Source organism: Acanthopleuribacter pedis, from assembly GCF_017377855.1.
GTDB lineage: Bacteria > Acidobacteriota > Holophagae > Acanthopleuribacterales > Acanthopleuribacteraceae > Acanthopleuribacter > Acanthopleuribacter pedis.
In genome coordinates this window covers 115344-173014 of record NZ_JAFREP010000015.1, presented here as the reverse complement: position 1 = coordinate 173014, position 57671 = coordinate 115344, and the positions used below count along the sequence as shown (strand labels likewise).

Genomic DNA, 57671 nt, shown 5'->3' with positions numbered 1-57671 from the left:
CCCCGATGGGTTCGTGGTAAACCGCGCCGCGTCCCCGTGAACCCGGCATCATGGTTTGGCCGAAGTGTTTGTCGACCGCGCCCGCGTAATAACTAAAGCAACGGGCGGCGCCTTCGATTTCGGCGCGGGCCGCGCGAATGGGTTTGCCCGCGTTGCGCGATTCCAGGTCGGCCAGTTCTCCGGCTTCCTCGCGAATGCGCTGGGCCAATCGAAGCAAACAGTTGGCGCGGTCCTGGGGACGCATCGAACGCCACAGGTAACCGCGGAAGCGCTCCGCCGCGTTTTGGACGGCCAAAGTTACTTCCTGTTTTCCGGCCATGGCGACGGTGGCGATCACGCGCCCGTCGGCTGGATTAACCACCTCGTAGCGGGATTGTCCGGCGTAGGCCTCGCCGGCGATGGTCAGTGGATGGTGGGGAATTTTGCCTGGCATGCGCTTGTCTCCATGAAGGGCATCATTATTTAATGGGATTCGGGCGTAACATACGCGGCGGTGATGCCGCCGTCAACCGAAAAGGTGCTGCCGGTCAGGTAGCTCGAGGCGTCACTGGCCAGGAAACACGCCGCCTGAGCCATTTCCTCCGCCAAGCCGAAACGGCCCATGGGGACGTGTACCAGACGACGTTCACGCTTGGCCTCGGTATCGAGGAACGACATCAACAACTCGGTTTTCAGCGGGCCGGGGCATAAGGCGTTGACGCGAATGTTCTCGCGCGCGTGGATCACGGCCAGCTCACGGCTCATCGCGAGGACCGCGCCTTTGCTGGCGGTGTAGGCAAGCTGTGCCGTGGCGGCGCCGAGCAGGGCCACGAAGGACGCGGTGTTGACGACCGAACCGCCGCCCGCGCGACGCAAGGCCGGGATGCCGTGTTTGCAACCAAAGAACACGCCTTTGACGTTGATGTTCATGGTGCGGTCCCACACCGCTTCCTCGCATTCCTGACTGTCGCCGTCGGCCGCGTCCATAATGCCGGCGTTGTTAAACAACACGTCCAATTTGCCGAAGTGCTGCTCGCAGGCCGCGATCATCTTCGCGCAGTCTTGTTCACTGGAAACGTCCGCTTGGACGAACAGCGCTTGGAAGCCGGCGGCGTTGAGTTCGTCGGCGACTTGGGCGCCCGCCTCATTGATATCGACCAGGCAGACTTGGGCGCCTTTTTCGGCGAAGCACCGTGCCGAGGCCGCGCCGATCCCGGCGGCGGCGCCGGTGATTAAGGCTGTTTTTCCCGTTAAATCCATGGTGAACCCTCCGGTGGTTTAAATTTGTTCGAAGTAACGGCGGCGTTCCCAGTCGCTGACACTGCGCTGGTAGGCGTCCCATTCGGTTTGGTAGAAATGCAGGTAGTGATCGATGACGGTGTCGCCAAAGGCTTGGCGGGCCACCGTGCTTTTGCGCAGCCGTTCCAAAGCGTCGGCCAGGGTGGTTGGTACCTGGGGCAGGTCGGCCGCCGCATAAACGTCGCCTTGGAACATCGCCGGTGGCTCCAACTTTTGGCGAATTCCGGCCAGACCCGCGGCCAAAACAGCCGCGTAACCCAGGTAGGGATTGACGTCGGCACCGCAAATACGCGATTCGATGCGCAGGGAGGGGCCGTTGCCCACCACGCGGAACCCCGCGGTACGGTTGTCGTAACTCCAAGCCAAACCGGTCGGCGCCCAACTGCCCGCTTGGTAGCGTTTGTAGCTGTTCACCGTGGGGGCGAAAAACGGCATAAAGTCGGGGGCGTACTTCATCCAGCCGGCGAGGAACCAGCGGAAGGTGTCGCTGCACGAAAAGGGTCCCAGCCCGCTTCGGTCGCCGGGGAACCGGGCCTCGGTGCCTGCCCTGTTCCAGAGGCTTACGTGCATGTGGCAGCTCGAGCCGGCCAGTTCCTCGGCGAACTTGGCCATAAACGAAACCGAATGGCCGTGTTGGTCCGCGATTTCCTTCAAACATTGTTTGAACAGGGTGTGGCGATCCGCCATTTCCAACACCTCGCAATAGCGGATGTTCAACTCGTGTTGGCCGGGACCCCATTCGCCTTTGCTGAACTCCACCGGGACCCCGCTTTGGTTGAGCAGGCGGCGCGCGGGCGCGTTGATCACTTCTTCACGGGTGCCCTGCAGCATGTGGTAATCCTCGATGTAGGCGCTGAAAGTTTTGAGGTTGTGGTAGTTCTTGTCGCGCGCTTCCTCGAAACTGTTTTTAAAGAGGAAGTACTCCAGCTCGGAGGCGGCTTTGGCGCTGAAGCCCAGTTCTGAAGCCGCGGCGACTTGGTTTTTAAGGATGGCGCGCGGTGAAACGGCAATCGCTTTGTGGTCGGCTTCGTTTTCCAGGTCGCAGATCACCAACGCCGACTTAGGCAGCCAGGCCGCGCGGCGCAACGTGCGGTAGTCCGGCACCCCGTGAAAGTCGCCGTAACCGCGTTCCCAGTTGGCAAAGCTAAAGCCGGGAACCGGGTTCATGTCGATGTCGGTGGTCAGCAGGTAATCGCAGGCGTGAATGCCGTGGGCCTGGATGGTCTCGAGGAAAAATTGGGCGCAAATGCGTTTGCCCATCAGGCGACCGTAGTGGTCGGGAAAAACGGTGAGGACGGTGTCAATCTCACCGGCGTCAATCAAGTTCTTGAGGGATGCGAGGCTGAGGTGCGGGCTGTCGCTCATGTCGGCTCCTGGAACACGCCGTACCGAACCCTGGGCCGGGAACCGCGGGTGAAAAGAGGGTTCTTCGGCGCATGGTGTGGTGGTTCGCGTGAAAATTCGGATGAGTAGGCTGGTGCGTGACGCTTATCTTACCGCGATTGGTTCCAACCCAATTTTGATTTTTTGATGACGACCCCGTAACAATCGGTGGGCACCGAAGCCACTTAGTTGAGCAGCCGTTGCAGGCGCGCAAAACCCGCTGTAGCGACGTCCAAACCGCCCGGCCGGAAACGACCCGGCCACAGCCGCGCAAAAGTGGTCGCGAGTTTGTGCAAATCGTCGCGGAGCACCTGTTTGGTTTCGCTCGGCAAGGCGGCGACCGGTTGATCCGCGCCGCATTGGAAGCGGGCGCGGCCGAAAGCGACGCACCAGGACAGCATGCGTCGGGTCCAATCCAAATAGGCCGTGTGCTCCTCGGCCGGCGGCAATTTGCTGATTCGTGCGGCCAGGCCGTCCAGGGCCGTGCCGACCTCGATCAGGCCCGCCTCCGTTAAGCCGCCGAGCCGGGGATGGTTCAGATCGGCGTCGGCGAATCGGATCAGGAAAAAGAGGGCTGAGCCGTTGGTGGTTTTGGCGCCGGACACGCGGTATAACTCGCCGAGTTCCAGCCAGATCCACGCGTGTTCCAGGGTGGGGAACGGGTCGCAATGGCGGGAAAGCCGTTCCGCCCAGGGGGCGAGTTCAATATCTTCTTCCAAGGGCATCGCCAGCCAGGCCAAACCCGCGCCCGCCATCAAACCCGGCCAAGCCACCGGCGGCGTTTGCCAATGGCCGTAATCGCCCCAGTCCGTGACCACGATGCCGGCCGCGCGTTGTTCCAAGCCCTCGGCGCAGGCCCGTTGCAGGTTTACCAAGGCGTTGCCGACCCGCCCGGCGAGGCTGCTCCAACTGCTGGTGCCGGGGCACAACCAGTAGGTGAGCCCGCTTTTGCGGTAGTGTTTGCAATGCTCGGCGAAGGGGTGATCGGCCTCGTAACCCCATTCGAGGGCAACAGCGTCGCGGGGCACGCGTTCCAACGCGCGTGGTTCTTCAATTAAAATATCGCCCCAGAACATCATGCGTTTGCCGTGTTCTTTGAGGAGGTCGTTCACCTGGTTGAGAAAATCGAGGTACACCGCCGTTTTGCCTTTGGCCGCGCAGATTTCCTTGGAGCGGCCTTGGCCAAGGTCCATGGTTTCGTCCAGGCCGACATTTACGAGCGGGCTCTCGAAGTGGGGGAGCAATTGTCCGTAGAGGTCGCGCAAGAGATCGAGCGCGGCCGGATCGGTGGGGCACAGGCTGAAGGGTTCCGGTTCAAAGCTGAACGGGTGGGAAAAACCCTCGGGAACCTCGGCCAGCGCACGGTAGGGTTCGTGGACCAACCAGCGGTGGAAATGGCCGAGGCTGTTTTGGTTGGCGACAAGGCGCATGCCGCGTTGGGCACAGTAGGTGTGGAGTTGGTCGATGTCGTCGCCGGTTAGTGGGGACGCGTCGCGCCAGACGGTTTCATGGCCCTGATAGGCAAAAGTATGTTCGGTGTAAAGCTGGAGATGGTTGACATGGAACCTGGCCAGCCCGTCTATAGTTTCGCGTAAGGTGTTGAGTGTGGGTACTTTGCCGCGACTAATGTCGAGACACACACCTCGTGTCGGGAACTCGGGATGGGCGAACACCGCGAATTCCTGGAGCCCCCCATGGCTTTGCAGAACCTCGCGGCCCGCGCGCACCATGGCCGCCAGCTGTTGGATGGCCCGGAACCAACCCAGCTCGCTGGTGGCAATGAGGAACAAATTCCCGCTGTGGTGGAGAATGCTGAAGGTCTCCCGGTCCGGGTCCTCGATCTGGGCGGGGCCGTGTTCTTTGCGTTCCAGCACGATCAGGGTATCGCGCGAGGGGGCAACTGGTTGCAGCACCTTGCCGGCTGCCTGGAAATCGGCGTTGAGCCGGCGCCATGCGTTGTTGAGCAAGGGATTCTTATCCGCATGGTAGGTGATCGTTCGCGGCCAACGCACTGGTTTTTTGTTGTCCGCGTTGAAATGGGCTTGCTGGGTTTGGGGCCAAACCCAATCCCACCATTCGGGTGCGTGGGTAACGAAACTCATAACAGGGTGCTTCCTATGCCGAGATTGTCGCTTTCGAGGGGCGGACCCGAGGCGACGCGGTGCGACCAGCGCGTGGTGTCCGGTTGGCGGAACCCGCGGCAACACTGCAGCGTCAGCCGGATCGCGCTTTCCAGTGAGACGCGGTGCCCGGTTGATACGTAGATGGGTTTAACCCCGGCGCGGCTGCGCACCACCGCGCCGATGGTTTCCCCGTGATCGATGATCGGTTGCCAAGCACCTTGGGTTTCGGGCAGGGGTTCATGGCTGCCGATAAAGCGGTTTTTGGCGACCCCGATGCAGGGCAGATCGGCCAGCAGGCCGAGATGGCAGGCGAACCCGAAGCGACGGGGATGGATGGTGCCGTTGCCGTCGCAAAACAGCATTTGTGGGTCGACGCTCAGGGCGTTGAGCGCGTCGATGGCCGCGGGAACCTCGCGGAACGAAAGGTAACCCGGCACATAGGGAAAGGTGGTGGGTTTGCGGACGACCTTGTAGTCGAGCAGGGTGAGCTCGGGGAACTTGAGCACGACCACCGCGGCGCGGGTGATGCGGTCCGCGTCCTCGTAACCGAGATCAATGCCGGCGATGCGTTCGACGGCGCCAAAACGGTCGGCGCATTCGATTTGGGCCGCCAGGTCCGATTGCAGGCGGGCCGCTTCCGTCTCGTCGAGGTCCCAGCGATGTGTGGCGCGAATATCCATAAAGTCACCCTTCAGAAAAAGGATTCATGGGGATGGGTGCGCCTATGTTAACCCGTTTCAAAAGGGGCTGGGGGAAGAAATGGGGCGGTGGGTGCGCGCCGATGTGGGATCCGTTTTTCCCAAAAGTGACGTCCTGTTTTGCCGGGGCAACCATGAAAAAACGGCCGCTTGCGCGACCGTTTTTCACACATTTAACCTTTGGCGAGGCGGTTGCGTTTCTCTGCTTTCTCGCGCTCAATGATGTTGAGCACCGATTTACGCAGACGGATCGAATGCGGCGTTACCTCAATCATTTCGTCGTCGCGGATCAGGTCGATGGCCGATTCCAGCGACATCGGCGGGACCGGGCTGAGCTGAACCGAGTCGTCGCGACCCGAGGCGCGCATGTTGGTCAGTTTTTTGCCTTTGGTTACGTTGACGTTGAGGTCGTTGGCGCGGTTGTGAATACCGACGATCATGCCCTCGTATACCTTGGCGCCCGGCTCAATCAGCAACATGCCGCGCGGTTCCAAGTTACCCAGCGAATAGGCCAGTGCCTCGCCCTGACGGTCGGCGACCAAAGAACCGGTCGGACGCGAGGGGAAGTCGCCGCGATAGGGCTCGTAACCTTCCAGGTAGCCGTTCATCAGGCCCATGCCCTTGGTGTCGGTCAGGAACTCGTTGCGGTAACCAATCAAACCCCGCGCCGGAATCGAGAATTCGAGGCGCACCCGGCCCGTGCCGTGGTTGACCAGGTTCACCATGCGGCCCTTGCGTTGGCTGAGCTTTTCGGAGATGACGCCCACGTGTTCTTCCGAGCAGTCGATGAACAGGTGTTCGATGGGCTCGTGACGGGCGCCGTTCACCTCGCGGTAAATGACGCTGGGACGACCAACCGTCAGCTCAAAACCTTCGCGGCGCATGGTTTCGATCAAAATCGCCAACTGGAACTCACCGCGGCCTTTGACGATAAATTCTTCCGGCGTCGTGCCTTGCTCAATTTGGATGGCGATGTTGCGCAGCGTTTCCTTGTGCAGGCGCTCGCGGATTTTGTTGGACTGTACGTGGTCGCCGTCTTGGCCGGCAAAAGGCGACGAGTTGATGGTGAACATCATCGCAACCGTGGGTTCGTCGATGGAAATGCGCGGCAGGGCCTTGGGTTCATCTTTAAAACAAATGGTGTCGCCGATGTGGACGTCCTCGACACCCGCGATCACGGTAATCTCGCCGGGGGTCGCTTCCTGTACCTCGGCCAAGGCCAAGCCCTCGTAAACCTGGAGTTTGGTGCTGCGCAGGTTGAGGTGTTTGCCGTCTTCTTGAATCGCCACCAGCTCGCGCCCTTTTTTCAGGGTGCCGTTGCTAATGCGGCCGATGGCAAGCCCGCCCAGGTACTCGGAATAGCTGAGGTCGGAGACCAAAAGCTGGAAAGGGGCGTCGGCGTCGTAGGTAGGGCCGGGGACTTCCGAGACGATGGTGTCGAACAAGGGGCGCAGGTCGGTGCCTTTTTCCTCGGGGTCTTTTTGGGCAATGCCGTCGCGACCAATCGCGTACAGAACCGGGAATTCGATTTGATCCTCGGCCGCGTCCAAATCGAAGAAAAGTTCGTAGACCTCGTCAAGTACATCGCTGATGCGGGCGTCGGGCCGGTCGATTTTGTTGACCACCACGATGATTTTCAAATGGGCGTCCAGGGCTTTTTTCAAAACAAACCGCGTTTGCGGTAACGGACCCTCGGATGCGTCCACCAGCAGGATGACGCCGTCGACCATCATCAAGGCACGTTCTACCTCGCCGCCGAAATCGGCGTGACCGGGGGTATCCAAAATGTTGATTTTGGTGCCTTGGTATTGCACGGAACAGTTTTTGGCGGCAATGGTGATGCCGCGTTCTTTTTCCAGATCCATGCTGTCCATGATGCGTTCGTCCACATCTTGGTTTTCGCGGAACATCCCGCTTTGGCGGAACATGGAGTCGAGCATGGTGGTTTTGCCATGGTCAACGTGGGCGATAATGGCGATATTGCGCAGAGCATCATTGGTTTGACGCGAGGTCATGGTGTTCTCCCTGGTTTCCTGGACCTCATGGGCGCCGGCTTTCCGGTCGGATGCGATGGGTCAGGTGAAAGGTCGATTGCCGCCGGCGGCAACCAAACCGAGCTTTGTACCATGCCGCCACAAAATTGGGAAGGGGGGACTGCCTCAGGGTTCCGGGTAATGTGCGTCGTCCAACGGATCGGTCACGCCGTAAAACGCGGCGCAGGCCTGGCTGAAACGGCGCGCGCGACGCGGTAAACCGCGCCTCAGGTGGGTTTGCACTTGGCACCATACGTTGTGCTGGAAGGGACCCATGTCATGGGGTTCACCCGAGAGGTTGTCGGCGCTAAAGCGAAAGCGGAAGCCACAGGAAGTCGCCAGGATCCATTCCAAAGCCTGGGGTTTGACCTCGACCTTCTCGAAGGCCGCTTGCTGCGCTTGGGTGCGTCCGTCCGGCAAGTACCAGTAGCCGAAATCGTCTTTTTTGCGGCGTTCGCCACCCGCCACCAACCAGTGGGCGATTTCGTGGAGGGCACTGGCGAAGTAACCGTGGGCGAACAGAATGTGTGCCGGGCGCTGATCGGTTGCGGCCAGGTACATCGGTTCGCCGTCGCCCGCAACAAGTTCGGTGTTGTAGTCCTCGGCAAAGCACTCGGCAAACAGGCGAACCAGATCGGCGGGATCGCGCGGGGTGTCGTCCCAGCCGCGATCACCCTGCCAAACCGCTTCTTTTTCGGTGGCGGTGCTCACGGTTGCAGCCCCAGTTTTTCGCGGTTTGCCGCGTCGCTATTGCGGTTTTGGTTCCAGTAAGGTTCCCAGACCGTGTGGGTGCGGCGCGCCGTGGTGGTCATCGGTTTGCCGCCGTCGGGGAAACGATCCGCCCAGCCTTCAATGCGGAAGGGTGCGCTTTGGGTGAAGTAAATGTCGAGGGTGCGCTCCAGGTCGGGGAAGACCACGCGGTAACGGTACAGCGTCGCGTCGCCGAAGTCGTGATCGCCGGTTTCGGTCAGCGAGGCTTCCGCCGCCACCGCCGCGGCGGGCAAGTGCTTGAGGCGTTGGAACTGCAGGCTGGGCACCACGCGGATCTTGCCTGTCGGCAGGTGAGCCGGGGCCAGACGGATCCAATTCAACAGTTCGTCTTCCAACACCGCGCCTTTCTCGAAGCGGCCTTCCGTATCGCCGGGGTTCTGGAAGTAGGCGCGGATTTGGTAGGCGTATTGGTCCGCGGTGCGGTTGATTTGCATGAAGCTGTGACCGCACCAGTCCTGACCGGTGAAGGTGACTTTTTTGGTTTCCGGTTGACGGTAATCAACGCGGGTAAAGGTCGAGGTCATCAGCGAATAGCTGTAGAGGCCCGTATTGAACTGATGCTGGGCGTTGAGTTTGAGGACCGTGTCGGCCGGCGCATCGCCTCGTTCGCGTTTTACCTGTTCCTTCTGCAGCAAGGGTTCGGTTACAAAAATCAGCACCGTGTCGCCCTCGCGAAGTTCGCCGTAACGGCTTTGCTTGAGTTCGTAGCGGCTGAGTTCGGCTTTGCCTTGGTACCAAAATTGGTGGAATGTGGCATCGACCGTTTCCGGCGGTCCCGCGAGAAGGGGCGCAAGGCAGAGGATCAGAAAGGCGGGGAGCAGGTTTCGCATCGGGGACTCCTTGGCGGCGCGTCAGGACGGACGGTCAAAATACATTGCCAAAAACAACAGCGGCAGGTAGGCGTTGAGGGCGATAAAGACCCATTTGGCGTTGTGTTCCCTTGGGTTAAAGGCGTAACGCACGACCAGCACGTAGAGGCCGAAACCCAGGACCAGCGCCGTCATGGGATAAACCAATTCGGTCATGTTGAGAAAAAACGGCATCACGCTGATCGGCACCAAAATCAGGACATTGACCACCATCTGGCGCGCGCTGGTCAGGTAGGGCGCGATCAGCGGCAGTTGTTTCATACCGACTGCCGCGTAATCTTTTTGGTGGCGAATGCTGATGATGAGGGCGTGTGGGATTTGCCAAAGGATTAAGATGCTGAACAGTACCCAGGCGCCCATTTCCAGTTGGTTGCGTACCGCGACCCAACCCATGATCGGCAACATGCCGCCGGGGACGGCACCGACCCAACTGCTAAACGAGGAGGTGCGTTTCATGGGTGTGTACATGAAGTTGTAGGAAACGCCGCAGGCCATGGTGGCGATGGAACACAGCGGATTGACGAAAACCCAGAGGAAGGCGTAACCGAACAGCATGGTGGTCCAACTGAAAATCGCGGCCTCGGTGGGGCTCAGTCGACCGGAGGGGATGGGGCGCGTCGCGGTGCGCGCCATTTGGCTGTCCAGCTCGCGTTCCATGTATTGGTTCAGTGCCAGGGAGCCGCCGCCCGCGACAGCGATGCCGAAAGCAGTGAGGGCCAGGTGAATGGGATCAATCGCGCGGGTCGCCGCGATCAAATAAGACACCGCCGAGGTGAACACGATCATCAGGAGCGCGCGGGGTTTGGTCAGTTCGACATAAGCGCGGGCCTTGTCGCTGAAAGAAAGCGCGTCGGGTGGGGAATGGATTTGGGTCATCATGTAATCGGAAAAAGAACCTGTTGGGCGGTCGTTTGCCGCGTCGTCTCAAAAAACACGCCGGACCCGGCGCAACTTCGTTATTGTACCGGGCGTTCCCCGAAACGTCGAGAAAATGACCGCTCCCCGTTTTGGGCTCCCCGTTTTTGGCGTGTAAGCTGAACTAACGGTGTGGGTTGGGGGGATTTTTTGAGCACGGGGGCTCTGGACGCGCCTGGTACAGCCTTGTCCGCTGGTCTCGTCCTTGCCGGCGGCACCCGTCGCCACGGACGATTTTGGGGCTGTTGGGTGGGTTGCTCGCGCGGTTTGTCCCTGGCGGTGGGCGCCTTCGTGGTGTTGTTCGGACCGGCGATGCCAAGGTCGCAAACTCCTTCGCGCTTGTCGGTAACTCAGGTATGATTTGCCCTTTGAGGCCGCGCCCCTAACCGAAAACGCGTTTTGGGGCGCCGCGATTGACAGCAAACCAAGGTGACCCTTTGAGCGAAGCGCATCACGACCAGACCGAAAACCACCAGGCGGGGACCGACGAAAAACCGGTTTACCGCGCGCCCGGCCCCGACCAAAAGGTAACCGCGGTGCATTGGCTGCAGTACCTGCTCCTGCGGTGGATTGCCTTTTGGGTGTGGATCCTGCCCGGACCCCTCGCGCGGCTTGTCGGGTTGGCCATCGGCCGCTTTGCCCACGCCATTGACGGCAAACACCGCAAAATTGCGTTGCTGAACCTGGACCAAGCCTTCTTCGACAGCAAAACCGAGTCCGAAAAACGGTGGATCGTGCAAACCTGTTACGACCATTTCGGGCAGGCGATTGTCGAGACCTTGCGCCTTTCAATGATTCACGAAAGCAACTTTACCCGCTACGCCGAGCTCGACAACGTCGGCGGTTTTTACAAGGCGCGCGACGAAGGCAAAGGGTTGATTCTGTGTACCGCCCACTACGGGAACTGGGAACTGATGAACCTGGTGCTCGGCCTGTTGAACATTCAGATGTCGGTGGTTGCGCGTCCCATCGACAACCCCTTGGTTCACACCTACCTGGAAAACATTCGTACCCGTAACGGCAACCGTGTCATTTACAAACACAAAGCCGTACGCAAGTTGTTGAGCGCGCTCAAGGAAAACCGCGTGGTGGGTTTGGTGAACGATCAAAACGTCCACGACCGCAACAAGCTGATGGTCGAGTTTTTCGGGCGCGAGGCCGCCACCACGCCGACCCCGGCCGCGCTCGCCTACAAAACCGGTGCCCCGATTATCACCGGTTACGCGGTTCCCATCGGCCGCGGCCGTTACCGCCTGAGTTTCGGTGACCTGATCTACGCCGACCAGACCGCGGACAAGGAAGCCGAGGTGCTGCGTCTCTCACGCGAGATCAACCGTCGCCTGGAAAACCAAATCATGTTTAACCCGCCCTACTGGTTCTGGGTCCACAAACGCTTTAAGCACGGCGTGGACGGGGAGACCGACTTCTACAAAAGGGAGCGCAACGTCTAACGAGGATGTTTTGGGGAATTGGTTTTTAGATGTGGTTTTTATTTGTGGGCAGGGGTTGGAATTCGTTATTTCTCAGGATATTAGGATGGAATGAGGAAGGGCGACGGTCAGGGCCTGCTTGGTGTGGCGGGGTTGCGCCTTGGATGAATGCTGGATGGGCGATTGGGGATGAGAAAGGTGGATGGGCGCCCGACCGCCGGGGAAGTAGGATGGTTTGCTCTATTCGCTTTGCCGCCGTGCGCCATGTCTTGTGTCAGGGGCGCGCGAGATTTCGTGCCCTTTGTCTTGAAAACGTTTCAAGCGACTGCTTTCTGGAACCAAGTGGACCTCTCAGCCAAATGAAATCAGCAAAACCAAGCAGGCCAAACCCAGAATCCAACTGGGAACCAGGTGGACCCAGCCATCCCTAGCGGAAATGGCCAAACTGGGCAGGCGAGTGCAAACCCGCCGATCCGCGGCGACCGCGATCCAAACCACCAATCTATTCCCGCTACCAGCACCTCCATCCTTCATTCCTGTAACGGGAAGCGCGCCACGATGCGGAACTTTGTTTTCTGCCGATCCGCCGACCACGTGTAGAGCGCCAGTTCCTTTACCTGAATTTCCTTGTCCGGGACCACCAGCGCCCGGCTCCAATCCGCGCCATCCTGCTGCGCCTGTTGTTTGAACTTGCGGATTGGGCGGGCGAAGGTGACATGGGGCAGCGCCGCGCGGTTCTCCGGGGGCAGGCCCGCGGTGGCCAGCAAGGCATCGCGGTGGGTTTCCATCTGTGCCGCCACCGTCGCGCCTCCCCGACCTAAACCCAGACACATCGCGCTGAAACGGGTGGCTTGGGGCAGGAGCACCACGTGGTCGAACTGGAAACCCATCGCGGGTATGCTTAATTGGGACAGGTGCTTTTGGACTGCCTCGACCGCGGCTTCGGTCAGGTGACCGAAAAAGGCGAGGGTGAGGTGTAGGTCACTTGGTGCGAAGGGACGGCAGGTATCCGGGCAGGTGGCCGTGAGTGGCGCATACCAGGTGCCCGCGTCGATGGGAAAAGCGGCGAACCAGTTGGCTTTCATCAAAAACCCCCCATGGTGAAGCGGTTGTACGGATAATTCGGCGGAAAACCGGCAAAAGCACCTGAGGCTTCGGTAATTTCCGTCACCTGTTTGCTTGCCTCGCTTTCGGCCCTATGCCAGAATAATCGATCAGGAAGCATCTTTTGCAGTTTTACAAGGTCTTCCCTGGCTTGGACGGTCGACGAAGGGTTCGGGTGTTTTGCCTAAAGGACGTTTTCGAGTTGGAAACGCCGTGTCGCTTGCTTGCACTTCCTTAGGGTGGAATGTTCGTCGTAAGTCAGGTCAACGCCGTTCCCTGGGTTGTTAACCTTGGTGGAACCCGGCGTTTCGTGGGTCACAAAGTGAGGGGTTCAGCCGTCTTTGCCGATGCGTTGTTCAAGCTTGCTTGGTTAGACCGACTCAGGAGCGTGACGATACCCGATGATCAAGACCCTCGGTAAATACGACATCATAGAAGTGCTGGGTCGCGGCTCGATGGGTGTCGTTTACAAAGCCATCGACCCCCGTATCGGCAAAGTGGCCGCGGTGAAAACCATGAACCAGCGCATCCTTAAGGATCCAGCGCTCCAGGAGCGGTTTTATCGCGAGGGCGCCATTCTCGGCCAATTGCAACATCGCAACATTATCAATGTCTACAACGTGGGCGTTGACGGTGACATTTGTTATATCGCGATGGAGTATTTAGAGGGGATCAGCCTGGAACAGCTCCTTAAAAAAGAAAAACGCATCAGTCCCACCCGTGCCGTCGATTTGGTTCGTCAGGTATGCGAAGGCGTTTCCGCCGCCCACCGTCAGTCGATCATCCACCGCGACCTGAAGCCGGCGAACATCTATATCTGCGACGACGACCACGTCAAGGTACTCGATTTCGGCGTCGCCTCTTTTCAAGACAGCCGCTTAACCAACAGCGGCGTGATGCTGGGCACCATTAATTACATGGCGCCCGAACAAATTACCGGGGTCAAGGTCGATTACCGGTCCGATATTTTCAGTGTCGGCGTCATCCTTTACGAATTGTTGTCCGGGGTGAACCCTTTTCTCGGTCGCAACATCAGCCAAACCATGGTGCGCCTTGTCAATGAGAACCCCTTGCCGATCCCCGGCTTGCCCGGACCACTCCAGAACGTGTTGAACCAGGCGCTGGTTAAGGAGCGCGAGAAACGCTACCGCGGCAGCAAGTTGATGGGTGCCGATCTTGAGCAGGTTCTGCGCAAGGTGAACCTGCCCGATGAACCCTACCAATTACCCAGGGAAAACGACGGTCACGCCGAGATGGTACGCAAGATGTTGGAAATGCGCATTGAAACCATTCGCAGGCACATTAAGGCGGAAGATTTCGATCTGGCCGAGGAACATATCCGCCAGTTAAAACGCGTCGAGGGTGAAAGCGAGGCGGTTGTCGGGTTGCGCGCCGAACTGGCGCAAGCCCTGGAAGTCCAAAAGCAAAAGAAACAGTTTGCCATCCAGTTAACCCTCGAAACCCTCAACAAGGCGGGCGAACACATGGCGCGTCGCCACTATGTGTTGGCCGTGGAATTGTGTGACAAGGTGCTTAAATTGAACCCGCGCCACCAAGACGCGCTGGCGATCCGTGCCAATGCGCTAAAAAAGATGGGGCAATTTTTGGAGAAAGCAAAAAATAAAGAGGAAGTCTGTTTTTAGGAAGAGGCGGCGAATAAACCCGGCCAACGCCTCTTGATGACTTTATGCCCGAATGAGATGGGTGATGACCCCGCTTTTTTCCGGGGATGTGTCAGATTTCGACTTATGGATAATCATTGCTTTTTGACGTGTAAGTGGCTGATTTATTTTGATTTTTAAAGGTTGCATTTTTTGCCCGAGCTGTTCTCAGCAGCCGCGTTCCCGATGCTGCTGGGGGATATGCCCACCCTGGATGGGGCAACTGGCCCAAAACGCCCGCGCGCTAGGTCGGCTGGAAAACATCTTCTTTTTCTCAAGAAATTCGGTAAGTTCCCCTTTTTTAAAGGGTTTTCCGTTTTTTGACGTCAGTCGGTTTTTGACGTCAGTTTTTTGGCACGGCCTTCGCAGATAGTGTGACACCGATCACGAAAAATCGTGGCACCTTTTACGTGTTTTTGACACGCGATCACCCTTCCGCTTCGCTCCTCCTTCTTTTTTTCCGGCATTGCCCGCATTGCCGGTTTGCGAGAGAGCTTTTCTACCGACGCGCCTTTGCCCTAACGAAAGGAGATCCCGATGCTTATCAAAGTTAACATTCTGTGTGACGACCGTTGGATTGCCGGAAAGATGGATGTTCCCAAAATCAAGAAACGTTTCTGTAAAAAGCATTTTGGTTTGGTGGCGGCCTTGAACTTTCCTCATCTGTCCGAGGACTGGCCGCGTGTTTCCGGCTACGACGTCCTCGTCAATCAAGCTTCTGTTCGTTATTTCGACGGCGGTGACGCGGAATCCCACGATACCTTGGAAGTCCCGCTCAGCGACATCCAGTGCGCTTTTGAAGATGCGACCAAAGAGACGTCGTTTTTCGAAACGCATTTCTTTGAAATGGTTGATCCCGAAAAACGGTTGCTCTTTTTCTGCCGCTCCGGTTTGCAAATCGAGGGCGAGTTTCTCGACGACGTCAACGAAATCTCCTTGACCAAAGGGCGCGGTTTCTTGTCGGTGGCCAACGCCATGCTGGCCAGCAAACAAAACCGTTTTAAACCCCAGTTAATGCCCTTTTTGACCATCAACCAATCGCTGTTCGTTCAAATCGCCAAATCCCGCGCCAACGCCGAACAAAAAGTCGCTGAGCCGGAGCAACTGGCGCGTTGCGGCTAACCGTCAAGCAGGTTTCTCCGAGGCGGTTCGCTCTACAAGGCAGGCGTCCCGGTGGTGAACCGGTTGATCTGTTTTCGATTTCCCATTTCCGGCGCGGCACGATCCGCGGCGGAAATAGGGGCGCGGTCACTGTTCCCGGCAGCCGCGCTCCCAGCTTGGAAGGCTCACCCTTACATGGCGGTCGTCGTTAAAGCTGTTTGACACGGTAGCGCATTTTGTCGCGGGAGAGTCCGAGCAGCTGGGCGGCTTTGGTTTGATTGCCGTCGGTGCGCTCCAGCGCTTGACGCAGGAAATCTTTTTCCACTGCTTCCAGGTCGATGCCGTCGGCCGGCAGGGTAAATCCGCTCAGGCAGCTATGGCCCGGGATATGGGAGACGACGTCACGGGGGAGATCCACGAGGGTCAGTTCATCGCCTTTGCACAGAATCATCGCCCGTTCGATTACATTGCGCAGTTCGCGTACGTTGCCTGGCCAGTCGTACTTGATGAGGGCGTCCATCGCCGCCTCGCACATGGTGTCGATGGGGTGGCGTCGGTTTTTGTTGAAGTAGGTTTGGTAGTAACGCACCAACTCGGGAATGTCTTCGCGACGGTCGCGAAGAGCGGGAACCTCCAGTTGGATCACATTTAATCGGTAATACAAATCACCGCGGAAGGCCTTTTCCCGAATGCGCTCCTGGAGATGCTGGTTGGTGGCCGCGATGAACCGCGCGTCAATGGCCAAATCTTGGAGGCTGCCGACCCGGCGGAAGCTGCGTGATTCCAAAACGCCGAGCAATTTGGCTTGGAGTTGCATGGGGAGGTCGCCGATTTCGTCCAAGAAAATGGTGCCGCCGTTGCCCATTTCAAACAGGCCGCGTTTGCGTTCTTTGGCGTCGGTAAAGGCGCCTTTCTCGTGGCCGAAGAGTTCGCTTTCCAATAATTGTTCCGGCAGCGCCGTGCAGGTAATGGTCATGAAAGGCCAGTTGGCGCGTCGGCTGTTGTAGTGGATCGCCTGGGCGATCAGGTTTTTACCCGTCCCGCTTTCGCCCGTGATCAAGATGCTGGAGGCTTCGCTTTCGGCAACGGTGCGACACATCTCCAGCAATTCGCTCATGCGCCCGCCGCGGCCGATGATTTTGGAAAAGTTAAAGGTTTCGCGGTTCTGCTGGCGAATCTGATTCACTTCGCTGCGCAGCGATTTCATCTCCATTGCTTTACGCAGCACGATCTGAACTTCGTCCAAGTTAAAGGGTTTGGTTAGATAGTCATAGGCACCGACGCGCATGGCCTTCACGGCCAGGGGGACGCTGGAAAAAGCCGTCATGAAAATTACCGGCAGGTCGGGATAGGCGTGTGCAATTTGCTCCAGGAGTTCCACGCCCTTGCGGTCCGGTAGGTTGTGGTCGAGCAGGACGCCGTTAAATTCACCGGTGATGATTTTTTCCCAGCCCTGCTTGGCGTTGCCCGCGTGATGGGCCTCATAGCCCTCGGATTCCAATTTGAGTCGAAGAATCAGCACAATATCGGCATCATCTTCAATGATTAAAATCCGGTGTTTGCTCATAACCTCACCTTGTGGGTGATCCGTGTTGGACTAAAGCAGGGTTTCGTATTGAGGAAGGGATGGGTCCCTACAGCATATAACAGACTGGGTTACGAATTTCGAGAATTTGACATGCACGCGTCAAATTAAAGGTCTTTTTCCAGTTTTTTGATTCGGCCGTACAGTGATTTTTCTTGGTCGGCTAGATTTTTGTACTGTTCGATCAGTAAATTTCTTCGGTTTGTTTTGGTCGCGGCTTTTTCGAGGGCGTTGAGCAGCTTAAAATTGTTCAGGTTACTTGGCAAACAGCGCAAAAACAGGGGATAGGCCTGATCGAACACCTGGCTTGTGTAACACAACCAGGCGACTTTTAGGGTGAGCCGCGTGTCCCAACCTGTTTGGTTGGTTTCAATAACGGCGCGGGCGCGGTCGCCGTGTCCCGTTTTGAAAAGCGCGGTCAGGTAATCGGGGAGGAGATGGTCGGGCAGGGGTTCGCCGAGTTCGATCAAGTCGTTGCACTCTTCGATGAGGTCCTGGGGAGCCAGTGTTTTGGCGCGCAACCGCACGATCTGATTTTTGGCATAGGCGTCTTCCGGGTTTTTGGCCAAAACCTTTTCGTAGGCCGCGAGCGCCTTATCCCATTGCCCGCGTCGCTCATAGAGCCAGGCCAAATCGGACCAACCGCGGTTTTCTTCGTGGGCGAGCGGTTCGAGAATCGCCAGGGCCTCGTCGAGTTTGCCCGCCTGGGTTAAGGTTTTTCCGAGCCAGTGTTGCGTGTGTTTGCTGGGAAAAATATGGTGGCTTTCGGTAAAGTGCTGTTCTGCTTTGCCGTAGCGCTTGCGTTGGTATTCCAGGCGTCCCGTCAAGAATTGGATCCGGCTGGAGGCGGGAAACAATTGCACCAATTGCGTGGCCAGGATGCCCGCGTCGCGGAGGTTGCCGCTTTTGATCGCCAGCTCCAGTTCAAGCCCGCGGGTTTCCAGCGCCAGCGAATCCTCGTCCTTGAGTTTGACGATCAACTCTTGGGCTTCCGTTAATTGGCCTGACGCCAAAGCCTTGCGGGTGAGTTGTGCTAAGGTACGGTAAAGCGGGGATGTCATGGGCCATGTCTCTCCGGGGCTGTTGCCATTGAAGGTGAAGCAACGTGTTAATCGGCGACTTGGTTGGTGTGCAAAAGCAGCCGACGGTGGTGCGACTGGACCATTTGCGCGAGCAGGATCGGCGCTGGATCACCGAAAGTTACCATATTACGGAAGAAGTGCAGCGTTACCAACAGAGCGTGCAGCATTTATTGCGCGAACGACGCGGCGCCGGTATTTTTTTGATCGGGCATTACGGCTCGGGCAAGTCTCACTTTTTGGCTTGGCTGACGCGGCGGCTTGAGGCGGGTGCGTGGTGCGATTACCCGGTGCGACCGGTGCCGATCTCACTGCTGCACTATGCGGCCGAGGACACCTTGGAGCAGATTGTCAAGCAAGTCGTGATTGAGGCGCTTGGGCTCGATGTGGCGACATTGCCGGATACCAACCGCCAGGCCTTGTGGCAACAGATCGCGGTCCAGCTCGCGGGCGCCGGGTTGTTCCTGTTGGTGGACGAGTTGTCGGAGTTTCTGCGCTCCAAGGCCGACGCGCGCGCCTTTAATGAGGACCTGCGTTTCCTGCAGTTTTTGGGTGAATGGATGAGCGATTACCCGGTGTGGTTGATCGCGAGTCTGCAAGAACACATTGAGCGCACCGGTGAAATTGAATACGCGCTCTACCGCAAAATTCGCGACCGCTACCAACTGCGCTTTTTGCTTAGCCCGGCCCACGTCAAAGATTTAATCAGCCGGCGTATTTTGGTAAAGGAGACCGGTTACGAGGCGGAGGTGACGCGGCTGGTTCAAACGCTGCAACGCGCTTTTCCCAACAGCTCCGTCGACTTTTCCACCTTGCGCGAGATCTACCCGATCCATCCCGTGACCTTGGCCTTGTTGGAAGAGGTGCGCGACCGGTTTTCCCAGGCACGCGGCATGGTCAGTTTTGTGATGGGTCAGTTGGGCGGGGTTGCCGAGCGCGGCATCGCGCCCTTTTTGGAACAGGCCTGGGGCCGTTTGGTCAGTCCCGACACCATCGTGGATTACTTCGCCGATTTATTTGAAGTCCAGCCTGAGTTTTTGGCTTTGGCGCAACGGGTGTTGCCCTATTACCGCAAGCACCTGCCGCGTTTGTTTGAAACCGAGGCGCGCCAAAAGTTAGCCGACCGCGTGTTGAAACTGCTGGTGCTGGTCCATTTGTCACCCGCGCGCGAGGTCTTGCAGGCGCAAGAGGCGGCCTGGTGGTTGTTGCACAAGGTGTCCAGCATTGACCCGGAGCGCAATCTTCAGGTGATCGGGCGGCTGCTCGATACCCTGGCCGACCGCGGCGCCTATGTGGTTCGCGCCGACGGCGGTTACCTGCTCGATCTTGGTGAGGACGCCGCCGATACGGTCCAGCGCGATATTGAACGGGGTTTGCGGGATCTCGCGGAGCCGGACACCGTGATTTTTGAAAGTTTGCTGCCTGTTTTGGCGGATGCCGAGCTGAACCCCTTGCGTTTCGAGCGGGGCAGTTGGCAACGCCGGCAGGTGGTGTGGCAATTTCACGAACGCGTCGGTTATGTCTTTTTGGGTGGTGGACCCGCGCCCGATCCTCCCGCGGTCGGCTTACAGATCGGTTTGCCCTGGGGACCGTCGCCCGCGGGTCGGCGCTGTTTCCGCTTTGAGCCGCGTCCGATGGAAATGAGTAGCGGCCTGCGCGAGTTGTGTGTGTTGCTGCGGTTACACGATCAGGCCGTTTCCCAAAGCCAGGCCGCAAAAATTAAGGATCGCATTGCGCAATTGGCACCACTTTTCGTGAACGGGGTGCGTCAAGCTTATTTGGAAGGGGATTTGTACGATACCCACGGCGACAAATTAACCGCGTTGCGTGAGGGGCACACCCGCAAAACCGGCGATTGGTTGCGCGCACTTTTACTGGCCGTGTTCCGCTTCCATTTTCCCCAGTTCGAAACCTATGCGCCGGGGTACGGACCGCTGAGTCACGAGGCTTACCGGCAACTCATGAATTTCGTGCGGGAAAACGACATCGAGCAGGCCGATGCGCCCGAGTATGTGCGGCTGATTCGCGAGGCGTACTGGTTGCCGATGAAGCTGATGGTGCGCAAGGGGCGCGGTTACGCCATGCACCCCAAATTGGATCAGCACGAGCTGGTTCAGTTGATTCGCCCGATGTTGGCCCACGAGCCTAGCCCCAACCAAATTTACGAGACCCTTGCCGCGCCGATTTACGGGTTGGTCCCGGATCAAATTCACCTCCTGCTGTTGCTGCTGCTGATCCAAGGTGAAATTGATATCAAACGCGCCAAAACCTCCTTGCGTGAGTCCTACGAGAGTTTGCCGACGCCCCGTCACTACGACCGCATTGTCGAAGGGAAGGCCTTGTCTCAACAGCAACTGGTGTCCTTCGCCAAGTTGTGTGACGGGGTCGGGGTCGCCTTTCCCAAGCAAGCCAATGTGACCGGTCAGAAACGGGCCGCCGCGGCCTTTAAAAAATACGCCCTCAAGCAAATTGATTTTTTCGGCGCCTTTCTGCAGCGTTTGGATGCCTTCGACGATGTGGTTGATTTGCAGGAACGGGTCAAAAACCATTTGGGCCAATGGCAGGCGATGCGCAAAGGGGATCATGAATTGGCCGCGGTGCAACAGTTCTTGTTCCAGTTAGAACAAAGTGTACCCCTCTTTTTAGACAGCCATCATGAACTGCGACAGTTGCCGGAGAAACTGGAACGTTTGATGTCGGAGCTGCGCCGATTTATCCACCTGTTCAAACATCCCGGCTTGGCTGAGTTGGCGGGCGCCGGCCTGCGCAACGGCATCGACGCCCTGGGCGAGCCACCTTCCTTTGCCGAGGCCGATGCGCTGGAAGAGTGGCTGTCCGCCGCGAGCCAACTCTATGAGGGCCACGTGCGCGATTACCAGACCAAACACGAGATGTATTGGCGCGCCAATGCCGGGTTAACCGCCGACCAGCCCTTGCCCGCGGTGGCCCACGGTGGTCAGCTCGGTTTGCGCGACGAGATCGAGGGCCTTGCGCGTCTGAAAAACGAGCTGGAAAGCAAACGCTGTCGGCGCATCGCGGCGCTGGCCTTCCAGCCGCTCTGCGATTGTGGCTTTGATGGAAAAACCGCGCCTTTCTCCGAACTCATCCAGCAATACGAACGGCGGCACGGTGCTTTGTTGGAGCAGGTGACGCGGTTCTTTGCACAGGACAGGGTGCGCCGCGGTGTGGCCGAATACCAGGATAAGGCGCTGGAGGCGCCCTTGGCGACCAGTGCCTACCTGGAAGAACGCGCGCCCTTCCCGGATATTCAGGAAGTGGCCCTGTTTGACCAGCATCTCGCGGGCGTGGCCCTGGTCGAAACCGTACCCCTCGCCGAGCTCCAATCCCTTTTGGTCGGCCGAACCTGGCAAACCCCGGCGTTGATGCAGACGATGCAGCAATACCTTGCGCCCTTTGAGCCGCGTTACCAGTTTCAGGCCGAACCCGTGCGGCAGTCGACCGGGGACAATGAAGCCCTGTTGCTGTGGTGTCTGGAAGCAGCCCTGCGGCAGGGTCGTGCCATGCCGCCGGTTTTCAGCCTGGAAGCACGTGCCGCCGTCGCCGATAAGGTGCGGCCGGGTTGGGTTTTGCAGAAATCGTTGGCGGCCCTGGAACATTTGGATTTAGGGGACGCGATTATCGACCGCGTTTGCGCGATGGCCTTGGATGGTTTGGTGCGGGTGCCCGAGCCGGCCAAAAAAACGGCCGACGCCGACAGCGCCTTGCTGGCCGCGCTGCAGTGGTTATTGTTTCCGCCGGCTTCGTTGCCCGCCGCCGAGGTGGGCGAACGGGCCGCGCTGTTGTACCGCGTCCACCGCCGTTTCAAACGGGTGACGCCCGCGGCTTGGTCGGCGGCTTTGGATCGGCTGGCCCATATCGAACTCGACGGCACGCCGCCCGCCTTGCGTGCGGTGCTAACCGAACAGCAGGACGCGCGCTGGTTGGTTTTTGACTGCCTGGGCACACCGCTCCTGCCGGTGCTCCTGCCGATTTTGACGCGCCATTTCAGCCGCGGCAAAAAGCCGCGATTGGCCTTTGCCCTCACCGGAACAACCACCACGACCAGCGCTTTTTATGACGAACTGGTTACCCATGCACCGGGACAGCGCCACCAAAAAATCGACGTCATCGACCAGCGTGTTCATCTTGCCGACGATGACTTTGCGGCATTGGAGAAGCGGGTGGCGGCCGAGGTGGAAGTCGCCCTCACCGGTTTGGCGCCCTGGGAAGGTGACCGGCCCCTGCTGATCTTCGCGGATCACGGCTTTCGCTGCCGGGAAGACGGCGGCGGATTCGGCCATGGTGGCGCAACCACCTTGGAACGGCTGATTCCGCTCATGACCTTCGAACCGGACGCCTAATGGGTGATGGTCGCGGTTAGCGACAGGCGTGGCAGCATGGCCGCGACCCGTGCCATGTTCTCGCGGGGTTCGCTTTTGGGGACGTCGTCGGCCAAGGCCTTCAGCGCGAAGCGCGACCAACGTTGCCATTGCGCGTCTTGGAAATACGCCATGTGGGCCGTGCCGGTGGCGGGAATGTTGCGGATGCGGGCATCGGACGGCCCGTGGTAACCACGCAAACCGAGCCAGCCGAAATCGTGACCGGGAATCATGCCGCCCAAGCGCAGTGGCATGTCGGCGTTGGAGTGAATCACAATGAGCCGCTTAAACCCGTTTTTGGGGAAACGTTTGGTGGAGCTCCAAGCCGGCGCGAAAAAAATCACCGTGTCGAATTGAGCACCTTGTTCCATGGCGAGGCAGGCAACCCGTGCGCCGTTGCTGTGTGCAATTAAATGCGGGCGCCGGTCTTGGAGAGAAGCCGCGAGTTCGGCGGCCCGTTCGCGGTCGGCCCTGGGATTCAAAACCGTTTCTCGAAAAAAGGTAAAGGGCAGATCAAACGGGTGAATGTGGTAGCCGGCTTCTTGGAGCGGTTTCTCAAACCGAAGCACGTTTAACTTACCGGTTGTGCGGATCCCGTGCAGCAAAACCACGGAACGGTTCGGTTGAACTTGAGAAGCCATTAGGACGGTTACCTCGCAAAAAAATGGGCAGAGCCTGGGCCATTTTAGGAGGCTATTCTCACATATTTCTAACAATAGGACAATTGAATTGTTAGGAATGTGTGAGATGAAAAACATATCGCTGCTATATCACTTAATATGTGAGCTGTTTAGGCGTTCGGTATTGTTTGGGGATTGTTAGCATTGGCTCCTTTGCACGCCCTAATGTCCACTTCTCGCCCGTTTTTGCTACCTGTGCCAAAACCGTTGCGATCATCGCGGTTTCTGCTGCGCTGCAGAATGCTTGCTGAGCGATGCGGTCTAACGATTGCCAAATGAAAATGGTGAAGCGGCGTGGGAGGGCGCTGTTGCCACGCCGGGCTGGACCGATGGCGGCGATTTCTACCTGAGCACGGATCACATCGGCGGTCTGGAAATGCCGGGGGTTCTCTTTTTATTTTCGGGTTGAGCGGTTGGATTGTTTGTTAACGACGGTGATCTCAAACTGGTGATGTACTACTTCCCCGTTGTGGGCGACGATACTCACGTTGACGGGAATGACCCCGCTGACTGATTTGCCGAGTTGCCATTCAAACACGCCGGTGGGCGAGAGGGTTGCGTTCATGGGACCTTGTTCAATGAAACACCCGGCCAGTTGGGCCGACGGCGCGGAAAGAATTTCATAGAGCAGGGTTTCACCCGCGGCTACGGGTTCGGGTGGGGGTCGAAAAACCAAGGTCTCGGTGAAGGGTGTCGGCGGAATCTGTTGCGAGAGGCGTTCGCGATCAAGGTCTGTCAAAACCTGATAGGGATCGTGAAGATCGGGACCAAGTAGCCCGCCAAACCCAAAATAACGGCGGCGAACATCGCGCCAGCGGGGATCAACCGCTTCAAAGACCACGATGTCGCCTTGTTCGTTGACGCGATAAGGTTCGTGGCTGTAGGGAGAGGTCAATGACAATTCATCCAGCGTTTGCACCACGTGCGCCGGTTGCCAAGGAAGATTTTTTTCCTGGAGCGCTAGCCGCACGCGCAAAACATCGGCCCGTACCACCACAAAGGCATTCCCTCTCAAAAAGCTGTTGTTTATCGGCGAGCCAATCGCCATCAACGTGCGCCCAACCGGGTTCAGTGAATACCAGGAAGGCATTTCGGTGAGCTGGTAGTATTGAAAGTCGACCTGGTCGAGGGGTTGGGCTACATCCTCAATGTACTGCTGGTGGGCGTCGTAAATCATATTTTGGGTATGGGCGACGTTGTAACCGCCGAGAACCACGGCAAAAAAACGTGCCTGCCAATCTGGAGAGTCATCTTGGTAACGGAAGGGATCTTCCATTACGGTCATGCCGACCGCATCATCAACCCATCGCGCCTTGCGTGCGGTCTGAACCATCAATTTGCGGCTGGCGAGATAGGGCGAAAAGGCAGAGCTTAAAGCGGAAGCCGGCAATTGTTCGGCGAGCACGTACTGGCTCACATCAAGATGTGCGAAACCGATCATCATTTGCAAGGTGTCGGGGTTTTGAAGAAAGAAGTGCGCGAGTTCAAAGGAAGCCAAAAGCGCGGCCTTTCCCCGTTCCGCTTGGTCCTGATGATAGGAAAAATAAGCATGGGTGACCAACAGTCGATGCAGGCGAAGTAGGTGTGTGGTCTCGGTGAAGGACGCCGAAAGAGGTACCTCAAGATCTTTGATAAAAATGCGAGACGCCTTGGGAAAGTCGGCTTGCGGTCCTAGCTTCTGCCTGCCTTTCGCGTGGTACCAGGCCCAAAACCGTTCCAGTGTGGCCTGATGATCTTGGTAATAAGCCCGAAGTTCTTCCTGATCGAGATCCTGAAGTGCGACGTGTTCAAATTCCCATGGCGACAAGGTGGCACCGATTTCATCAAGTTCGGCAAAGGCATGATCCTCGGGATGTTGCTGCGCCACCTGTTTCAATTCGCGCAAGTCGCGCACCGGTTCTCGATAGGAAACGGCATGCCAAAGGCGTATCCCCAAAATTAGAGCGAGCCAGCCAAGAGCCAGCGAACCCAACCATTTATATCGAATCGTCAAGGTATCCCCCTTCCGGAGCGGTTCTCCCCATACCATCCAAGATTATCTAAAGGTTCCAGTTGCTAGCCGGTGTCGTGGACCGCGTTGCTCAGGTCGCGGATTCGCTGAATGAGATCTTCCATTTTGAAGGGTTTGAGCATGAGGCCGTCGATGCCGATCTGCAGGAAATCGCGTAACTCATCCTGATTGCGGGTCGAGGTAATCACGATCACCCGCTCCGGTGCGGTTTCCTTGGTGCGCGCTTGTTTGAGGAAGGTGACCCCGTCCATTTCGGGCATGATGTAGTCGAGGATGAGCAGGTCGAAACCCTCGCCCTCGTCGAGGCGGGCCAGGCCCGCGTGAACCTTGGTTTCGAAGTCGACTTGGTAACCGGCTTGCGCCAGAACCTTGGAGAGTTGTTTGGTGACGTACCGCGAGTCGTCCATCACAAAGATGGATTTGATCGGTTTGATAAAGATGGGATCGACCGGGGTGCGCAAGGCGTTGTTGATGGAATTAAGCGCCGCGCCGCGGTGGTTGGCCGTCATGGTACGGAGCACCTTGTGCAGCCGGGGATGGCGAATTTTGCCCGCTACCGCGATTGCCTGGAGCCGAACCTCCGTGGTTTCATCGCCCAAGGCGTCGCCCACCAAACCGAGCATGCGCTGTAAACCGATGGGGTTGTTGGAGATGAGGTCGGATCGGTAGTTTTGGCCGAGTTTGCGCAAGGCTTGGACCTTGGGGAAACCCTGGTGTTTTTCGACCGTGTCCAACAGAGAATCCAGCAAACGGGTGCGCTGGGCCGCCACGTTGCGGGTTTTGGTGAGGTTCTCCAGACGTTCCGCCAACTTGCGGCAGCGAAACGCTTCCTCGTTTTCACTCTGACCCTTAAACGAACGCATCACCTTTTGCAACCCGCTGAACAAGGTGCGCAGGTGGTATTCCTCGGTGATCTCCATGTTTTCGAACATTTGCAGGATGCGGTTGCGTGTGGCCGGATCGTTGGACTGGGTAAAGAGGTCGAGGAAGTAATCTTTATGTTTGAGCAGGGTGTCCTGGTTGGCGGCCAAATCATCGTTGAGAATGAGCTGCAACAGGGTTTCCGAGACATCGCCCAGTTTCGAACCTTGGTCTTGGCTGAACATTTTGAGGAGGGTGTCGAGGCCGTCGTCGCCGGCTGCTTTGAAGGCGGTTTCCAGCGCCGCTTGACGGATCTTGAGGCCGTGGGGCGGTGCGATGAACGGCCGCACCGATTTGCCGGTTTGTTCACTGGGGAACACACGGATGGCTTCCACCGCCGCCAGCAACACGCTGTCGGGTAGGTTGGGTTTGAGCAGTTTGAGGATGTTGTCACGGGTACCCGTCAGCTTGTAGGCCGCCGCGGTTTGCAACGCATCGACGCGCACCGCGATGGAGGGGTTGTCCATCGCTTTGGCAATCAGGTTTTCGCCCAACTCCCATTCGCCCAGCAGGGTCATGGCTTTTTTGCGCAGGATTGCGTTTTGCTCGTCCTCGCAGAACTTTTGAACGCCCGGTGGGATTTCGGTGGCTTCGAAGTTTTTGAGCGCGTCCATCGACAACGCCAACAATTCGGGATCGTCCACCGTGTTGACATATTCTTTGAGCAGCGCCGCCGATTCGTCCGACTGAAAACCCGAAAGGGTGCTGATCAGCAGGCGGTCGCGGTCGGGGTCGTTGAGGGGCAGGTACTGTTCCATGCGGCGCACGAACATTTCGTCTTCAATGCGCTGGGAAATGGTGCCCATGGACGCCACGTTGAAGTGGAGCAGTTGTTCCAGCTCTTCCAGGTACTCGGTCATGGTTTGTTGGGCGCGGGATTCGTCAAACGCCGAGCTGACGCGACCGCTGAGCCGGTCCCGCAGCAGGGGGCGAATTTTGCGGTGCACGTCCTCAAACAACAAAAACCCGCCCATCACCTGTTCCAGCAGGTCGTTGACCTCGCCTCTCGCCAGGCTTTCGCTGAACTGGGCCTCTTGGGGCGCGCTCCAGTTGAGGCCGGCCTGCTGGTTGAGTTTTCGGAAAAAGGCGTCGGGTTCACCGTGTTCGGCGCGGATGAGGCCGTCCAGCGCGCGTGCTTTGTCCCGCTGGATGCGAAGCTTGGAGAGCAGGGTGAACATTTGTTCCACCGAGGTGGTGTCACCCAGTTCACGCAGGATGCGCAGGCCCTCGTGGCGAAAGCCCGCGTCGTTTTGCAGAATTTGTTCATTGAGGAAGGGGATGTAGTCGGCATGGGGCGAGCGCAACATCATATCGGCCGCGAACTCGGTGCGGCGCCGGTTCCCGTAACCCGAGCGGAACTCGCTCATGTAAAACTGTTCGCTAAACTGCGAGAGCATGCGGCCGAGCACACGCTGGTAGGTGGGGCGCTGTTCCGCGTCGATGTCGTTTTCGATGGAAAGCAACGCGGGCAGGGCTTCTTGGTGTTTGAACTCGCGGAACAGCAGTATTTGCGACTTGGCGTAGAGCGTGTTTTTCTCGTGGCGAATGCTGTTGATAAACAGCGGGACCAGATCGGCGCCCCCGTCCTGCATTAAAATTTCGAGGAGTTTGAGGCGGAACTTGCCGTCGACCTCAACCAGTAGCGATTCCAACGCGGTGATGGTTTTATCGCGTAATTGGCCCAGCGAGGTTTGAATGAGCTCGTTGATACGGCTCATGTCGCCGACCGCGTGCAGGTCCAATATTTTGATTTTTAGCGTGTTTTTTAGCATGGGGTTTCGTTTGACCGGGGCCTTCCGGCGGGTTTATTTGTAAAGCGCTTCCAAGTAAGCCATCAGCACGGGGATCGAGTAGTTTTTGACCGACTTAAATTGGACACCCAAGAAATAGAGGTGGTCCTGTTCTTGTTTGCAATGGCGCACAATGGCCACCGCCTCGACCAATTCATCGTTTTGCGGGAGTTCGAAGCGCACTTCGAGTTCCTGCCCCGCCTTCATGGGATAGTCCAGTTGGAACAAAAGGCCGCCGGCGCTGATGTTGGTGATTTCCGCCAAAAGAAAGTCACCGCCTTCGCCGATGGGACGAATCCAACAAATACTCATTTCAGAGTGAAATCGCTCGAAATTGCGGCGATTCTCCGACTCTTGACTCATGAGGCACTCCCTCGCTTCGGTTTGACTGCTTATCGGTCTCCCGGGCCAATTAGATAAGGGCTATCTTGCGAGGTAATTGCCGGTTCGTTTCCCGTCAATCAAGGCAAAATGCCGGGCCCCGACATGCTTTGGTGTGGCCTATGGGTGGCTGGGTTTTGCACCGGCGCCAAGGTGTTCCAAACGCCAAGAGGCAGGCATGAGCGCTATTTCATAGAATGTGGTTCACGTACTACTTTTGGCTTTTGCCGTATCTTTTCGGCGAAGGGCGGCACTTTGGGAGCAAATCGCTTCGTTAGGGTGTAAGGACGGAAACCCGAAGAGACAGGTGTTGTGATGTGGCGAACGGATGCGCGTGGTTGGTTGGTGGGTTGGTTGTTTTTGATGGTGCCGGCGGTGGCGACGGCGCCCACCAAGTTTCGTTCCTACGGCCACGAACATGGCTTAAATGCTTCCATGATTTATGCGTTGCACTGCGATGCTCAGGGGTTGCTGTGGATTGGGGCCGATCTCGGCTTGTACCGGTTTGACGGACAGCAGTTCATTCGCTATTACACGGACGTTGCGGATCCCGACGGCCTGCGTTCCCACCATATTAGTCAGATCATTGAAGATGCGAAGGGCGACCTGTGGATGGCCACGCGAGGCGGGGGTCTCCAGCATATGAACCGGCGGACCGGGGTGTTTCGCGCCTTCTCCTATCAGCCCGATAACCCCCATTCTTTTGCCGACGACAAACTTTACAGCATCGCTACCGGGCCCTCCGGCATGATTTGGGCCGCTTCGGTTGGCGGCGGTCTCGAACGGTTTGATCCGCAAACCGAACAGGTTACGCGGATCGATCTGACCGGGTCGGGTCCGGGCGGGGACCGGGTCGCGGCCTTCTGTGTGCTTGAAGACCGCGACGGCATGGTTTGGGTTGGAACCCGATCTCGGGGGTTATTGCGTTACGATCCCGCCACCGGTGAGACGGTTCAGTTGGCACCCAAGGACGACGACCCGACCGCTTTTCCCGCGCGATTGGTGCCCGAGTTATTCCAGGACCGTGACGGCAATCTTTGGGTTGGGACGCGAAGAAAAGGCCTCTTCCAGGTCGACACGAGGCGGTTGACATGGCGTTCCTATTCGGACCCCGCCCAATCGCCGAGCGGCGATGTGTTGGTCGGCGAAAGTGTCAACGGCTTTTTCCAGGACGAACGCGGCGACCTTTGGGTGACCACCCAATTTTCCGGCTTGAGTCGGGTGAATGTGGCAACCGGCCGCATCGAACACACATCCGGCAATGCCGATCCCAAGTTTCTACCCGGTGGTTTTGAACTTCTGTGTGTGACCGGTGATCGCCAGGGCGGTATTTGGACCGGCAGCAGCGGGTACGGCCTGACCCGACTTGACCGCGATCCCAAACCTTTTTTTAACTTTGAGAACAGGACGAAACCCACGTCGGCCGCTCTGGTGGCGAGCATGGTCGTTACCGAGGACGGAACCGTTTGGACGGGTCATATGGGCGCGGGCGTGGATCGGTTTGATCCCAAAAACGGCGAATTTGAGACCATGAGCACCGCCGACGACAGCCGTTTTGTTTTGTCCAGTGAGCTGGTCAAAGCGGTCGCCGTCGATGATCGTTTCCTGTACGTCGGTTATCGCCAAGACGGGTTTGATCGCTTTGAGCTTGCGACCGGAAAAAAGTGGGGTTACCGGACGCAAAAGGGTGGCTTTCCGGGCAGTTTTGTCACCCAAATTTTGGTAGAAGAAAACGGTGTTTACATTGCTTCTTACGACGGCGGCTTGGTGCGTTTTAACCCGGACACCGAACAATTCACCCAGTTCCCCATCGGCAAGGAACCGCACATGTTGAAGAACCGGTTTGTGAGTGCGATCCACCGCGGACCGAGCGGGACCCTATGGGTTGGGACCATGAGCAGTGGTTTCGCACGGGTCGACGAAGAACAGGTCCGCTTTGAGGTGTTTCGTCGTGATGTGACCGCCGAAACCTCGTTGAATAGCGACGACGTCATCTGCCTTTACGAGTCGCGGTCGGGTCTGCTGTGGATTGGCACCCAGGGTGGCGGCCTCAATGCTTACAACCCGGAAACCGGTGTTTTTCGGCAATACACCGGTTTTGGTGGTCTTCTCAGTACCTCGATTGGCAATATTATTGAGGATGGCGAGGGTAAGCTGTGGGTGACGGATCTTCTGACCCTGATGCGTTTTGACCCGGTTACGGAAAAGCTCGCGGTTTTTGACCAAAACGACGGCTTGGGCCTCGTGAGTTTCATGGGGATGACCGCTTCGAGGAATGGGGAAGGCCGGCTTTCCATCGCTGGGACCGACGGCTTTATGCAGTGGGACCCCGTTGCGATTCAACCGGCCCCCTGGGTGGCCCCGGTCGTGATTGAAAATATCAGCCTTGCCGGGCAATCGACGGCCTGGCGTCCACAATCACCCCGGCCGTTCGTGACGACCGCACCCTTGACCGTCTTGCCGGAGTTCACCGAGCAGCTATCGGTTTCCGAAACCGAACGAACCCTGCGTTTTGATTTCAGCGCCTATGCCTACCATCAACCCGAACGCCTCAAATTCCGTTACCGGCTGACCCCGTTTGAACAGGAATGGCAAATCACGGATCGGTCGGCGCGTTTTGTGCAATACACCAATTTGGCGCCCGGGGACTATACCTTTGAGGTTCAATCGAACAATGGCGAGGATCGTTGGGGACCCCAAGTGGCTTCCCTGGCGGTTGACATTCAACCGGCCTGGTGGAACGCCTGGTGGGCCCGAGGTACCTATTTATGGGTGTTGCTCGTTTTGGCTGCTTTTTACCTGCGCCAACAGCGCGCCAAGCTGGCCGCCCAGAAAACCGCCGCCGGTCAGGCCCAACGTTTGGCGGAACAAGCCCGCGAGGGTGCTGCCAAAGACCGCGCTCTCGCGGAGGAAGCACAGAAGGTGGCCGCCCAATTGGGACGGGTCGACCGCATGAAAAACGAATTCCTTGCCAATACCTCTCACGAACTGCGCACCCCGTTGCAGGGCATTATCGGCCTGAGCGAAGCCCTGCTGGAAGAGGGTCCCGACGGCTTGGCGCCGCGGGCGCGCGATCACCTGGGCCTGGTGGTTCGCGAGGGCCGCCGGCTTGCGCATTTGGTGAACGACCTGTTGGACTTTTCCCAGCTCAAACACCAGGGCCTGAACTTAACCGTCAAACCGGTGGACGTGCGCGCCATGGTCGACAGCGTGATGCAATTGACCGGCGCGGGCCTGGCCGAGGGTGAGCCACAATTGGTGAATGCCGTCCCCGCCGCGTTGCCCGCGGTTCTTGCCGATGAAGCGCGGCTCCAGCAAATTCTCCACAACCTTGTCGGCAATGCGGTTAAATTCACCCCCGCTGGTTCCGTCACCGTCGGGGCCGATGTAGCCGGCGACTGGATTTCCATTTGGGTTCGCGATACCGGCCCCGGCATCGCGCCGGAACATCAAGCGCGCATTTTTGAGGACTTTGTTCAGTTGGACGGCTCGGCGAGCCGATGTCACGGTGGGACTGGTTTAGGGCTGAGCATTAGCAAGGCGTTGGTGGAACAATTGGGTGGGCGTCTCACCCTGCAAAGTGCGCCGGGCCGCGGCAGCACCTTCACCCTTCGCCTGCCGGTCGCCGCGGCCGAGGATCTGATAACCCATAACCGGACCACCGCGCTGCTGCCGCGCTTGGAGGCCCCCCCGACGGTGAGCAGCACGTCTCGCGAACCCGAGCCCGACCCGGGCGGCGCCGGGTTGCACGTGCTTTTGGTGGACGATGAGGCGGTGAACCGCCAGGTCCTCTCCCGCCATCTGGAATCCGCCGATTACCGCGTGACCGTGGTAGGCGACGGTGAAGCCGCTTTGGCACGGCTGCGGCAGCCCGGTATTGATTTGGTCGTGCTGGATGTGATGATGCCGGGTATGAGTGGTTTCGAGGTGTGTCGTCGCATTCGAACGGAACACCGGCTCCAAGATTTGCCCGTCGTGTTTCTGACCGCCAAAACCGGGCTCCAGAGTTTGGTGGAGGCCTTCCAGATGGGTGGTAACGATTTTCTCGAAAAACCCGTCGCCCGCGATGTGCTGTTGGCACGGTTGAACACCCAGCGCGTTTTGTTGGATTTGCACCGTAACCTCGAAGCCAAGGTTGCCGACCGCACCGCGCGCCTGGAGCAACGTACCCGTGAGGTGCAGCGCCAGAAGGAAGCCATCGTCCAAAACCAGGAACTCATTATTCGTCAGCAAAAGTTGGCGTCGTTGGGGACCTTAACCGCCGGCATTGCTCACGAAATCAACAATCCCAACAACTTCATTGAAGGTGGCCGCCAAGCATTACAGGAGGGTTTAATCGCCTTTCGCGAAACGTTGCTGGCTTTGCTGGGCGATCAGCCCGACGCCGACCTGGTGACGACCTTTGAAGCGACCTTTCGGTCCTTGGATCAAAACGTGGCTTTAATTGGGCGCGGCGCCACACGGATCGAGGAAGTGGTCGCCAATCTCCTGCAATTGGCGGCGCTGGACGAATCGGGTCCGCAATCGGTGAAACTCAACGAATGCGTGGACACCGTGGTTGCCTTGTTCTCCGGGCGTTATCCCGAAATTGACTTTGCCGCGGTTGTTCCCGAAACCGCGCGGGTTTTGGGCCGGGCAGAGGTATTGGATCACGTCCTCATGAACTTGGTGCGCAACGCGTGCCAGGCGGTTGCCGCGCGGGGCGGCACCCGGGGACGAGTGGCGATTGAAGCCCGTCACGCGGGTGAGCTGATCGTGGTTTGCGTGCGCGACAACGGTGTGGGTATCCAAGCGGACGTCCTTCCCCGTTTGTTCGACGCGTTTTATACCTCACGTGGGGTCGGCAAGGGTAAAGGTCTGGGATTGTTTACCAGCCACCAAATCGTTGCCGATCTCGGCGGCACCATTGAGGTGGACTCCGCGCCCGACCGCGGCAGTGTTTTCACGGTTTCGCTGCCGGCCTCGAGTGCCGATCCCGCAACCCTGACCGCGCCGAATGCGGCACCAGTGGGTGCGGGTACCTAATCGGCATTGCTCACAAGGGATTCTGCTTCTCTCGACAAATCCTTGCAAACAATGCGGGCTAAGGAACGCTTGAGGACGTCGGGGTGATAGCGGGGCGCCGCGGTCTGTTTGGTGGAGAAGCGTTTGAGGGGGCTTGTGGCCTTTTCACTCCTTGAGGGCGCTTCAGATGAAGGGGTGTGATGGTTGTTGGAAACGGGACGGGTTGCTTTTTTCTTGAAGGATGGGGGGCGCGCATTGATTATCCGGCGGTTTTTGTTTTGAGGGGCGGTATATTGGCCTCTTTTTATTTTTTAAGTTTCTAGGTTGTTTCATCGATGGGGAAATACAAGTTATCTCCAGTCACCTGATTATCTTTCGTTTCCTAGGCTTCCTTGGTTTCCTACCGGATTCTGTCCGGTTCCCCATGCCTTCTTAGGGGGGTCACATGCGTTTGTCCATTAAATGGAAAATCCTTTTGGGCTTGTTTGGGGTGCTCCTCTTGCCGTCTATTTCCGGGGCGTTGCTGTTTCGTGATGCAGCCTTGGTCGAGCGCAACGTGGCACGGCTCGGGACGGAGCTTTATCCCATTCTCGAATTGACCAATGAGCTGACGGTCCAGTTGCGAACCGTCAGTGATCTTTACCAAACGGCGATCATCGAAATGGATGAGGACGCCTTGAGGGAGGCGCGGGCGGCGGCCGCTTCCGCCAAAGCCGGGTTCGAACGGTTGGGCTCGCTCGCCGCCGATCCTCGGGCCGCCGCCATTTCCCGTTTGGCGAGCGATTACCTGGTCCAATCCAACCGCATCGCCACGGGTATGGTTGAGGGGGGTGATTTTGATCAGGAAGCCTTGGCTTCGATGACGCAATTAGCCGCCTCGTTAAATGCCGATCTGCGCGCCTACCGCATCGAAAAAAATGAGGAGTTTCCCGCGGCCTTGGCGTCGATTCGCGATGTAAGCGCGACGTCCAAAACCCGCGGCTTGGTAGCACTGATTCTGGCCCTGCTGGGCGGTCTGGCCCTTGGTTTATGGTCCGCGAGCAACCTGACCAAACGCATCCAGCGGCTGGTTGGGTCCATTCAAACCTTGGCGAGTGGCAACTTGTCGGAGCGTGCTCCGGTGTCCGGTGATGATGAACTTAGCGAAGTCGCCGTCCGCTTTAATGAATTTGTCTCGGGTTTGGAAGAAGTGCTGGGATCGATCAAAACCTTGTGTGTCACGCTCAGCGCCAAGTCAGCCGAATTGAAAGGTTCCGCCGGCAACCTGAAGGGCCAGGCCGTGCTGGTGGCGGGCAAAGCAGACGCCGTGTCGGAAAACGCCATGGGTGTGAGTCGGCGCTTGGGCGAGGTCTCCAACTACAGCAGTGAATCCACCGTCAAATTGGGTTCGGTCGCTACCGCCTCCGAGGAGATGAACACGACCATCAAAACGATCGCTGAAAATACCAACCGCTCGCGATCAGTGACGCAATCGGCGGTGGGTCACACCAAATCCGCCGCCGAGTACGTCGACCGGTTGGGTGGGTCGGCTAAAGAAATTAATCAGGTGGTGACGACCATCGTCGATATTGCCGAACAAACCAAGCTGCTCGCGCTCAACGCCACTATTGAGGCGGCCCGTGCCGGCGAATCAGGCAAGGGGTTTGCCGTCGTTGCCGGTGAAGTGAAGGATTTGGCCAAACAAACGAACCAGGCCTCCAGCGAAATCCAGGTCAAGATTGAAAGCATTCAAAGCGCGATAGAAGAAACCGTGGAAAACATTCAATCCATTTTGGGTGTGATGTCCGAGGTGGAGTTGGTGACCGGGACGGTCGCCTCCTCGGTGACGGAACAAACCGCTACCGCGGGTGAAGTTGCCAAACACATTCAAATCGTTGCCGGAAACTTCCGGGAAATTGACAAAAACTTGGGTGAATCGGCGGCGTCTTCGAACTCGATTGCCCGCGATATTGAACTTATCAATGAATCCTCGCAGAAAATGCTCGAATCCAATGAATTGGCGCTGCAAGTGGCGTCCGAGTTGTCCGAACTCGGCGACGAAATTAGCCACAAACTCAGGCAGTTCCATTTCCAATAAAAATGCGCTCTTTTCGTTTGAGTCGTCTGGTTGCCGACGTGGCCGCTGTGCCGGTCAAGTGCTCTGTGCCTGCTCGGCGCTTTTTTTTCGGCGATCACCCTGTCCCCGCGGAGAATTTAGAGGAGCTAGGTTATGTTTGTTTCTGTGCGGCGTATGCTCGGGTTCTTACCTTTGGTCGGGTTGTTTGGTTTTGCCATGGCCCAAGGTGGTGAGGGCCTCGATTTGTCGGAGTTGCAAAAGAAATTACACATCTACGGTTACTTTTCGACCCGGTATGAAAAAGTTTGGAATGAGCCTGATTTGCAAGACGGTGTCATCCGCGAGGAATCCTCGCCCGGTGAATTCACCTTTCCCTACTTTAGTTTGATGTTGCAGCAGCAGTTTTCCCAAAAGTTCAAACTGTTTATCAACATCAACGGGGAAGATTTTGATTCGCTCGATATCGCCAACGGTTGGGGTGAATACGCGCGAAACGCGGCCTTTAACATCCGTGTGGGGAAAATATACCGCTCCTTTGGGCTGTATAACGAATTGCTGGATGCGGTTCCCGTCTATTTCGGTATTGAGCCGCCGGAGCTTTTCGACGGCGACCACCTGCTGATCAGCCGGACCACGAACCTCATGGTTTGGGGCACGTTTGAGCGAGAAAACGGCACCATTCGCTACAGCATTACCACCGATGACGGGGAGGGTGATCGCGGCTCGGACACCTTCCCGATTGGTTTTGATTTACGCTACACCTTCAATCTCGACAGCCAGGTGGTGGGGATCTCCGGTTACACTTCAGGAGGCGATACCGCCGGTGATCGCGGTGTCGGTGAAGGCTCGCCCGACGGCGGGGTATTGCCCTGGATGGCGGAAGACGCGTTTGATATTATCGGCGGTTTTTGGGAAGGGACCTTCAAAAACCTGACCCTCCAGTTCGAATACTGGAATGCACGTCACGATGCCGTGCGCGATCCCAACGCGGTGTTGACGGTCGTTCAAAATGCCGGTTTGCTGCCGACCCAATTGGCGCGCTTTCTCCTGGACCCCAACGGGCCCCTTACGCTGGACAACGTGCGGACCAACGCAGATTTTGATGTGGAAACCTGGTACCTGCGCGCGGGCTACAGTCACATGACCCAACGCGGCGAAGTAACCCCCTATTTTCAATGGGACTGGTATGCCAATCCCGAAACCATCAAAAACAAAACCTATGGCGGTGACAATGAAGCGGGTGCCGCCGACGATGGTGAGTTCTCCAAGGCAACCATCGGTGTTGCCTACCGACCAACGCCGAATACCGCGATTAAAGTGGACGTTAGTTCGCATTTCTACACGCTCAACGGGGAGGATGTCGATTACCCGGAAGTTCGCGTGGATTGTTCCTTTATTTTTGGGAAATAACGATTGGTTAAGGAGTCGAGACATGGTGGCAAGGGTTGCGCTCTTTTCGTTGATTCTGGCTTTGAGCCCGGGTTTCGCCGACGATTTTGTGGTGATCGTCAACGCATCCAACAGCGTCGAGAGTATTTCGCTAAAAGAGTTATCCAAGCTTTTTTTGAAAAAGAAAAAAGCCTGGGAGGGTGGTGGTCCGGTTGTACCCGTGGAACAGGCCGAGTCGGCCCCGCTTCGAGCCAGTTTTTCGGAGCAGGTACACCGGCGACCGGTATCCGTCCTCAGGAAGTACTGGCTGAAACAGGCGTTTTCAGGAACCAGTGTCAAACCGCCTGAGAAGGCGTCCGACGCGGAAATCATCGCCTTTGTTGCGAAGGAAGGCGGCGGCATCGGTTACGTCTCCGCGGATACCGCCCTACCGGCTTCTGTCAAAAAGGTCGCCGTTCAGGATTGAGGCGGATCCCCCGCTTCGTTGGAAAATCCGTTGGTTTGGAGGAACTGTTCCAGGTCGGCGATTTGTTGGTCGACCGAACTCGGCGCGGTGCCGCCCGCCACGTGGCGTGCCGCCACCGAGTCGGCGAAACTCAGCACGGCGCCGTTTTCGCCCAGCTCGGGGAACACCTGGGCGCGTTCCGCCAAAGAGGTTTCCAGGATACCGCGTTGGGCCGCTTCCAGTTCTGAAACCCAGGCGCCGACCCGTTCGTGGGCGACGCGGAAGGGGACACCCGCCCGCGCCAGTGCATCCGCCAGATCCGTGGCCAGCATGTCGTCCGTCAATGCCGCCGCCAGGCGTTCCGGGTTAAAGGTGGCCGAGGCGACCGCTTTGTCGAAGACCCGCACGCAAAGCAAGGTTGTATCGAGCGCTTCGAACAGGGGTTCCTTGTCTTCCTGTAAATCCTTAGCATAGCTAAGGGGGACCCCTTTGAGCATGCTCAGCAGGTGGACCAGGTTGCCGTGAACCCGCGAGGCTTTGCCGCGAATCAGTTCCATCGCGTCGGGATTGCGTTTTTGCGGCATCATCGAGCTGCCCGTGGACCATTGATCCGCGAAACGCACGGTGCCGAAAGCCGGGTTGGCCCACACAATAAATTGATCGGCGTAACGAGACAGGTGGGTGGTGATGAGCGCGCAGGTCGAGGCGATTTCAATGCAGAAGTCGCGATCACTGACCGCGTCGATGCTGTTGGGTAACACGCCTGCAAAACCCAGCGCGTCGGCCAGGGCTTGTCGGTCCACCGGGAAACCGGAACCCGCCATCGCACCCGCGCCGAGCGGACAACGGTTGGTGTGGTCCAAGGTGCTCCGGGTGCGGTCGTGGTCACGCTGAATCGCCGCCGCCAGCGAGAGCAGGTAGTGGCCGAGCGTAACCGGCAGCGCCGGTTGCATGTGGGTCGTGCCCGCCATTAGCGTGTCGCGGTGTTCGCGGGCGCGGGTGGCGAGCGTCTGAATCAGCGCAAGCAAGGCCGTGCCCAATTCCTTCAGGCGTTCGACGCAGTAAAGGCGCAAATCGGTAACCACCTGATCGTTGCGGCTGCGACCCGTGTGGATGCGTGCGCCGACCGGGCCGAGGGCCTCGGTTAATTTTCGTTCGACCAGGGTGTGGACATCTTCGTCATCCGGCAGCGGGTCGAAGCCGCCTGCTTCAAATTCCGCCTGGACCGCCGTCAGCGTTTCCTGCACCGCGGCATATTCTTCCGCGCTAAACACACCCAAACGCTGCAGCTCGCCCGCCCAGGCGCGGTTGGTCGCGACATCGTAGGGCAGCAGGCGAATATCAAAGGGGAGCGAGCGGTTGATTTCGTCCATCAGTGGGTTGGGATCGTTGGGAATTCGGCCTTTGTACAGTTTCATCGTGGTTCCACCTGATTCAGCAATAATCTGTGCGACGGACCATCATACACGGGCCGTCTTAAAAATGTGCATAAACGTGCATAAAAGAAAGTGGGGCGGTTGGCGGTGTGCCGTTTCGAGACGCGGACACAATAGGAAGTGTGCCCGCGCCCGCGTTTGGTTTAGTCGCGTTTGAATTTGGAATAATCCGGTGCGCGGTAGCCCTCGAGGCTTTCCGAACCTTCGATTTCCATCAAGGACCGTACCTTGACGCTCAAACCGTACAAGTTGATGAAACCCTCGGCGTCCGACTGATCGTAAACATCGTCCTGGCCAAAGGTGGCGAAGTCTTCGCGGTACAGTGAGTAAGGCGAACGGCGCCCCTGTACCAAAACATTGCCCTTGTAAAGCAGCAGCCGTGCTTCGCCGGTCACGTTTTCCTGGGTGTTGCGGAAGAACGCGTCGAGCGCCTCGCGCAAGGGCACGAAGTAGCGACCGTTGTAAATCAGCTCGGCGTATTTTGGGGCGACTTGGTTTTTGTAGTGCATGGTCTCCGCGTCCAGCACCAAGCTTTCGATTTCGCGGTGGGCCGCGTACAAAATGGTGCCGCCCGGCGTTTCATAAACACCGCGTGATTTCATGCCGACCAAACGGTTTTCCACGATGTCAATGCGACCGATGCCGTGATCGCGACCTAATTTATTGAGCTTTTCCAAGAGGTCGACCGGGCCGAGTTCTTCGCCGTCCACGGAAACCGGGTTGCCTTTTTTGAAGCCGACGATCACCTCGACGCCTTCGTCTGGTGCTTCCCAGGGTGGCAGGATGCGGCCGAACACACCCTTGGGCGCGTTTTCCCAGGGGTTCTCCAATTCGCCGCCCTCACTGGAAAGGTGCCAAATGTTGTCGTCGTGGCTGTAAATGCCCTTTTCTTTGATCTGGAGTTTGATATTGCGCTTTTCCGCGTATTCGATGCAGTCCTCGCGCGAGCGCAGTTCCCATTCGCGCCAGGGGGCGATGATGTGAATTCTGGGGTTAAACGCTTTGAATGCCATTTCAAATCGGACTTGGTCGTTGCCTTTGCCGGTGCAGCCGTGGGCGACCGCGTCGGCGCCCTCGGCTTCGACCAAATCCATCATTTTTTTGGCAATCAGCGGACGGGCGATACTGGTGCCCAACAGGTATTCGGTTTCATAACGGGCGCCGCTTTGAATCATGGGGTAGAGGTAATCGCGAATGAATTCCTCGCGCAGATCTTCGATCACAAACTTTTCGGCACCGGAATCCAGCGCCTTCTGCTCAAGGCCGTCGAATTCACTGGGGTTTTGGCCGACGTTGGCCGTGTAGGCAATGACGCTGCAGCCGTAATTTTCGCGAAGCCAAGGGATGATGACGGACGTGTCTAGGCCGCCGGAATACGCCAGGACAGCCTTTTTAACCTGGGGTTTACTCATGGGGCACCTCGATTTTTTTATAACGAAACGTAAAAACGGGCGGCGTAAGCGGTGGCGTGAAAACCTGGACTGGTTTTTTTTCGTACACCCGCGTGGGCTGACCGAATCGCCGGTAATCGTTCCGTGTCACTAAAAACAAAACATGCGAACCCATACCATAACGCAAATCGCTGTGATAATTCGACGAGAAAAAAGGCCCGCGGCGGTCAGTGAAGGTGGCGTTGTAGGTAGGTGGTCAATTGTTCGTGTTTGATAAGCGGAATGCTAAAACCCTGGTGCAAATCGAGGTCGCGAAGTTGCGGGGGGAGTTGGTCGCCGACGACCAAGATTTCTTTTTCTTCGTTAATCATGCGTCTCACGAGTGCTTGGATGGCGGGGGTGAGTTCCCAGTTGCCATAGCCTGAAATGATCAGAAGGTCGGGGAGGGTCCAGTTGGGCGGAAACTCGTTGGCTACAAGACGTAATCCTGACGAGGTTTCTATGGGGCCAGGCAGGGGTGTGATGATTTTAGGGAAGGCGAGATTCGGGCTGTTTGACTGCCAAAAGTTTGCTACGGTAAGGAAAAGCGCGGTCGAATCCCGCGGGCCCATCAGCACCGTAATTTGAGGGGGTTCCTCAGCCGTTTCAGGCGCCCTAGTAATTGAATTCTGAGAGGTTGAGGAAAACGCAATAAGTGCTAAGATAGCTGAAATCGGAAGATGACAAGCTTGGAAAAACATACCCGGTACCTGTAAGGTGGTTACGATCGCATGCAGCATACTCAAGATCTGGACTCTATCATAGATGCCCTGCGCGAAGGTCTCCAAACCAAAATCGGCAAAGGGTTTCGTGTTGAAACTATTCTCGCGGTCGACCACGTGGCAACCGAGGTGCGTCTCCACGACGATTTGACCGGAAGTCAGGTCAGTGCCCGAATTTACCCCGTGGAACCGGCGCAGTTTGATGAGGTCGAGCAGCTTTGGAAAAGCGATGCCATCGCCACCGCGACCGCGCAGGCGACCCATCCCAGCTTGGCCAAATGTCAAGGGTTGCGGGTATTCGGCAACACCATCGGGGTCGTTTCCGATTACCGGCCCAACGTGGATTTGGGGCGTTTTCTCAAACATCTCGGTATTGCCCAGGAAGAGTTTGCCTGTCGCCTGATGCTGCAGTTGACCCGTGCCTTTGTCACCCTTGAAGGGTTCGGCCTGGGCCACGATCAACTTACACCCGCGGATGTTTTAATGCATTCCGACGGTTCCATTCTTGTCAAAAATTACGGGTTGCATGCCTTCGAGCACAGCGTGGCCACCCTGTGCGGGGTGGATGCTTTGTACTCGCCCGAGTACCGCGCCCCGGAACAGATGGATCGGCTCGCCGGCGGACCGGCCGGCGCGATGTACCAGCTCGGTTTGATTTTTTACCAAATGGTCACCGGTCGACCGCCCTTCGTCGGCGGTGCCGACGCCGTGCGTCAAGCGCATCGCGGCACCCCGCCCCAGGATCCGCGTCAATGGAACACCGGACTTAGCGAAGGTTTGGTACGCATTATTCTGCGCCTGCTCGCCAAAAATCCCGAGGATCGTTTTTCGACCTTTACCGAGTTGCAACGCGGCTTGATCGCCTTGTTACCCATGGGTGAAGGTCTGGCGATGATGAAAGAGGCCGGTGGCCCGCTGCGTCAGTTGGGTGACAAAGAATTGGCTCGGGTCGAGGCGCAGTTACAAGCCGCCCGCGAGGCGGCCGCCGGCAACGATTTTGATACCGGTCTGCAAATGGTCGATTCCGCCTTCCGCATGTTCGGATACCAGGACACGACCTACGCCGCCTATGAGGAAATTTGGTCGGCCCGTCACGAGATTTTGGTGCGTGAACTGCTGAATACCGCCCAGCGGCAAATGAGTAAGCGGCGGCCGGAGGAAGCGCTTAAAACCCTGAACAAGGTCATCAGCGTCCAGCCCCGTCACCAGAAGGCCCATGAAATGATGCGCAACATCTTTTTGTGGCTTGGTGCCGAGGCGCCCGTCTTTTTGGGCGGCTTGGATGCCGCCGCGGTGACCGCCGCCGGGGAACAAGCACCCGCCGGCTCGCTCCAGGCGTTTGCCCATTTCGGCCGCGTTCTGGTGAGTGACGAAGCCGCGACCGGGCTTGACGCCGCCGCGTTTGAACCCTTGAAGCAAACCGCGCTCGACGGTTTGCAAAGAACCGTGGCCGGCTGGGAAGAAGGTCAAGCGGAGGGCGAGGCCGCCGACACCGGTGGGCAGGCATTGTTCGAGGGGGACGACGATCTCTTTGACCAGGCCTTGGACGCCCAATTGGATCAGCGCTTGCGTGATACCGGTGGGCCGACCCGTTTTGACGAGAAATTTGAAGGCAAGGCCGCTTCACCGCCGGCCGATGCGGCGGATCAACCGGCAGCGGCGCCGACCGCACCCGTCGAACCAACGCCGGTGCCTGAACCCGCTGTTCCCGAGGCGGTTGAGGTCGAGCAGCCCGAAAACAGCTATCTTGGTTATGACGACGACGACATCGGTGCGCAAGACCTCGTTTCCGTGCCCACGCCTGAACCCGAGGGTGATCAGGTTCCAGCCACCCCGCCCGAACCGCGCAACCACTTGGGTTTCGACGAAGACGATTACTTGGCCAACCAGCCCGATACCGCCCCGGTTGCACCGCTCGCGCCCGCCGCTGTTGCCAAACAGGCCGACGCCGAGGAAAAACCGGCGCCGATTCAAGATGATGCACCCGGTGAAGATGCGGTACCCGCGGGTTTACCGCCTTTGGTTGCCGAGGACGATGACCTGGATGCGGATCCCTCCGGCTACGACCTGCCCGAACCCGACGACAGCCTTAACGACTCGCTCGGGGATTTCGACGGGCTGGACGATGTGCCCGAGGCGGCGCCGCTCCTCGGTGAGAAACCGCTACCGCCGGTCGATGATTTTGACGCGGATCCGTTCGACGCACCCCGACCCGCCCAAACCATGAAACTCAAAATTGATATGGAAGCCCTGGGCAACGGCGAGCAAGGCTTGGTGGCCGATCAAACCATTGAGGAACTCGAAGATCCGGCGCCGCCACCGCCGGCGGAAACGCCCGCCGCTGCTGAGACAGCGCCGGAAGCAGCGCCGGCGCCGCCCGCGCCCAAGAAAAAATTACCGGTTGCATTGATCGGCGCGGTCGCGGCGGTACTCGCGATGGTGTTGATCGGCGGCGGCCTGTATATGAGCAGCCGCAACGCCCATCTCAAGGCGGCCGAGGAAGCCTACCAACAAGCCAACAACTTGCAGCAGCGTGGTAAATGGACGGAAGCCCTGGCGGCCTGGGAAGCCGCGGCCGAGGCTTACCCCGATTACAAAGACACCCAGTCCCGTCGCGACTCCATCGAAAGTGACATCATCGCACGCGACGAAACGCTTAAAAAATACCTCAGCGCTGCCCGTGACTTTATCGCTACCGGCGACCTCGTCGGCAACATGGGCGACAACGCCACCAGTTACCTCAAAAAGGCCGAGGCCTTGGATCCCGGCAACCCCGACATTCAAGCCGTCTACGATGAAATGACCCGCGGGGAGGTCGCGCAAATTCTTGAGCTGATGGAAGGCAACCAAATCAAAGCCGCCCAGGAACGCTACCAAGATTTAAAAGCCATTGTGCCCAACTTCTCCGATCCCGACATTGAGCAGCGCTTGCAGCTTTGGCTGGAAGAGGATCTGCTCGGACCCGGTTTGAAGCGTTTGGATCAGGCGATTGCCGCTTCGAAGTGGGAAGACGCCATGGAGATTTCCGGCGACCTGGAAGAGGTTGTGCCCGGTTCTCAAAAAATTGCGCAGCGTTGGCAAACCGTGGTGGACGATTACACCCTGAAGGTAGACCAGGCGCGTGAAGCCGGCAATCAAGCCTTGATGTTGCGCCATCTCAATGTTTTGGTCACCATCAGGCCCGAGGATGAAACCCTGGCGGAGACACGCAACCAACTCAGCCGGTCTCTTAACCAGAGCCGGATTGACGATCTCGAGGCGAGCATCAATAAGTTCACCGAACAGAACAAGTTGGCGCAGGCCTGTAAAATCGCCCTGAACCTGCGTAAATTAGATTCGTCCAACGAGGTTGCCCGGCAGGCCGTTGTTTCCTTCCGGCGTGAGAAAGACGACCGCATTAAAGCGTTGAAGCAAGACAACTCCCGTGCCGCCCTCGATGTTTACGAGGAAATTTTGCGGGTGCTCAATTGGCGCAGTTACCGCAACCAACAAAAAGAACTGGAGAAGCGGGTCAAGGCCTTTGATACCCAAGTGGCCGCCCTCAAAAAGTCCAGCGCAGACTATGACAAAATGTTGGCTTCGCTGGACAATACCCTCAACAGTTTCAAGGATTTTGCCAAGGATCGGCACTATGCCACGCTCCGAAACAACCGCGCCAAGTTTGCCCGTGAGAAAGATGCCTTTAATTCGGTGATCGCCTGGGAGAAAGACGCGCGCGGCAAAGCCAGTGTGCCCTACAGCGATATTTTGGATCGTCTGAAAAAAGAATCCTTCCAACTGCCCTACGCGCGTCAGCGCATGCAAACCTTGATCAAGCGTTACGATGAATTGGTGAACAACTACAGCGGCGGCGTTACCATCGTGATTCGCGGTGCCGCTAACTTACCGCGCGAGAAGTCCGGGTTTAACCGCGATCCCGACGGGTTGGTGGAATTGGTCAGCGGTGATACCACCTGCACCACCGAGGCTGAGTCGAACGAGCGCAACCCGGTGTGGGATTTTGTGTGTAACTTCTCCACCACCAGTAACCAAAAAATCGAATTCAATGTTTACGAAAAAAACAGTCGTCGACGCGATTTAATCGGTACCGTTTCCTTGGATCGCCTGCCCAACAGTACCAAGGGTTTGGAGTTGAAACACCCCGACGGTTGGTCACTGACCATCGACATTCGTCGCGAACGCTAACCAAAAAAGCCCGCAAGCTTGTTGAACTTGCGGGCCTTTTCTTTGCGGTTGGGAACGCGAGTTTGATACCGCGTATTGCTTGAGGTTGGGGACGCTAGTTTGATACCGCGTATTGTTTGCCGTCGTGGGTGAATTGGACCTCTGGACCCAGGGCCAGAATCGGGGCCAGTTCGGGGAACGCTTGATAGAGTTTCCACCATGCCTCGCTGTTGTAGGTAATGGGGATGGTCTTCTTTATCTTGGCTTTCCAGAGTGAATCCTGCCAAACCCCGCTTTGTTGGTAGAAGGCCCGGCCTTTTACATATCGCACCGCCGCCGGCCCCGGCGCGCTCGGGCTAGGTTCCCGCGCGGCAGAGGTTTCGTCGGCAGAATCGACATCGACGCGCGGTTTTGCCGCCGGTTGTTCCAATTGCATGCTCTCTTGCAGTTGGCGCATGCGCTGGACCGCGACCACATTGCTCCGTCCCTCGCTTTTGCGCAGGTCGCGCATCGGGCGCGGCGGTTCCGCGGCCGTGGTTTCCAGGCGGGGTTCCGCTTCGTCTTCCACGATCAGGTAGGACGTGAACGGGGTGACGATCCCATAGCGTTTGGCAAGGCGGGTGATCTCCTGTTGGACTTCCGTTTCCGAGTCGCCTTTGCGGTATTCTTCCAAAAGGAAGGCGATGCGGCGTTGTGCCCAGAGCCGCGGCAGAAAATCGTGGTTTGTGTCTTTGCGGAACTGGAGCGGCACCGAGAACCGCCGCGACTTGCCGTTTGACGTGCCCGTGATTTCAAAGCTTGCTTCGCCAAACCCTTTGAAGCGGCCCAACAGGGTGATGGGTTGACCGGCGAATAGATCGCGGATGGTTTTGGGATGAACGGCTTCAAGTTGAATCCCTTTGCATTTAAAACCGATATCACTCAGGATCGGGTACTGAATGTGGCGGTAGAGATCCGAAATTTTGATTTCGAGATCTTCCTCCGGTAAGACGTGGAAACTGGTGGCGTTCGCTTTTTCGGCGATGCGGTCCAACAAGAGGGTGTGGGTTTTGAGGCCGATGCCCAGCACAAACACGCGTTTTCCATTGTCTTCAACCTTGCCGACCAAGGCGTCGGTGTCGCGGGTGCCGATGGTGGGTTTACCGTCCGACAGCAACATCACCATCATGGGTCGGTCGGCCGCCTTGGGCATGGCCGCCACCGCATCCAATGCCTCTTCCAGGTTGGTGCCGCCCAGGGCGCGGATATCGCGCAAAAAAGTCCGTGCTTGTGCTTGGTTGGCGTCCGTGTTGTCACGCCAGGTCGTGCTGAACTGCCGGGTTTCGGTTGCGAAAGTGACCATGGAAAAGCGGTCGTTGTGGCCGAGATTGGCCAGACAAAACGCCAGCGCCCGCTTGGCCTGATTGAGTTTCTCGCCCGCCATGCTGCCCGAGGTATCAATGACGAACAGTATGTCTTTTGCCGGTTGGTTCACCTTGTTTTTGAAGCTCGGGGTGAGGCGCAACATAAAAGTATGCTCATCGCCCTCGCTGTGGGTCAATAGGTCGAGCCCGAGTTCGTTTTTCCGGTGGGCGACATACAGTCGGAAATCGTGGTTCGCCTGAAAGCGCGGTTGGTGGAAATGCAGGGTTCGGTGGTGATCGTTGTGTTTGGTTTCCCGAAAGGTGAAGTTGGGTGCGTACACCGTCTGCAGGGCGCGTTTGCTTTTGATATCGGCCCGGAAGGTGAAATCCATTGGGCGTTCGCTTTTGTTGAGGGCCAGATGGTATTCGTGGAAGGTTCCGGGTTGGGGGAGGGTGTGGCGGTAGGTTAGGGAAACCAGTTTGGTACCGCGCGCTTCAATCGGGAAGATCCGCGCCTTGAGTAAACCCGCGCGTTGGTATTCAAGCAAGGCGGGGTCGATCATTTGGCGGACTATATCGGTATAAATTTTCTTGGCCTTGCCGGCGCCTAACAGCTCGGCCGGCGTCTTGCGGCCGTTGATTTCCATCTCAAAGTCTTGAATCACCGCCGATTGCGGGAGGGGTAAGTAGAAGGTGCCCTCGATGCGATGTGGGTGCTGGTTGTAAAATACCCATTCAATCGTGGTTTGGGCGACCGCGTCGTCGATCTCAAGCACGACCGATTGGGATTGAATCTCAAGCGGGTGACGGTGGATGCCGTTGGTGCGCTGAATGGGTTCGGGCAAGAGCACCTGGCCGAGCAGCAGCGAAGGGGCGCACAACAGAAAAAGAAGGCGTGGTAACAGTCGAGCGGGGAACATCATAAACCTCACTATAGGGAAAAAGGTGACCGGGTGCATCGGGTTTGATCAAGCGAAATGGGAAAAAGTTGCGCTCCCTTTTGGTGCGCGACGGTGCGGTCAGTCGGCGGGGGCCGAGGCGAACGCACCGTTCCAAGTCCTGCCGGCCAGGGTTCGTTGGGCAGCGAAGGGAGCGCAAATCAAATGTGTTCTAAGGCAGTTCTCATGAGCGGGGGCGTTGGAACCCGGCCGACCGGGTTCGCGGGCTTATTTAAATTGATAACCGGCGGCGCGCATTTGGGTTTGGATCATGGTGCGCATCGCCTCGCTCATGGTGCCTTTGTCCTTGTTTTTCTGTTTGGCGAGGAAGGCACGGCGTTCTTTGCTCAGTTCTTTAATTTCCGTCTGGATCTTGCGGCGTTCGGCCAACTTGGCTTCCGCCGCTTGTTTCAGTTCCTCGGCTTTTGCTTCCCGTTCGGCCTCTGGCAGATCGGCAACCTCGGCCGCAACCGCCTCTTCCATGGGGGCCGCGTTGCCGTCGGCCAGTTGGCCGACGAAATCCCAGGCCGCCGATTGGTAAGAGGAGGAAGTTTTGGCGACCGCGCGCTCGACCTTCGCGCTTTGCCCCATACTGCCGGCGGCATCGTCTTGTTTTTCTTGGCGTTCTTTAGCTTTTTTAGCCCGTGCACCGTAGGCCAGGTAGGTTTGGTTCAATGCTTGGTTTAGCTGCAACAGGCGTTGATCCTGAGGGGCCGCTACCTGAACCGCCGCCTTGTTTTGGTCGATCACCGTGTATTGACCCGCGCCGGCTTGTGCGCCCGCCAACCATTGTTGGCTGATCCCGTCCTGGTAACCGCCGCAGAAAATCGTGTTCACGATAATGCCGCGATTTCGCAAGTCATGCATGATGGTTTTATAAGGAACCGAACCTTGTTCGAAGGACTCGTTGCCCGCGATGAAAACTGATCGGTAAACGCCTTGTTGCGCGGACCAATCCAAGCCGGCTGCTTCCTTGAGAACCCAGCCGCAATACTCATCGCCGCCGTTGGTGGTCAGCGCGAACAGTGCCTCGGAGAGGGCGTCAAGGTCTTGGCTGAAGGGAACGACCTGGCGGATGTAGCCACTGGAGCGGCTCAGACGGCTGTTGCCATACTCGTACAGGGCGATTTCAATGTGGGGCACCACGCCGCGTCGTTTGCCCGTGGCAATGGTGTTGACGATATCCCACAAGTGGGTGCGCGCTTGGTTGATCAGGCCGTCCATGCTGGAACTGGTGTCGAGTAAAAAGGCGACCTGTACCTTGGGGCGCGGCTTGGTGGTGGTTTTTTCGGAACCTGTTGCGGCGGAAAGGGGGCCGGCGCTGAACAAAAGCATGGCCGTCAGGATGGCGAAAGCAGAACGGATCTGGGTGTTGGGCTTGGCGATCATGAGAAGCTCCTTGGCGAGTACAGATGGGAATCGAATCGCGGCGCGCCGGCAGCGCCGTTGTCGGATGGGGAAGACCGCGTTCACTGCAAAAGGTTTCACCCCGTTTCAAAAAAAAATTAAAAAAAGCGAAAGAAGTATTTAAGTTGTTTGGTACAAGGTAGATGGATTCTGTGTCTGCGCCTAGTTGCGCGGAAATCGGGTGCTTGGTTTTGTTGGTTGGTGCGGCGGGGTTGGGTCCAAAGGCCGCGTTCAACAAGGCTCGTTTTTGAAAAAAGCGTCCGGGTGATCCCCGCCGCCAACCTTGACCTTGGTTTATGGAGGAATTACGCTAGAATGTTGCCCTCGGAGGTACATCATGCAAAAAGTCGTCCTGATCCCAGGTGATGGAATCGGACCCGAGATCTCAGCCGCCGTGCTCAAAATCCTTGCTGCCGCCGGGGCCCAGATTGACTGGGTAGAGGCAGAAGCGGGCATGGCTGCATATGAAGCTCAAGGGAATCCCCTGCCACAGAACACCTTGGATCTGATTCGTGAGCATAAGGTGGTCCTGAAAGGACCGTTGACCACGCCGGTTGGTTCCGGTTTCCGCTCCATCAATGTTTCCTTGCGCCAAGAGTTCAACTTGTTCAGCAACATTCGTCCCGCGCGCACTTTGCCGGGCAATCACGCCCCGTTCAAAGATGTCGATTTGGTCCTGTTCCGCGAGAATACCCAGGGTCTGTACAGCGGCATCGAGCGTTGGGCGGATGAAGAACAAACGCGTGCAGAAAGCATCGCCTTGATCACCAAAGAAGCCAGTGAAGCGATCATCGGCGCCGCGTTTGATTACGCGCGGAAACACAACCGCAAAAAGGTGACCCTGGTCCACAAAGCCAACATTCTGAAGTTGGGGACCGGTTTGTTCCTGAAATGTGGGAACACCATCGCCAAAGACTATCCCGAAATTGAATTCGAGGATTTGATTGTCGATAACATGGCGATGCAAATGGTGATGAACCCGCAGCGGTTCGACGTTGTGGTGACCACCAACCTTTTCGGTGACATCCTGTCCGATTTGGCTTCCGGCCTTGTCGGTGGTCTCGGTTTGACCGGTTCCGCCAATATCGGTGAAGGTTTTGCCATGTTTGAAGCCGTTCACGGCTCCGCGCCCGATATCGCGGGTCAAAACAAAGCAAACCCGACCGCCCTGTTGTTCTCATCCATGATGATGCTGGACTACTTGGGCCAAAAAGATGTTGCGGACCGTATCGGTGCCGCGATTCTGAAGGTTTTGGCAGAGAAATCGAATTGCACCGCCGACCTGGGTGGCTGCCGTTCGACCAGCGAATACGGCGAAGCGGTGATTGCCGCGTTGTAATCGTTGAAAAACGGGGAACGAACCGTTCACCGGCCGCGGCCGCTTTTCTGAAGCGGTCGCTCGTCCCCCGTAACAGCTCTTCTTATCTTGTCTACCGGTACGATGATGTCCCGTTGATATATTACTGTCGTGGATCGTGTTACCATCGGCTGTTTCCGCGCCCCGTTTCTCCATGGATTTCTTTTGGGCGGCTTGCGTCGGTCTGATCCGACGTCTTATTTTTGATTGCAGGTCGTGAACCAACGACCGACCGACTTTCGGTCGCGGCAAAAACCAAGGGGGGTTGTGTGCTTGCGTCTACGATTAGTGCTTTCCAGACATTTAAACGTTCGGTGGGCCCCAGTTCATCTCACACACATGGGCCGATTGTGATTGGCAACTTATTTCGCCGTTTCTTGGCGCAACAAACGCATTTACATGGGTTTAAACGCCTGCGGGTGTCTCTGTTTTGGAGTTTGGCGCGAACCGGCCGCGGTCACATGACCGACAACGCCATCTTGGCCGGCCTGTCCGGTTTTGATCCCGTCAGCGCCGATTTGGCGGATATCAACGGCACCCTCGCCAGGGTTCTGGCAACCAAACAGCTCGATCTGGGTGTCAAAAGCGTGCCTTTTGATGCCGCCAAGGATATGTTGTGGTCGCCCTACAAGCGGTTACCCGGCCATGAAAATGCGCTCACCATTCAGCTTTTCGACGAGGAGGGGCGCGAAATGGTGAAAAAAACCTATTACTCCGTGGGCGGGGGCATGGTCCGCGAGGCGGATGGTGAGGAATTGGACCAAGCCGGCAGCGAACGCTATCCCTACAAAAAAGCCTCGGAATGGTTGGCCGTCGCCACCCGTGAGGGGGTGCCGCTCTCGGAGATTGTCAAACGCAACAGTGCCACCTTGGAACATCTTACCGTGGAACAAACCGAGGCGCGGATGATGGAAATTTGGCAAACCATGAAACGCAGCGTGGAGCGCGGGCTGGAACCCGCCGAGAAGTTACTGCCGGGCGCTTTGAAGGTGAAACGCCGCGCGCCCCAGTTGTTTGAGGCCGCCAAAAGGCCGAAACGCAAGGGGATCTTTGCCAGCAACGACATCAACCGTTACGCCACGGCTTTTGCCTATGCCGTTTCCGAGGAAAACGCCGCCTCCGGGCGGGTGGTTACCGCGCCCACCAACGGTGGGGCCGGCGTGTTACCCGGTGTTTTGTATGCCTGCATGTTTCTCGACGATTTCAGTGATGAAGAAATTGTTGCCGTGCTGTTCACCGCCGCCGGTATTGGTGGTTTGATCCAGGCCAACGCCTCGATTTCCGGGTCGGAGGTGGGTTGCCAAGGCGAGGTTGGTGCCGCCTGTTCGATGGCCGCCGGCGCCGTGTGCCAGCTTTTCGGCGGCAGTCCCCGGGAAGTTGAATACGCCGCCGAGGTGGCCATGGAACATTCCTTGGGATTGGAATGTACGCCGATGAAGGGTTATGTCCAAATTCCCTGCATCGAGCGCAACGGTATTTTCGCCACCAAAGCTTTGGCCGCCGCCCAACACGCGATCACCCTTAAGGATCACCGCATTAGCTTGGATTTGGTGATCGAGAAAATGTACGAGAACGGCAAGCGCATGCACCCCGACTTTAAAGAAACCAGTCGCGCGGGTTTCGGCACCATCACCCCCGACCTCGACTTTCCCGTGTAACCCAATTCAGCCAACAAAAAAGGGCCGGACGATACTGTGTCGTCCGGCCCTTTTTTTGGTTGTGTTCTGGTTAGCGCGTGAACTTGCGGTACTTGATGCGGTGCGGTTGGTCGGCCTCGGGACCCAATCTACGGCGGCGATCCGCCTCGTAGTCCTGGTAGTTGCCTTCGAACCAAACCACTTCCGAGTTGCCTTCAAACGCCAAGATGTGGGTGGCGATGCGGTCGAGGAACCAGCGATCGTGACTGATCACCACGGCGCAACCGGCGAATTCAACCAGCGCTTCTTCCAGGGCGCGCAGGGTTTCCACGTCGAGGTCGTTGGTGGGTTCGTCAAGCATCAGCAGGTTGCCGCCGGCTTTGACCGTCATGGCAAGGTGGACGCGGTTGCGCTCACCACCGGATAGGACCCCGGTTTTTTTCTGTTGGTCTTGGCCGCGAATGTTGAAGCTGCCGACATAGGCGCGCGAGTTCATGCTGCGTTTACCCAGCTCGATCAGGTCGTGTCCGCCGGACACCGCTTCCCAAACGGTTTTATTGGGTTCGAGCCCGTCGCGGGACTGGTCAACGTAGGCGATTTTGACGGTGGAACCCACGGTGAAGCTACCTTCGTCGGGTTGTTCCTGGCCGGTGATCATGCGGAACAGCGTGGTTTTACCCGCGCCGTTGGGACCGATGACGCCGACAATCCCGCCGGGCGGCAGGCGGAAGCTCAGGTTTTCAAACAACAGTTTGTCGCCGTAGGATTTGGTGATGCCGTTGGCTTCGATCACCTGATCCCCCAGGCGTGGGCCCGGTGGAATGTAGATCTGGCCGACCTTGCGTTCTTCGTTGCTCGATTCGTTGGCCATTTCCTGGTACGAATTGATCCGCGCCTTGCTTTTCTTTTGGCGCGCCTTGGGCGACATGCGAATCCATTCCAGTTCTTGTTCCAACACTTTTTTGCGACTTTCCTCTTGTTTGGCTTCTTGCATCAAACGCTTCTGTTTTTGCTCCAGCCAACTGGAGTAGTTGCCTTCGAAGGGGATACCTTCGCCGCGGTCCAGTTCGAGAATCCAGCCGGCCGCGTTGTCGAGGAAGTAGCGGTCGTGCGTGATGGCCACAACGGTTCCACTGTATTTGTCGAGGTAGCGTTCCAGCCAGCCTACGGTCTCGGCGTCGAGGTGGTTGGTGGGTTCGTCGAGGAGCAACAGATCGGGTTCTTGTAACAACAGACGACACAAGGCGACACGGCGTTTTTCACCACCGGAGAGATGGGTCACTTCCCAATCGCCGGGGGGGCAACGCAAGGCGTCCATGGCCATATCCAATTTGGATTGAATGTCCCACAGGTTGCGGTTGTCGATTTCGTCCTGGAGGCGGCCCTGTTCGGCCAGCAAGCTGTCCATTTCTTCCGGGGTCATTTCCTCGGCGAATTTGGCGTTGATGTCGTCGTAGCGGTTCAGCAATTCCATGGCCTCGGCGACACCTTCTTGGACGTTGCCGAGTACCGTTTTGGTTTTGTCGAGTTCGGGCTCCTGGGAGAGGTAACCGATCTTAATGCCTTCCGCCGGCCAAGCTTCGCCTTGGAACTCGTTGTCGAGACCCGCCATCACTTTGAGCAGGGTTGACTTACCAGAGCCGTTGAGGCCGAGTACGCCGATTTTGGCGCCGGGTAGGAAACTCAGCCAAATGTTTTTAAGGACCTGGTAATTGGGCGGAAATATCTTGGTCAGGCCCTTCATCGTGTAGATGTATTGATATGACATGGTGGAACATCCTCTTTGAGCAATCCCAGGCGGGTTTTCGCGGCCGCGGCTTTGGCGGACGTGTGTTCGTCGCCGGTACGGGCTCGTGGCGAGACGAATCTCGGTTGAAGCAACCGTGCGGGTGACCTGGAATTTTTCGGGAATCGGACCCGTGCATAACCTGGGACGTCACGGCCTGGGCCGGGACGCGGCGACGTTGCTCGGGTGTGCTGTGTGCGCCCATCCTACATCGCCGCGCGGGCGAAGGACAAGCCTCGTCCATGCATTCTTTGTGTCTTTGCCGGATAACCCACCCTGTCTTGCAAAACCGCGGGGTTCGAGGCTTGAACTTAAGCATCGCGATACCGCGCGGTGATTTTAGCTAAACCCCTGGGCTGCAACGGCCTGTGAAAATGCTCACCGCACCCTGAAGGTGCGCGTCGTGCGCGACCCCGGCCTGCTGTTTCCAAGCCGTTTCGCTCTAGATCTTTAGCGAAAATCCCAGGCGCTTTTCGCGCTTCTTTGCTTGAATTCGGGGGTTGAAACTGGTGAGATGAGACCGTTCCCTCGTGTGATTCTTTTCAGCCGGTTCCTCGGATTGAAGGTGGCGTGTGAAATTTTATCGTGGCCTGCCAAGTACCGTCTTTGCACTGGGTTGGATTAGTTTTTTTACCGATCTCTCCAGCGAAATGATCTATCCCTTGCTTCCCCTGTTTATCACCGGCGTGATTGGGGCGGGCACCATTGGCTTGGGGGTGATGGAAGGTTTGGCCGAGGCGACCGCCGCCTTGGTTAAACTGTTTTCCGGGCATCTCACCGACAAAACCGGTAAGCGCAAACCCTTTATTGTGACGGGTTACGGTATCGCCGGCTTGGTACGGCCGTTGATCGGTGTCGCTTTTAGCCTGCCCTTCGTCATTTTGTTGCGTTTTTTGGACCGGGTGGGCAAGGGGATTCGCTCCTCGCCGCGGGACGCGCTGATTGCCGACGTCACCCCGCCCGCTCAACTTGGGGCCGCCTACGGTTTTCACCGCGCCATGGATCACGGGGGTTCCGTGTTGGGGCCGCTGGTTGCGGGCGCGCTGCTGAGTGGTTTTGGCTTTTCCTTGCGGCAGGTGTTTCTGTTTGCCGTTTTGCCCGCCGCCGTGGTGATGGTGATCGCCGTCTTCGGTGTGGCGGAGCGACCCCACGCCAAAATCAAGCAACCACCGCGACTGCGCGGCGCCTGGTCCGGCTTCGCCCCGCGTTTTCGCTGGTTTTTGGCCGCCATGGGGCTCTTTTCGCTGGGCAACGCGAGCGATGCCTTTTTGCTGTTGGCACTTGCCGAGGCGAACGTGCCCGCGGCTTGGATCGCCGTTTTGTGGGCCGCCCACAACGCGCTTAAGATGGTGGTTTCCGCTTGGTCCGGGCGGCTCTCCGACCGCATCGGCCGCTTGCGGCTGATTGTTTGGGGTTGGCTGCTGTTTGGTGCCGTGTACCTTGCCTTCGGTTGGGTCGACGACCTTTTGCCGATGTGTTCCTTATTCATTGGATACGGCGTGGTCTTTGGGTTAACCGAACCCTGCCAAAAAGCCCTGGTTGCCGATTTCTGTGAGCCCCACACCCGCGGTGTGCACTTTGGCTTTTTTAACGCCGTCATCGGATTGGCCGCCCTGCCCGCGAGTTTTCTCTTTGGTTTCCTTTGGTATGCCCTGGGCAAAGAGGTGGCCTTCGGCGTGGGCGCGCTGACCGCTTGGTGCGCCGTTGCACTCTGTCTGTGGCGCTTACCTTTTGACGGCTATAATGAAGCGCTTTCTTAACGCGCGGCGGACCTAGGGGGCAAAACCGCGGGTAACGAAGGTTTTAGGAGACACTTGTGAAAAACTTGGTTCGCATCGCCGTCCCGGCGATTATCGGCGCCCTGCTCGCCGCCTGTAGCCCGCCCGAGGCGCCGCCGACTTCCGTCGACCCGCTTGTTTTGGGTCGCACCATTTACATCAAGCGCTGTGTTTCTTGTCACAATCATGACGGGACCGGTACCTTGCGGCGCAAGCCTTACGCCGCCGACTTCAACCAACCCGGCGGGGTTCTCTCCCGGAGTGATGACGAATTGCTCGCCTCCGTCCTGGACGGGAAAACCGGCGCCTATGGCACCATGCCCGCCTTCCGGCCCATCCTGAAGGAACACGAGGTTCGCGCCGCCCTGACGTATATTCGCAGCCAATTCAAGCCCAAGCAGGCCGAACTCAAACCGATACCCGGGGGGGAAACCCTATGAAATTGGTTTCCTTATGCCCCAGTATCACCCGGCTTTTGTTTGATCTCGACCTGGGTGACCATTTGGTTGCCGTGACCAAGTTCTGTATTCATCCCGCCGAGGCCGTCGCCAAGATAGAAAAGATCGGCGGCACCAAGGATCCTGACTTGGACCGGATCCACGCCTTGGCACCCGATTGGGTGCTGCTCAACCGCGAGGAGAACCGGCGCCCCGACGGGGAATGGCTCGCGGAAAAAGGTTTGCGCATCCACGTGTCCCATCCGTGCAATGTGGATGAAACCCTGGCCATGATCCGCGAATTCGGCACGTTGTTTGCCCGCGAAGCCTTGGCCGAGGCCAAGTGTGCCGCCATTGAAGCGGCCCGCGCCGCGTTGGTCGCGGCAGGTCCCGGAAAAAATGCCCGTTTCGCCTACCTCATTTGGCGCAAACCCTGGATGACCGTGAATGGGGAAACCTATATCAGCAATCTGCTTGCCGAGAGCGGTGCCGAAAATGTGTTTGCCGACGCGGACACCGCGTATCCCGCTTTTGAAGCCGCTCAACTCGGCAGCCTGCGGCCGGATCGCGTATTTTTGAGTTCGGAGCCGTTTCCGTTCAAGCAAAAACACGTCGACGAATTGGCCGAACAGTCCGGTTTGGACCGCGCGCGTTTTCGCTTGGTCGATGGTGAGTTATTGAGCTGGCACGGCGCCTTTACCGCCGAAGGCTTGCGTCTTGCGGGCGACCTTTTTACTTCGTCGAACGGGAGCGGATGACCACTTTTTCATCCTGGACCGAAACCTCGTACGCCACGTTGTTGACCTTTTTGGAACTTTGTATTTTTTCGGTCTGTTGCGCGATGAAGGTTTGGAATTTGGCGAAATTCGCCATTTTGCGTGCGCCCAGCATCAGGTTAAGCCGCATGTATTCGTCGTAAAGCTCCACCACCCGTTCGCGCTGGTTGCCCACGTCCGAGATGACCACCCGCTTCTTGGGCGCACTTTTTTTGGTGCCCTTCTTGGCCTCGGTTTGCTTGTCTTCAATTTGTTTTTTGGCCTTCATGCGGGCCATGCGTGCCGCCGCGACCGGGTCGCCGGAAATCTTGCGTTCCACCTGGCGTTTCCATAACTGCAGGTGGGAATTGACCTTGGCGATGATGTTCTGGGAGCGGAAGTTCTCTTCCGTGCGCAAGTTGTTCATGTTGCGCAAGCGTTTGAGGTCGGCTTCCAGGCGGTTGCGCAGTTCATAGGGTTCCACCGTGTTCACGTCATTGAGGAACAGGGTGTACTCCTTGCGCAACTGGGCGAAGTTGTTTTCAATTCTGAGGATTAGATCCGTTGCTGCTGACATGGTGTCCGGCCTCTCCGCGGTGGGTGGTAACGGTGTATTATTCTTCGGTCGTTTGTCGGTCGTTCATAAGGGCGGGTTTGGCAAAAAGGGCCTTTTCAGAGAAGGTGCGCCCCGTGGGTGGATTCGGGTGGTGAAAACCAAGAACCCACACGGTCGCCGTTGGGCGGGCCGTGTGGGTTGTAAGGGTATCGGTTTCATTATAAGCAGCCGCCGGGGGGGCGGCCGGCGCTATTTTTTGAAGAGTGACTTGAGCCACCCAAAAAAGCCCTTCTTGGGTTGGTCCGTGGCTTGGGTAGGCGCCCCTGACTTGTTGTACTTCTGGAAGAAGGCCGCGACCTCGGGAACCTCGTCGGCGCGTCGGAAGTCTTCCGTTCCGCCGGGTGCCAGCCTGTCGGTTTCCAAGAGGCGGTCTTCGATAATCCAGCGCTCAAGGGTTTCCAGGGTCAGATCAGGGTAAACCTGATCGTCGATCCAGGCCTGCCACAAGGCGCCCTCGGCTTGGATTTGTGCCTGTTTTTCGGCGTCCAAGTGGGGAATGGTGTCCGTTGGCGGTGGCGAATTCTCGCCAAAGTCGGAAGGATCGACATCGCTGAAGTTGGGTGGTTCGTCCGAAACAACCGTGGCAAATGGATCGCCACCTTCCGCCGGGGGTGACCCCAGATCCGCCGCTTCGTTGGCAATGCCAAGATCGTCGTCGGAAGGGAAGGCGGGCGCGGAGAACTCGGCTTGGAAAGGATCGTCGGAGCCAGGTGCATCGTGATTGGCGGCAACATCGACCGGATCGGGTTCGGAAATCGGTGTGTTGTCGATGACGTCCG

At 57.7% G+C, this 57671-nt stretch carries 38 protein-coding genes (2 of these 38 cut by a window edge); 14 read left to right on the top strand and 24 right to left on the bottom strand.

Annotated features, from left to right (window positions below):
- The 9 genes from J3U88_RS16440 to cyoE form a co-directional block, all read right to left on the bottom strand.
- Nucleotides 1-433: the 5' portion of an aldehyde dehydrogenase family protein gene (locus tag J3U88_RS16440; protein WP_207860015.1), read on the bottom strand. Its footprint begins 1013 nt before the window's first position; only the first 433 of its 1446 coding nucleotides appear in the window; the start codon lies at nt 431-433; its stop codon lies off the left edge, out of view.
- A gap of 29 nt (nt 434-462) precedes the next feature.
- A complete protein-coding gene (locus tag J3U88_RS16435) occupies nt 463-1239 on the bottom strand; it encodes a glucose 1-dehydrogenase (protein ID WP_207860014.1) in 777 nt (258 codons plus the stop codon).
- Between the two features lie 18 nt (nt 1240-1257).
- Nucleotides 1258-2643, bottom strand: coding sequence for a glutamine synthetase family protein (locus tag J3U88_RS16430; protein WP_207860013.1), 1386 nt, complete (start codon nt 2641-2643; stop codon nt 1258-1260).
- A gap of 203 nt (nt 2644-2846) precedes the next feature.
- Entirely contained in the window at nt 2847-4763 is a 1917-nt protein-coding gene (locus tag J3U88_RS16425) for a beta-N-acetylhexosaminidase (protein WP_207860012.1), read from the bottom strand.
- Complete coding sequence (nfi, locus tag J3U88_RS16420; RefSeq protein WP_207860011.1) at nt 4760-5464, bottom strand: deoxyribonuclease V; 705 nt, start codon at nt 5462-5464, stop codon at nt 4760-4762. Before nfi ends, J3U88_RS16425 begins: the two co-directional genes overlap by 4 nt.
- 191 nt (nt 5465-5655) lie before the next feature.
- Nucleotides 5656-7497: a translational GTPase TypA gene (gene typA, locus J3U88_RS16415; protein WP_207860010.1), complete on the bottom strand. Its 1842-nt coding sequence runs from the start codon at nt 7495-7497 to the stop codon at nt 5656-5658.
- A gap of 144 nt (nt 7498-7641) precedes the next feature.
- On the bottom strand, nt 7642-8148 hold the full coding sequence (locus J3U88_RS16410) for an elongation factor P hydroxylase (RefSeq protein WP_423842060.1): 507 nt from the start codon (nt 8146-8148) through the stop codon (nt 7642-7644).
- Between the two features lie 74 nt (nt 8149-8222).
- Nucleotides 8223-9116, bottom strand: a complete 894-nt coding sequence (locus J3U88_RS16405) for a hypothetical protein (RefSeq protein WP_207860008.1) — start codon at nt 9114-9116, stop codon at nt 8223-8225.
- 21 nt (nt 9117-9137) lie between these two features.
- Nucleotides 9138-10031: a heme o synthase gene (gene cyoE / locus J3U88_RS16400; RefSeq protein WP_207860007.1), complete on the bottom strand. Its 894-nt coding sequence runs from the start codon at nt 10029-10031 to the stop codon at nt 9138-9140.
- 476 nt (nt 10032-10507) lie between these two features.
- On the opposite strand from cyoE, the gene J3U88_RS16395 reads away from it, so the two are divergent.
- Nucleotides 10508-11521 carry a lysophospholipid acyltransferase family protein gene (locus J3U88_RS16395; RefSeq protein WP_207860006.1) on the top strand — a complete coding sequence of 338 codons (1014 nt, stop codon included), beginning with the start codon at nt 10508-10510 and terminating at the stop codon, nt 11519-11521.
- A 509-nt stretch (nt 11522-12030) separates the two neighbouring features.
- Here the strand turns inward: J3U88_RS16395 and J3U88_RS16390 are convergent.
- Entirely contained in the window at nt 12031-12585 is a 555-nt protein-coding gene (locus J3U88_RS16390) for a 2'-5' RNA ligase family protein (RefSeq protein ID WP_207860005.1), read from the bottom strand.
- A gap of 420 nt (nt 12586-13005) precedes the next feature.
- Between J3U88_RS16390 and J3U88_RS16385 the strand changes: the two genes are divergently transcribed.
- On the top strand, nt 13006-14247 hold the full coding sequence (locus tag J3U88_RS16385) for a serine/threonine protein kinase (protein WP_207860004.1): 1242 nt from the start codon (nt 13006-13008) through the stop codon (nt 14245-14247).
- A 555-nt stretch (nt 14248-14802) separates the two neighbouring features.
- Nucleotides 14803-15387, top strand: coding sequence for a hypothetical protein (locus J3U88_RS16380; RefSeq protein WP_207860003.1), 585 nt, complete (start codon nt 14803-14805; stop codon nt 15385-15387).
- A gap of 187 nt (nt 15388-15574) precedes the next feature.
- Here the strand turns inward: J3U88_RS16380 and J3U88_RS16375 are convergent, their stop codons facing one another.
- The gene (locus J3U88_RS16375; RefSeq protein ID WP_207860002.1) at nt 15575-16933 is read right to left on the bottom strand and encodes a sigma-54-dependent transcriptional regulator; all 1359 of its coding nucleotides are present in this window, start codon (nt 16931-16933) and stop codon (nt 15575-15577) included.
- A 125-nt stretch (nt 16934-17058) separates the two neighbouring features.
- Nucleotides 17059-18012, bottom strand: coding sequence for a tetratricopeptide repeat protein (locus tag J3U88_RS16370; protein ID WP_207860001.1), 954 nt, complete (start codon nt 18010-18012; stop codon nt 17059-17061).
- A 44-nt stretch (nt 18013-18056) separates the two neighbouring features.
- Between J3U88_RS16370 and J3U88_RS16365 the strand changes: the two genes are divergently transcribed.
- Entirely contained in the window at nt 18057-22391 is a 4335-nt protein-coding gene (locus tag J3U88_RS16365) for a DUF6079 family protein (RefSeq protein WP_207860000.1), read from the top strand.
- On the opposite strand, the gene J3U88_RS16360 is transcribed toward J3U88_RS16365, so the two are convergent.
- From J3U88_RS16360 to J3U88_RS16345, 4 genes are all read right to left on the bottom strand, one after another.
- Nucleotides 22388-23050 (bottom strand): alpha/beta fold hydrolase, encoded by a 663-nt coding sequence (locus tag J3U88_RS16360; RefSeq protein WP_207859999.1) that lies wholly within the window; start codon nt 23048-23050, stop codon nt 22388-22390. The two genes, J3U88_RS16365 and J3U88_RS16360, sit on opposite strands and share 4 nt — an antisense overlap.
- A gap of 433 nt (nt 23051-23483) precedes the next feature.
- Nucleotides 23484-25082, bottom strand: coding sequence for a hypothetical protein (locus J3U88_RS16355; RefSeq protein ID WP_207859998.1), 1599 nt, complete (start codon nt 25080-25082; stop codon nt 23484-23486).
- 62 nt (nt 25083-25144) lie between these two features.
- Nucleotides 25145-27793, bottom strand: a complete 2649-nt coding sequence (locus J3U88_RS16350; RefSeq protein ID WP_207859997.1) for a response regulator — start codon at nt 27791-27793, stop codon at nt 25145-25147.
- A 33-nt stretch (nt 27794-27826) separates the two neighbouring features.
- Nucleotides 27827-28174: a PilZ domain-containing protein gene (locus J3U88_RS16345; RefSeq protein WP_207859996.1), complete on the bottom strand. Its 348-nt coding sequence runs from the start codon at nt 28172-28174 to the stop codon at nt 27827-27829.
- A gap of 333 nt (nt 28175-28507) precedes the next feature.
- Between J3U88_RS16345 and J3U88_RS16340 the strand changes: the two genes are divergently transcribed.
- The 4 genes from J3U88_RS16340 (at nt 28508) to J3U88_RS16325 (ending at nt 37107) form a co-directional block, all read left to right on the top strand.
- Nucleotides 28508-33217 carry an ATP-binding protein gene (locus tag J3U88_RS16340; RefSeq protein WP_207859995.1) on the top strand — a complete coding sequence of 1570 codons (4710 nt, stop codon included), beginning with the start codon at nt 28508-28510 and terminating at the stop codon, nt 33215-33217.
- A 424-nt stretch (nt 33218-33641) separates the two neighbouring features.
- The gene (locus tag J3U88_RS16335) at nt 33642-35273 is read left to right on the top strand and encodes a methyl-accepting chemotaxis protein (protein ID WP_207859994.1); all 1632 of its coding nucleotides are present in this window, start codon (nt 33642-33644) and stop codon (nt 35271-35273) included.
- Between the two features lie 132 nt (nt 35274-35405).
- Entirely contained in the window at nt 35406-36662 is a 1257-nt protein-coding gene (locus J3U88_RS16330) for a hypothetical protein (protein WP_207859993.1), read from the top strand.
- A 22-nt stretch (nt 36663-36684) separates the two neighbouring features.
- The gene (locus tag J3U88_RS16325; RefSeq protein WP_207859992.1) at nt 36685-37107 is read left to right on the top strand and encodes a type 2 periplasmic-binding domain-containing protein; all 423 of its coding nucleotides are present in this window, start codon (nt 36685-36687) and stop codon (nt 37105-37107) included.
- On the opposite strand, the gene argH is transcribed toward J3U88_RS16325, so the two are convergent.
- The 3 genes from argH to J3U88_RS16310 all read right to left on the bottom strand — a co-directional run bounded on the left by argH (nt 37098) and on the right by J3U88_RS16310 (nt 40698).
- Entirely contained in the window at nt 37098-38504 is a 1407-nt protein-coding gene (argH, locus tag J3U88_RS16320; RefSeq protein ID WP_207859991.1) for an argininosuccinate lyase, read from the bottom strand. The genes J3U88_RS16325 and argH overlap by 10 nt on opposite strands.
- Nucleotides 38505-38665: 161 nt before the next feature.
- Nucleotides 38666-39934, bottom strand: coding sequence for an argininosuccinate synthase (locus J3U88_RS16315; protein WP_207859990.1), 1269 nt, complete (start codon nt 39932-39934; stop codon nt 38666-38668).
- A 206-nt stretch (nt 39935-40140) separates the two neighbouring features.
- Complete coding sequence (locus tag J3U88_RS16310) at nt 40141-40698, bottom strand: type 1 glutamine amidotransferase family protein (RefSeq protein WP_207859989.1); 558 nt, start codon at nt 40696-40698, stop codon at nt 40141-40143.
- Here J3U88_RS16310 and J3U88_RS16305 point away from each other — a divergent pair.
- Nucleotides 40684-44859, top strand: coding sequence for a protein kinase domain-containing protein (locus J3U88_RS16305; protein ID WP_207859988.1), 4176 nt, complete (start codon nt 40684-40686; stop codon nt 44857-44859). The two genes, J3U88_RS16310 and J3U88_RS16305, sit on opposite strands and share 15 nt — an antisense overlap.
- A gap of 94 nt (nt 44860-44953) precedes the next feature.
- Here the strand turns inward: J3U88_RS16305 and J3U88_RS16300 are convergent, their stop codons facing one another.
- The gene (locus J3U88_RS16300) at nt 44954-47104 is read right to left on the bottom strand and encodes a VIT domain-containing protein (RefSeq protein WP_207859987.1); all 2151 of its coding nucleotides are present in this window, start codon (nt 47102-47104) and stop codon (nt 44954-44956) included.
- A gap of 243 nt (nt 47105-47347) precedes the next feature.
- Nucleotides 47348-48508 (bottom strand): vWA domain-containing protein, encoded by a 1161-nt coding sequence (locus J3U88_RS16295; protein WP_207859986.1) that lies wholly within the window; start codon nt 48506-48508, stop codon nt 47348-47350.
- Between the two features lie 355 nt (nt 48509-48863).
- Between J3U88_RS16295 and J3U88_RS16290 the strand changes: the two genes are divergently transcribed.
- Entirely contained in the window at nt 48864-49865 is a 1002-nt protein-coding gene (locus tag J3U88_RS16290; protein ID WP_207859985.1) for an isocitrate/isopropylmalate dehydrogenase family protein, read from the top strand.
- A gap of 287 nt (nt 49866-50152) precedes the next feature.
- Nucleotides 50153-51541: an L-serine ammonia-lyase gene (locus J3U88_RS16285; RefSeq protein ID WP_207859984.1), complete on the top strand. Its 1389-nt coding sequence runs from the start codon at nt 50153-50155 to the stop codon at nt 51539-51541.
- 70 nt (nt 51542-51611) lie between these two features.
- On the opposite strand, the gene ettA is transcribed toward J3U88_RS16285, so the two are convergent.
- Complete coding sequence (ettA, locus tag J3U88_RS16280; RefSeq protein WP_207859983.1) at nt 51612-53288, bottom strand: energy-dependent translational throttle protein EttA; 1677 nt, start codon at nt 53286-53288, stop codon at nt 51612-51614.
- A 590-nt stretch (nt 53289-53878) separates the two neighbouring features.
- On the opposite strand from ettA, the gene J3U88_RS16275 reads away from it, so the two are divergent.
- Genes J3U88_RS16275 through J3U88_RS16265 form a run of 3 tightly spaced genes read left to right on the top strand, consistent with a single transcriptional unit; the run spans nt 53879 to nt 56279 of the window.
- Nucleotides 53879-55066 carry an MFS transporter gene (locus J3U88_RS16275; RefSeq protein ID WP_207859982.1) on the top strand — a complete coding sequence of 396 codons (1188 nt, stop codon included), beginning with the start codon at nt 53879-53881 and terminating at the stop codon, nt 55064-55066.
- 56 nt (nt 55067-55122) lie between these two features.
- A complete protein-coding gene (locus J3U88_RS16270) occupies nt 55123-55524 on the top strand; it encodes a c-type cytochrome (RefSeq protein ID WP_207859981.1) in 402 nt (133 codons plus the stop codon).
- Nucleotides 55521-56279 carry a helical backbone metal receptor gene (locus J3U88_RS16265; protein ID WP_207859980.1) on the top strand — a complete coding sequence of 253 codons (759 nt, stop codon included), beginning with the start codon at nt 55521-55523 and terminating at the stop codon, nt 56277-56279. The genes J3U88_RS16270 and J3U88_RS16265 overlap by 4 nt, the downstream gene beginning before the upstream one ends.
- On the opposite strand, the gene J3U88_RS16260 is transcribed toward J3U88_RS16265, so the two are convergent.
- Nucleotides 56254-56853 carry a hypothetical protein gene (locus J3U88_RS16260; protein ID WP_207859979.1) on the bottom strand — a complete coding sequence of 200 codons (600 nt, stop codon included), beginning with the start codon at nt 56851-56853 and terminating at the stop codon, nt 56254-56256. The genes J3U88_RS16265 and J3U88_RS16260 overlap by 26 nt on opposite strands.
- Nucleotides 56854-57081: 228 nt before the next feature.
- A protein-coding gene (locus J3U88_RS16255) for a zinc-ribbon domain-containing protein (RefSeq protein WP_207859978.1) crosses the window boundary here: on the bottom strand, nt 57082-57671 show its 3' portion. It continues 1675 nt past the right edge of the window; the window shows 590 of its 2265 coding nt (coding positions 1676-2265); its start codon lies off the right edge, out of view; the stop codon is at nt 57082-57084.

Excerpts from the sequence above, each read along its gene's own strand:
- J3U88_RS16435 (WP_207860014.1), bottom strand. The coding sequence starts at position 1,239 with ATGGATTTAACGGGAAAAACAGCCTTAATCACCGGCGCCGCCGCCGGG.
- J3U88_RS16425 (WP_207860012.1), bottom strand. The coding sequence starts at position 4,763 with ATGAGTTTCGTTACCCACGCACCCGAATGGTGGGATTGGGTTTGGCCC.
- J3U88_RS16315 (WP_207859990.1), bottom strand. The coding sequence starts at position 39,934 with ATGAGTAAACCCCAGGTTAAAAAGGCTGTCCTGGCGTATTCCGGCGGC.
- J3U88_RS16265 (WP_207859980.1), top strand. The coding sequence starts at position 55,521 with ATGAAATTGGTTTCCTTATGCCCCAGTATCACCCGGCTTTTGTTTGAT.
- J3U88_RS16325 (WP_207859992.1), top strand. The coding sequence starts at position 36,685 with ATGGTGGCAAGGGTTGCGCTCTTTTCGTTGATTCTGGCTTTGAGCCCG.
- J3U88_RS16390 (WP_207860005.1), bottom strand. The coding sequence starts at position 12,585 with ATGAAAGCCAACTGGTTCGCCGCTTTTCCCATCGACGCGGGCACCTGG.
- J3U88_RS16380 (WP_207860003.1), top strand. The coding sequence starts at position 14,803 with ATGCTTATCAAAGTTAACATTCTGTGTGACGACCGTTGGATTGCCGGA.
- J3U88_RS16350 (WP_207859997.1), bottom strand. The coding sequence starts at position 27,793 with ATGCTAAAAAACACGCTAAAAATCAAAATATTGGACCTGCACGCGGTC.
- typA (WP_207860010.1), bottom strand. The coding sequence starts at position 7,497 with ATGACCTCGCGTCAAACCAATGATGCTCTGCGCAATATCGCCATTATC.
- J3U88_RS16335 (WP_207859994.1), top strand. The coding sequence starts at position 33,642 with ATGCGTTTGTCCATTAAATGGAAAATCCTTTTGGGCTTGTTTGGGGTG.
- J3U88_RS16300 (WP_207859987.1), bottom strand. The coding sequence starts at position 47,104 with ATGATGTTCCCCGCTCGACTGTTACCACGCCTTCTTTTTCTGTTGTGC.
- J3U88_RS16360 (WP_207859999.1), bottom strand. The coding sequence starts at position 23,050 with ATGGCTTCTCAAGTTCAACCGAACCGTTCCGTGGTTTTGCTGCACGGG.
- J3U88_RS16405 (WP_207860008.1), bottom strand. The coding sequence starts at position 9,116 with ATGCGAAACCTGCTCCCCGCCTTTCTGATCCTCTGCCTTGCGCCCCTT.
- J3U88_RS16290 (WP_207859985.1), top strand. The coding sequence starts at position 48,864 with ATGCAAAAAGTCGTCCTGATCCCAGGTGATGGAATCGGACCCGAGATC.
- J3U88_RS16305 (WP_207859988.1), top strand. The coding sequence starts at position 40,684 with ATGCAGCATACTCAAGATCTGGACTCTATCATAGATGCCCTGCGCGAA.
- cyoE (WP_207860007.1), bottom strand. The coding sequence starts at position 10,031 with ATGACCCAAATCCATTCCCCACCCGACGCGCTTTCTTTCAGCGACAAG.
- ettA (WP_207859983.1), bottom strand. The coding sequence starts at position 53,288 with ATGTCATATCAATACATCTACACGATGAAGGGCCTGACCAAGATATTT.
- J3U88_RS16330 (WP_207859993.1), top strand. The coding sequence starts at position 35,406 with ATGTTTGTTTCTGTGCGGCGTATGCTCGGGTTCTTACCTTTGGTCGGG.
- argH (WP_207859991.1), bottom strand. The coding sequence starts at position 38,504 with ATGAAACTGTACAAAGGCCGAATTCCCAACGATCCCAACCCACTGATG.
- J3U88_RS16370 (WP_207860001.1), bottom strand. The coding sequence starts at position 18,012 with ATGACATCCCCGCTTTACCGTACCTTAGCACAACTCACCCGCAAGGCT.
- J3U88_RS16260 (WP_207859979.1), bottom strand. The coding sequence starts at position 56,853 with ATGTCAGCAGCAACGGATCTAATCCTCAGAATTGAAAACAACTTCGCC.
- J3U88_RS16340 (WP_207859995.1), top strand. The coding sequence starts at position 28,508 with ATGTGGCGAACGGATGCGCGTGGTTGGTTGGTGGGTTGGTTGTTTTTG.
- J3U88_RS16295 (WP_207859986.1), bottom strand. The coding sequence starts at position 48,508 with ATGATCGCCAAGCCCAACACCCAGATCCGTTCTGCTTTCGCCATCCTG.
- J3U88_RS16345 (WP_207859996.1), bottom strand. The coding sequence starts at position 28,174 with ATGAGTCAAGAGTCGGAGAATCGCCGCAATTTCGAGCGATTTCACTCT.
- J3U88_RS16385 (WP_207860004.1), top strand. The coding sequence starts at position 13,006 with ATGATCAAGACCCTCGGTAAATACGACATCATAGAAGTGCTGGGTCGC.
- J3U88_RS16375 (WP_207860002.1), bottom strand. The coding sequence starts at position 16,933 with ATGAGCAAACACCGGATTTTAATCATTGAAGATGATGCCGATATTGTG.
- J3U88_RS16430 (WP_207860013.1), bottom strand. The coding sequence starts at position 2,643 with ATGAGCGACAGCCCGCACCTCAGCCTCGCATCCCTCAAGAACTTGATT.
- nfi (WP_207860011.1), bottom strand. The coding sequence starts at position 5,464 with ATGGATATTCGCGCCACACATCGCTGGGACCTCGACGAGACGGAAGCG.